The 56,350-nt window shown below is 67.2% G+C and carries 54 protein-coding genes and 1 tRNA gene (2 of these 55 only partly in view); 27 read left to right on the top strand and 28 right to left on the bottom strand.

The annotated features are described in order from the left end of the window. The 6 genes from PV766_RS12095 to PV766_RS12070 all read left to right on the top strand — a co-directional run. Positions 1–1,028 carry the 3' portion of an acyl-CoA dehydrogenase family protein gene (locus tag PV766_RS12095; protein ID WP_064062464.1) on the top strand. The gene continues 160 nt to the left of window position 1, outside the view, so the window shows 1,028 of its 1,188 coding nt (coding positions 161–1,188); the start codon falls outside the window, past its left edge; its stop codon occupies positions 1,026–1,028. After that, entirely contained in the window at positions 1,025–1,981 is a 957-nt protein-coding gene (locus PV766_RS12090; protein WP_129975346.1) for an amino acid--[acyl-carrier-protein] ligase, read from the top strand. Before PV766_RS12095 ends, PV766_RS12090 begins: the two co-directional genes overlap by 4 nt. Further along, positions 1,978–2,937 carry a DUF1839 family protein gene (locus PV766_RS12085; RefSeq protein ID WP_421097083.1) on the top strand — a complete coding sequence of 320 codons (960 nt, stop codon included), beginning with the start codon at positions 1,978–1,980 and terminating at the stop codon, positions 2,935–2,937. The genes PV766_RS12090 and PV766_RS12085 overlap by 4 nt, the downstream gene beginning before the upstream one ends. A gap of 14 nt (positions 2,938–2,951) precedes the next feature. Then, positions 2,952–5,438, top strand: a complete 2,487-nt coding sequence (locus PV766_RS12080) for a glycosyl hydrolase 2 galactose-binding domain-containing protein (RefSeq protein WP_421097082.1) — start codon at positions 2,952–2,954, stop codon at positions 5,436–5,438. A gap of 164 nt (positions 5,439–5,602) precedes the next feature. Further along, the gene (locus PV766_RS12075) at positions 5,603–5,767 is read left to right on the top strand and encodes a hypothetical protein (RefSeq protein WP_421097081.1); all 165 of its coding nucleotides are present in this window, start codon (positions 5,603–5,605) and stop codon (positions 5,765–5,767) included. 85 nt (positions 5,768–5,852) lie between these two features. Then, entirely contained in the window at positions 5,853–6,884 is a 1,032-nt protein-coding gene (locus tag PV766_RS12070; RefSeq protein WP_064062467.1) for an NADP-dependent oxidoreductase, read from the top strand. 91 nt (positions 6,885–6,975) lie between these two features. Here PV766_RS12070 and PV766_RS12065 read toward each other — a convergent pair whose 3' ends face one another. Genes PV766_RS12065 through pcaB form a run of 4 tightly spaced genes read right to left on the bottom strand, consistent with a single transcriptional unit; the run spans position 6,976 to position 11,543 of the window. Next, positions 6,976–8,187, bottom strand: a complete 1,212-nt coding sequence (locus tag PV766_RS12065) for an acetyl-CoA C-acetyltransferase (RefSeq protein ID WP_421097080.1) — start codon at positions 8,185–8,187, stop codon at positions 6,976–6,978. Between the two features lie 22 nt (positions 8,188–8,209). Then, positions 8,210–9,031, bottom strand: coding sequence for an IclR family transcriptional regulator domain-containing protein (locus tag PV766_RS12060; RefSeq protein ID WP_421097079.1), 822 nt, complete (start codon positions 9,029–9,031; stop codon positions 8,210–8,212). Next, positions 9,028–10,197 carry a 3-oxoadipate enol-lactonase gene (gene pcaD, locus PV766_RS12055; RefSeq protein ID WP_064062470.1) on the bottom strand — a complete coding sequence of 390 codons (1,170 nt, stop codon included), beginning with the start codon at positions 10,195–10,197 and terminating at the stop codon, positions 9,028–9,030. The genes PV766_RS12060 and pcaD overlap by 4 nt, the downstream gene beginning before the upstream one ends. After that, on the bottom strand, positions 10,194–11,543 hold the full coding sequence (pcaB, locus tag PV766_RS12050) for a 3-carboxy-cis,cis-muconate cycloisomerase (RefSeq protein WP_421097078.1): 1,350 nt from the start codon (positions 11,541–11,543) through the stop codon (positions 10,194–10,196). Before pcaB ends, pcaD begins: the two co-directional genes overlap by 4 nt. Positions 11,544–11,697: 154 nt before the next feature. Here pcaB and PV766_RS12045 point away from each other — a divergent pair, with 154 nt between their 5' ends. Then, entirely contained in the window at positions 11,698–12,444 is a 747-nt protein-coding gene (locus PV766_RS12045) for a CoA transferase subunit A (RefSeq protein ID WP_016931567.1), read from the top strand. Further along, a complete protein-coding gene (locus tag PV766_RS12040; RefSeq protein WP_016931568.1) occupies positions 12,441–13,088 on the top strand; it encodes a CoA transferase subunit B in 648 nt (215 codons plus the stop codon). The genes PV766_RS12045 and PV766_RS12040 overlap by 4 nt, the downstream gene beginning before the upstream one ends. Before the next feature lie 75 nt (positions 13,089–13,163). On the opposite strand, the gene PV766_RS12035 is transcribed toward PV766_RS12040, so the two are convergent. Then, positions 13,164–14,294 carry an AI-2E family transporter gene (locus PV766_RS12035; RefSeq protein ID WP_064062472.1) on the bottom strand — a complete coding sequence of 377 codons (1,131 nt, stop codon included), beginning with the start codon at positions 14,292–14,294 and terminating at the stop codon, positions 13,164–13,166. Positions 14,295–14,425: 131 nt separating this feature from the next. After that, positions 14,426–14,502 (bottom strand) — tRNA-Met (locus PV766_RS12030). Between the two features lie 201 nt (positions 14,503–14,703). On the opposite strand from PV766_RS12030, the gene PV766_RS12025 reads away from it, so the two are divergent. From PV766_RS12025 to PV766_RS12000, 6 genes are all read left to right on the top strand, one after another. After that, positions 14,704–16,248: an ABC transporter substrate-binding protein gene (locus PV766_RS12025; RefSeq protein ID WP_421097077.1), complete on the top strand. Its 1,545-nt coding sequence runs from the start codon at positions 14,704–14,706 to the stop codon at positions 16,246–16,248. Between the two features lie 31 nt (positions 16,249–16,279). Then, entirely contained in the window at positions 16,280–17,818 is a 1,539-nt protein-coding gene (locus PV766_RS12020) for an ABC transporter substrate-binding protein (RefSeq protein WP_064062474.1), read from the top strand. A gap of 64 nt (positions 17,819–17,882) precedes the next feature. Continuing rightward, positions 17,883–18,830 carry an ABC transporter permease gene (locus PV766_RS12015; RefSeq protein WP_016931573.1) on the top strand — a complete coding sequence of 316 codons (948 nt, stop codon included), beginning with the start codon at positions 17,883–17,885 and terminating at the stop codon, positions 18,828–18,830. Continuing rightward, entirely contained in the window at positions 18,827–19,729 is a 903-nt protein-coding gene (locus tag PV766_RS12010; RefSeq protein ID WP_421097076.1) for an ABC transporter permease, read from the top strand. Before PV766_RS12015 ends, PV766_RS12010 begins: the two co-directional genes overlap by 4 nt. Then, positions 19,726–20,712 carry an ABC transporter ATP-binding protein gene (locus PV766_RS12005; protein ID WP_064062475.1) on the top strand — a complete coding sequence of 329 codons (987 nt, stop codon included), beginning with the start codon at positions 19,726–19,728 and terminating at the stop codon, positions 20,710–20,712. The genes PV766_RS12010 and PV766_RS12005 overlap by 4 nt, the downstream gene beginning before the upstream one ends. After that, the gene (locus tag PV766_RS12000) at positions 20,709–21,743 is read left to right on the top strand and encodes an ABC transporter ATP-binding protein (RefSeq protein WP_129975360.1); all 1,035 of its coding nucleotides are present in this window, start codon (positions 20,709–20,711) and stop codon (positions 21,741–21,743) included. The genes PV766_RS12005 and PV766_RS12000 overlap by 4 nt, the downstream gene beginning before the upstream one ends. Here PV766_RS12000 and PV766_RS11995 read toward each other — a convergent pair. The 6 genes from PV766_RS11995 to PV766_RS11970 all read right to left on the bottom strand — a co-directional run bounded on the left by PV766_RS11995 (position 21,705) and on the right by PV766_RS11970 (position 26,277). Beyond that, positions 21,705–22,535, bottom strand: coding sequence for an SDR family NAD(P)-dependent oxidoreductase (locus PV766_RS11995; protein ID WP_421097075.1), 831 nt, complete (start codon positions 22,533–22,535; stop codon positions 21,705–21,707). The genes PV766_RS12000 and PV766_RS11995 overlap by 39 nt on opposite strands. Continuing rightward, positions 22,535–23,017 (bottom strand): nuclear transport factor 2 family protein, encoded by a 483-nt coding sequence (locus PV766_RS11990; protein WP_064062478.1) that lies wholly within the window; start codon positions 23,015–23,017, stop codon positions 22,535–22,537. The genes PV766_RS11995 and PV766_RS11990 overlap by 1 nt, the downstream gene beginning before the upstream one ends. A gap of 100 nt (positions 23,018–23,117) precedes the next feature. Beyond that, positions 23,118–23,738, bottom strand: a complete 621-nt coding sequence (locus PV766_RS11985; RefSeq protein ID WP_064062479.1) for an LON peptidase substrate-binding domain-containing protein — start codon at positions 23,736–23,738, stop codon at positions 23,118–23,120. After that, positions 23,738–24,211, bottom strand: a complete 474-nt coding sequence (locus PV766_RS11980; RefSeq protein ID WP_064062480.1) for a DUF309 domain-containing protein — start codon at positions 24,209–24,211, stop codon at positions 23,738–23,740. The genes PV766_RS11985 and PV766_RS11980 overlap by 1 nt, the downstream gene beginning before the upstream one ends. A 49-nt stretch (positions 24,212–24,260) precedes the next feature. Beyond that, positions 24,261–24,995 (bottom strand): ESX secretion-associated protein EspG, encoded by a 735-nt coding sequence (locus PV766_RS11975; RefSeq protein WP_129975364.1) that lies wholly within the window; start codon positions 24,993–24,995, stop codon positions 24,261–24,263. A gap of 4 nt (positions 24,996–24,999) precedes the next feature. Continuing rightward, positions 25,000–26,277, bottom strand: a complete 1,278-nt coding sequence (locus tag PV766_RS11970; RefSeq protein ID WP_129975366.1) for a PPE domain-containing protein — start codon at positions 26,275–26,277, stop codon at positions 25,000–25,002. 519 nt (positions 26,278–26,796) lie between these two features. Between PV766_RS11970 and PV766_RS11965 the strand changes: the two genes are divergently transcribed. From PV766_RS11965 to PV766_RS11955, 3 genes are all read left to right on the top strand, one after another. After that, positions 26,797–27,558, top strand: coding sequence for an SDR family NAD(P)-dependent oxidoreductase (locus tag PV766_RS11965; protein ID WP_129975367.1), 762 nt, complete (start codon positions 26,797–26,799; stop codon positions 27,556–27,558). Positions 27,559–27,588: 30 nt separating this feature from the next. Continuing rightward, the gene (gene fabG, locus PV766_RS11960) at positions 27,589–28,347 is read left to right on the top strand and encodes a 3-oxoacyl-ACP reductase FabG (RefSeq protein ID WP_421097074.1); all 759 of its coding nucleotides are present in this window, start codon (positions 27,589–27,591) and stop codon (positions 28,345–28,347) included. A gap of 108 nt (positions 28,348–28,455) precedes the next feature. Then, positions 28,456–28,668 (top strand): DUF4287 domain-containing protein, encoded by a 213-nt coding sequence (locus tag PV766_RS11955; protein WP_016931585.1) that lies wholly within the window; start codon positions 28,456–28,458, stop codon positions 28,666–28,668. Positions 28,669–28,681: 13 nt separating this feature from the next. Here PV766_RS11955 and PV766_RS11950 read toward each other — a convergent pair whose 3' ends face one another. Together PV766_RS11950 and PV766_RS11945 are read right to left on the bottom strand one after the other, a co-directional pair. Next, complete coding sequence (locus PV766_RS11950; protein WP_421097073.1) at positions 28,682–29,794, bottom strand: CaiB/BaiF CoA transferase family protein; 1,113 nt, start codon at positions 29,792–29,794, stop codon at positions 28,682–28,684. Next, positions 29,791–30,978: an acyl-CoA dehydrogenase family protein gene (locus PV766_RS11945; protein ID WP_129975373.1), complete on the bottom strand. Its 1,188-nt coding sequence runs from the start codon at positions 30,976–30,978 to the stop codon at positions 29,791–29,793. The genes PV766_RS11950 and PV766_RS11945 overlap by 4 nt, the downstream gene beginning before the upstream one ends. Positions 30,979–31,122: 144 nt before the next feature. Here PV766_RS11945 and PV766_RS11940 point away from each other — a divergent pair, with 144 nt between their 5' ends. Beyond that, the gene (locus PV766_RS11940; RefSeq protein WP_129975375.1) at positions 31,123–32,130 is read left to right on the top strand and encodes a LacI family DNA-binding transcriptional regulator; all 1,008 of its coding nucleotides are present in this window, start codon (positions 31,123–31,125) and stop codon (positions 32,128–32,130) included. A 6-nt stretch (positions 32,131–32,136) separates the two neighbouring features. Here the strand turns inward: PV766_RS11940 and PV766_RS11935 are convergent, their stop codons facing one another. After that, the gene (locus PV766_RS11935; RefSeq protein WP_129975377.1) at positions 32,137–33,474 is read right to left on the bottom strand and encodes a serine/threonine protein kinase; all 1,338 of its coding nucleotides are present in this window, start codon (positions 33,472–33,474) and stop codon (positions 32,137–32,139) included. A gap of 156 nt (positions 33,475–33,630) precedes the next feature. Here PV766_RS11935 and PV766_RS11930 point away from each other — a divergent pair, with 156 nt between their 5' ends. The 3 genes from PV766_RS11930 to eutC all read left to right on the top strand — a co-directional run bounded on the left by PV766_RS11930 (position 33,631) and on the right by eutC (position 36,791). Further along, positions 33,631–34,497: an SGNH/GDSL hydrolase family protein gene (locus tag PV766_RS11930; RefSeq protein WP_129975379.1), complete on the top strand. Its 867-nt coding sequence runs from the start codon at positions 33,631–33,633 to the stop codon at positions 34,495–34,497. 120 nt (positions 34,498–34,617) lie between these two features. After that, positions 34,618–36,030, top strand: a complete 1,413-nt coding sequence (locus PV766_RS11925) for an ethanolamine ammonia-lyase subunit EutB (RefSeq protein ID WP_129975381.1) — start codon at positions 34,618–34,620, stop codon at positions 36,028–36,030. Further along, positions 36,027–36,791 carry an ethanolamine ammonia-lyase subunit EutC gene (gene eutC / locus PV766_RS11920; RefSeq protein ID WP_129975383.1) on the top strand — a complete coding sequence of 255 codons (765 nt, stop codon included), beginning with the start codon at positions 36,027–36,029 and terminating at the stop codon, positions 36,789–36,791. Before PV766_RS11925 ends, eutC begins: the two co-directional genes overlap by 4 nt. 51 nt (positions 36,792–36,842) lie before the next feature. Here eutC and PV766_RS11915 read toward each other — a convergent pair whose 3' ends face one another. From PV766_RS11915 to PV766_RS11860, 12 genes are all read right to left on the bottom strand, one after another. After that, positions 36,843–37,583 carry an SDR family NAD(P)-dependent oxidoreductase gene (locus PV766_RS11915; RefSeq protein ID WP_129975943.1) on the bottom strand — a complete coding sequence of 247 codons (741 nt, stop codon included), beginning with the start codon at positions 37,581–37,583 and terminating at the stop codon, positions 36,843–36,845. A gap of 37 nt (positions 37,584–37,620) precedes the next feature. Further along, positions 37,621–38,370: an SDR family NAD(P)-dependent oxidoreductase gene (locus PV766_RS11910; protein ID WP_242496609.1), complete on the bottom strand. Its 750-nt coding sequence runs from the start codon at positions 38,368–38,370 to the stop codon at positions 37,621–37,623. Between the two features lie 38 nt (positions 38,371–38,408). Continuing rightward, positions 38,409–38,918 (bottom strand): SRPBCC domain-containing protein, encoded by a 510-nt coding sequence (locus PV766_RS11905; protein ID WP_129975385.1) that lies wholly within the window; start codon positions 38,916–38,918, stop codon positions 38,409–38,411. 14 nt (positions 38,919–38,932) lie between these two features. Then, entirely contained in the window at positions 38,933–39,748 is an 816-nt protein-coding gene (locus PV766_RS11900; RefSeq protein WP_129975387.1) for a mycofactocin-coupled SDR family oxidoreductase, read from the bottom strand. 38 nt (positions 39,749–39,786) lie between these two features. Continuing rightward, complete coding sequence (locus PV766_RS11895; RefSeq protein ID WP_421097072.1) at positions 39,787–40,596, bottom strand: MaoC/PaaZ C-terminal domain-containing protein; 810 nt, start codon at positions 40,594–40,596, stop codon at positions 39,787–39,789. Positions 40,597–40,639: 43 nt separating this feature from the next. Then, positions 40,640–41,743, bottom strand: a complete 1,104-nt coding sequence (locus PV766_RS11890; RefSeq protein WP_421097071.1) for an alkene reductase — start codon at positions 41,741–41,743, stop codon at positions 40,640–40,642. Positions 41,744–41,945: 202 nt separating this feature from the next. Then, positions 41,946–42,989: a 2Fe-2S iron-sulfur cluster-binding protein gene (locus tag PV766_RS11885; protein WP_421097070.1), complete on the bottom strand. Its 1,044-nt coding sequence runs from the start codon at positions 42,987–42,989 to the stop codon at positions 41,946–41,948. Positions 42,990–43,060: 71 nt separating this feature from the next. After that, positions 43,061–44,710, bottom strand: coding sequence for a flavin-containing monooxygenase (locus PV766_RS11880; RefSeq protein WP_421097069.1), 1,650 nt, complete (start codon positions 44,708–44,710; stop codon positions 43,061–43,063). A 70-nt stretch (positions 44,711–44,780) separates the two neighbouring features. After that, positions 44,781–45,506, bottom strand: coding sequence for an SDR family NAD(P)-dependent oxidoreductase (locus tag PV766_RS11875; protein WP_421097068.1), 726 nt, complete (start codon positions 45,504–45,506; stop codon positions 44,781–44,783). A 28-nt stretch (positions 45,507–45,534) separates the two neighbouring features. Next, a complete protein-coding gene (locus tag PV766_RS11870; protein WP_421097067.1) occupies positions 45,535–46,476 on the bottom strand; it encodes an alpha/beta hydrolase in 942 nt (313 codons plus the stop codon). Between the two features lie 159 nt (positions 46,477–46,635). After that, entirely contained in the window at positions 46,636–47,454 is an 819-nt protein-coding gene (locus PV766_RS11865) for an SDR family NAD(P)-dependent oxidoreductase (RefSeq protein WP_421097066.1), read from the bottom strand. 96 nt (positions 47,455–47,550) lie between these two features. Then, on the bottom strand, positions 47,551–48,927 hold the full coding sequence (locus tag PV766_RS11860; protein ID WP_421097065.1) for an MFS transporter: 1,377 nt from the start codon (positions 48,925–48,927) through the stop codon (positions 47,551–47,553). Positions 48,928–49,396: 469 nt separating this feature from the next. Here PV766_RS11860 and PV766_RS11855 point away from each other — a divergent pair, with 469 nt between their 5' ends. After that, positions 49,397–50,422, top strand: coding sequence for a TetR/AcrR family transcriptional regulator (locus PV766_RS11855; RefSeq protein ID WP_421097064.1), 1,026 nt, complete (start codon positions 49,397–49,399; stop codon positions 50,420–50,422). 74 nt (positions 50,423–50,496) lie between these two features. On the opposite strand, the gene PV766_RS11850 is transcribed toward PV766_RS11855, so the two are convergent. Next, the gene (locus tag PV766_RS11850) at positions 50,497–51,567 is read right to left on the bottom strand and encodes a Zn-dependent alcohol dehydrogenase (RefSeq protein WP_421097063.1); all 1,071 of its coding nucleotides are present in this window, start codon (positions 51,565–51,567) and stop codon (positions 50,497–50,499) included. 432 nt (positions 51,568–51,999) lie between these two features. On the opposite strand from PV766_RS11850, the gene PV766_RS11845 reads away from it, so the two are divergent. The 5 genes in view from PV766_RS11845 to PV766_RS11825 are tightly spaced (at most 9 nt apart) and all read left to right on the top strand, a layout consistent with a single transcriptional unit that may run on beyond the window. Further along, positions 52,000–53,037, top strand: coding sequence for a Rieske 2Fe-2S domain-containing protein (locus PV766_RS11845; RefSeq protein ID WP_421097062.1), 1,038 nt, complete (start codon positions 52,000–52,002; stop codon positions 53,035–53,037). Continuing rightward, positions 53,034–54,191 (top strand): acyl-CoA dehydrogenase family protein, encoded by a 1,158-nt coding sequence (locus tag PV766_RS11840; RefSeq protein WP_421097061.1) that lies wholly within the window; start codon positions 53,034–53,036, stop codon positions 54,189–54,191. The genes PV766_RS11845 and PV766_RS11840 overlap by 4 nt, the downstream gene beginning before the upstream one ends. A gap of 9 nt (positions 54,192–54,200) precedes the next feature. After that, positions 54,201–55,283, top strand: a complete 1,083-nt coding sequence (locus tag PV766_RS11835; RefSeq protein ID WP_421097060.1) for an acyl-CoA dehydrogenase family protein — start codon at positions 54,201–54,203, stop codon at positions 55,281–55,283. Next, positions 55,280–56,083: an enoyl-CoA hydratase gene (locus tag PV766_RS11830; protein WP_421097059.1), complete on the top strand. Its 804-nt coding sequence runs from the start codon at positions 55,280–55,282 to the stop codon at positions 56,081–56,083. Before PV766_RS11835 ends, PV766_RS11830 begins: the two co-directional genes overlap by 4 nt. Next, positions 56,080–56,350, top strand: the beginning of a protein-coding gene (locus PV766_RS11825; RefSeq protein WP_421097058.1) for a class I adenylate-forming enzyme family protein. It continues 1,304 nt past the right edge of the window; 271 of the gene's 1,575 nt are visible here — the first part of the coding sequence; its start codon is at positions 56,080–56,082; its stop codon lies off the right edge, out of view. Before PV766_RS11830 ends, PV766_RS11825 begins: the two co-directional genes overlap by 4 nt.

Below are 56,350 nucleotides of genomic sequence, written 5' to 3'. Positions count from 1 at the left end.
ACAAGCTCCTGAACTGCGCTGTCCCCGTCGAACAGGGCGGGGAGGGAGCGTCGCTGGGTGAGCTGTGCGCCGTCGCACGCATCCTCGGCCGGTACTGCGCCTCGACCGCGATGATCTTCGCGATGCACCAGACGCAGATCCTGTCGCTCGTGCGTCACTCCACCCCGGGCGTGGCGGCCTTCGTCGCCGAGGCGGTGGCGAAGGACTACCTGATCGCTTCGGCGACCACCGAACTCGGCACCGGTGGCGACGTGCGCAGCAGCGTCTGCGCCCTCACTCGGGACGGAGAGACGGTCTCGCTCACCAAGAACGCGCCGGTCATCTCGTACGGCGAGTACGCCGATGCGATCCTGGTGACCGCGCGCCGCACCGCCGACAGCCCGCCGAGCGACCAGGCGCTCGTCGTGTGCCGACGCGACGGCGTGACCCTCGAGCCCACCGGAAGCTGGGACACCCTGGGGTTGCGGGGCACATGCAGTCCCGGATTCGTCCTCACCGGCACGACGTCCGCCGATCTCGTGGTAGGTGCGTCCTATGCCGAGATCTCGTCGCGCACCATGCTTCCCGTTTCGCACAGTGTGTGGTCGGCGGTGTGGCTCGGCATCGCCGACGCGACGATGGAGAAGGCCCGTTCGTTCGTGCGGTCGGCGGCCCGCCGCAGCCCGGGTGTCACCCCGCCCGGTGCGCTGCGACTCGCCGAAGCGGCCGCCGTGCACCAGCAGTTCGCCGATCTCGTCGCCGCGTCCGCCGCCCGGTTCGACGCCGCGGCGTCGGCACAGGACGAATCGATGTCGGGCATGGGTTTCTCGCTCGCCATGAACAACCTCAAGGTCACCGCGTCCACCCTCGTCGTGGATCTGGTGAACCGCGCGATGCTCGTCTGCGGTATCGCCGGATACCGCGAGGATTCGCAGTACTCGCTCGGCCGTCACCTGCGCGACGCGCACGGTGCCGCCGTGATGGTCAACAACGACCGCATCATGAACAACTCGGCCCAGATGTCGATCGCCTACCGGGGGACTCTGTGACCAGTCCGGCCACGACCAGCACTGCCACCGACGAACTGTCCGAACTCGAGCGCGCCCGCCTCGACTTCCAGCAACAGTTGCTCGGGGCCGAACTGCTCGTGGAGACCGGTGTTCCCGGCCTCTACGGACGTTCGGGTGTCTTCGAGGACATCGTGGACGGCATCGACCGAGTGGTGGTCGCGGCAGGTCCGGGCCGGGCGGCGACGCGATTGCGCTTCCCGCCGGTCTTCCCGAGGACGAGCTTCGAGCGGACCGACTACATCGCCTCGTTCCCGCACCTGACGGGAGCGGTGAACACCTTCGCGGGCAGCAACGCCGAGCACGCCGCACTGCTGGCCGCCCGCTCGCGCGGCGAGGCGTGGGACCCGTGGCTCGAACCCGCCGACACCGTGCTGGTCTCCGCCGCATGCCATCCCGCCTACTCGCGGTACACCGGCACGCTGCGTGAGGGCGGCGAACTGCTCGATGTTCTGGGTTACTGCTTCCGGCACGAACCCGCCGTCGATCCCGCCCGCATGCAGGCATTCCGCATGCACGAGTTCGTGCGCATCGGCACCGAGAACGATGCTGCGCAGCATCGTGATTCCTGGATCCAGCGAGGACTCGAGGTGCTCGACTCGCTCGGTCTCGACGCGAGCGCCGTGCCCGCCAACGATCCGTTCTTCGGACGGGCCGGACGCATGCTGGCCGTCAACCAGCGCACCGAGAACCTCAAGACCGAACTGACCGTCCGTCTCTACGGCGACCTCGACGAGGGCACCGCCGTGGTCTCCTGCAACTGCCATCGTGAGCACTTCGGCGAGACGTTCGAGATCCGCACGGCCGACGGCGAAGTCGCACACAGCGCGTGCGTCGGATTCGGTATGGAGCGCATCGCCCTGGCGTTGTTGCGGACCCACGGACTCGACGTCGACCGTTGGCCCGTTCCGGTGCGCGACAGGCTGTTCCCGTGAGCGATCGGCTCATCGACGTCCGCGTCGGCGGATACTCACCGCATTTCGTGCACGCCGCCGACCGGATCTGGACCGAGACCAACTGTTACGTCGACCTGTGGGTCGAGGTGCTGCATGCGCTCGGCCACGATCCGGTCCCCGCGGCGGCGTGCGCGTTCTCGGCCCGGTTCGACGGCGCCCAGTGGACCTTCCTCAAGTTCCGCCCCGAAGACCTGATGTCGCTCTACGGGGTCGACGTCGCGGAGATGAACGTGTGGCGCCGTCCGGTGGACCACCTCGAGGACAATGCCGCCGCCGGTCTGCTGTCCACGGTCGAGGTGGACGCCTACTGGTTGCCCGACACCGAGGGCACCGGATACCGGGAGAGTCGTTCCAAGACCACGATCGTGCCCAACCTCATCGACCGGGATGCCGAGACGCTCGAGTACTTCCACAACAGCGGCTATCACATCCTCACCGGTGAGGACTTCCGCGGAGTGTTCGGTCTCGACGAGCCGGTACCCACCTGGCCGCCCTATCTCGAGCAGGTGCGGGTCGAGGCGTCGCAGCCGCAGTGCGATGCGTTCGACACGGTGCTCCTGCGGCACCTGCGTATGCGTGCCGGTTCGAACCCGGTGCGCGAACTCGGAACCCGGGTTCTTGCGGACGTCGACCGGATCCGCACCGGCGGGATGGACGTCTTCCATCCGTGGACGTTCGGGGTGCTCCGTCAATGCGGCGCGACCGCCGAACTCGCCGCCGACGTGAGCCTCTACATGGACGGTCGCGGCTACCCCGGTGCGGCGGCCGCGGCCGACGGATTCCGCGCGGTCGCCGAGGGTGCGAAGAGCGTGCAGTTCCGCATGGCCCGCGCGGCGCGCGGCCGCGATGTCGAGCCCGGTGATCAGCTGGTCGCGATGGCCGAAGCCTGGGGGGACGCCATAGCGACCGTCGTCCGCGCCGCCGGCGTGCGATGACGGGTCCGGCGCACATGGATCTGCTGCACGACGCCCGGTGGCGTTGCCTCGGAGTCGATTCCGGGACGGTGGTCCATCCCGACGAACTCCCACAGGACGGTCGTTGGTTACCGGTCCGCATACCCGGCACGGCCGCGGGCGCGATCCGGGATGCCGACGGCGCCGCGGCGGTCCGGGCGTCGTCACCCGACAGCAGCGACTGGTGGTTCGTCACCGACGTCGAGGTGTCCGGCCACGGACCGTGGTACCTGACCTTCGACGGGCTCGCGACCCTCGCGGACGTCTGGGTCGACGGTACGCTCGTCGCCACATCGGAATCGATGTTCGTGCCGTTCACCGTCGTTCTCGACCACCTGTCGTCGACGACGCGGATCGCCATCCGGTGCGCCTCGCTCGACGCCGCACTCCGTGAGCGCAGGCCGCGCGGACGCTGGCGTTCGTCGCTCGTATCGGCCCAGGGACTGCGGTGGTTCCGCACCACGATGCTCGGGCGTGCCCCGGTCTACGGCGGAGCCCCGGCACCGGTCGGTCCGTGGCGTCCCGTGCGTCTCGTCGGCTCCGGCGAACCGGTCGTGCTGGAATGTGCGATACGGACGGCTCTGCACGGATCCGAGGGGATCGCCGATATCGATCTCGTCCTGGCCGGCGCCGCCGTCTCCGAGGCGGTCGTCGACATCGAAGGCGCGACGGCGCACGCACGGCCCGACTACGGATCCGACGGTACGGCACACGTGCGGATGCAGGTGACGCTCCCCGAGGTGAGACGGTGGTGGCCGCACACCTACGGCGACCCGAACCTGTATGCGGCACACGTTCTTCTGAACGGGCATCGGATCGAACTGGGCCGCATCGGTTTCCGCTCGGTGGAGCAGGACCCCGGCGACGGCTTCGGCCTGCGGGTCAACGACGTCGACGTCTTCTGCCGCGGGCTGGTGTGGACACCGACCGACCCCATCGCGCTGAACGACCCGGCCGGCACCCGACGCATCCTCGAACGCTGTGTGTCCGCAGGCGTGGACACGATCCGTATCCCGGGCACCCTGGTCTACGAGGACGACGAGTTCTACTCGGCGTGTGCGGAACTGGGCATCATGGTGTGGCAGGACGTCATGCTCGCCACGACAGACCCGCCCGACGACCCGCACGTCCGCTCGCTGCTCGAGGGCGAGGTGCGCGCACTGTCGCGCCGGTGTGCGGGGAATCCGGCTCTCGTCGTGCTGTGCGGGGGGAGCGAGACCGAACAGCAACCGGCCATGCTGGGTCTGACCGGCGTGCCGATTGCGGCACTCGACGACTGGTTGCCCGAGATCGTCGACCGTGAGTGGCCGGGTGCGGTGTGGGTGTCCTCGTCGCCGTCCGCGCCCCCGGGCAGCGACACGCTTCCGATCGCGGTCGGTTCGGGTGTGGCGCACTACTTCGGTGTCGGGGGATACCGCCGTCCGATCGGTGACGTACGTGTCGCCGGCGTCCGCTTCGCCGCCGAATGCCTCGCGTTCTCGATTCCGCCGTCCGACACCGCGATCGAAGCCGAGTTCGGCAGCGTGAATGTTGCCGGTCACCATCCGCGGTGGAAGGCGGCTGTGCCACGCGACAACGGCGCCCCCTGGGACTTCGAGGACGTGCGAGACCATTATGTGCGCACGATCTTCGGGGTCGACCCCTCCGAGGTGCGGTGGGCCGATCCCGCCCGGTATCTCGCGCTCGGGCGGGCGGCGATGTGCGAGGCGTACACCGAGGTGCTGCAGTACTGGCGACGAGCCGGATCGGGATGTCGCGGCGCCCTGATCCTGTCCGCCCGCGACCTGCAACCGGGTGCCGGATGGGGTGTGCTCGACGCCGACGGGAACCCGAAGGCACCGTGGTGGGTGCTGGCCCGGGTGTTCGCGCCCGTCACCGTGCTTCTCACCGACGACGGCCTCGACGGTCTGCGTGTGGACGCGATCAACGACACCGCCGACGTCCTCGACGTCACGCTGCAGGTGCAGGCCCACACCCCGTCGGGTGCCGTGCCGGTGGACGTGTCGCTGCCGTTGTGTCTCGATCCGCACGAAACCCGGGTGTTCTCGTGGGCTGCGCTGACAGGCGGCTTCACCGATGTCAATTTTGCGTATCGATTCGGGCCGCGCACATTCGAGACTGCCACCGCACGGCTGGTGGATCACGCCGGTGCGGTGTTGTCGGAGTCCGTGCATCTCGTGGGTGGTCCGGAACGGGCCGTCGAGCGTGGAACCGGGCTGGACGCGACCGCTCGACCGGTCCCGGACGGCTGGAGCGTGCAGGTGCGAACCGAGGCCGCCGCGCACTACGTTCATCTCGATGTCACCGGTGGTGACCTGCAGGATTCGTGGTTCCACCTGCCTCCCGGAGGTTCTCGTACGATCGCCGTGCGGGCCTGGGATCCGGACTCGGCCCTGAGTGGCCGGGTGGGGGCGTTGAACTCGGCCACGAGCGCACCGATCCGTGTACTTCCCGCCTCGGACGGTCACGAGGTCCGCAGGTAGCTCCCGAGGGCCTCCGACGGACCGGTGCGAGGTACGCCGAAAGCGACAGGTGCATATCGGGCATGGACGGGGTATATGTATCTCCCAAGGGGTCGCTCACCCGATTTGCACCTTCTGTACGGTGCCGGTGGCCACCTCTCCCCGCCTTCCGAGAGGAGATCGACATGGCGATCCGCTCCACATCGCAGATGGGTGCCTCGCACACCGCTTCGTCCACTCGCCGTCCTGCCCGGATCGAGCAGGACGGACCGTCCTTCACCGAGGTCATCCACTCGCAGCTGTTCTCGAACTATCAGGTGCCTCGCGGTGAGGTGCAGCGCAGCGCCTGACCCCACACCCCTCCGGCGCGAGATCGTGCCTGCCGGGGTGCCCGCGCGGCGTTCAGGACGCCTCCGCGTGCGGCACACTGTCGGCATGAGTGAAACCACGAGTCAGAGCACCCGCATCGTTCTCGCCTCGCGTCCGGAGGGGGCACCCACCGCCGACAACTTTCGCTTCGAGACGGTGGATCTGCCCGAGGTCGACGACGGTCAGATCCTCCTGCGCGTCGTCTACCTGTCCCTCGACCCGTACATGCGCGGCCGCATGAGCACCGCGAAGTCGTATGCCGCGCACGTCGAACTCGGGGACGTGATGGTCGCCGGAACGGTGGGCCAGGTCGTCGAATCGCGGTACGACGGACTCGAGCCGGGCGACTACGTCCTCGCAGGTGCCGGCTGGCAGTCGCACGCCGTCCTCGACGGTTCCGCGGTACGCAAACTCGATCCGCGGGCCGCACCGATATCCACTGCCGTGGGTGTGCTCGGAATGCCCGGTTTCACAGCCTATTCCGGACTTCTGAAGATCGGGCAGCCGAAGGAGGGCGAGACCGTCGTCGTCGCTGCCGCCACCGGGCCGGTGGGATCTGCCGTGGGGCAGATCGCGAAGCTGAAAGGGGCGCGCGCGGTCGGTATCGCAGGTGGGCAGGAGAAGTGCCGCGCGCTGATCGAGGAATTCGGTTTCGACGCGGCGATCGACCACCGAGACCCGAACTTCGCCGACACGCTGGCCGAGGCAGTTCCCGACGGCATCGACGTCTACTTCGAGAATGTGGGCGGACCGGTGCAGGAGGCGGTGTGGCCGTTGCTCAACACCTACGCGCGAATTCCGGTGTGCGGTCTGGTCGCGCAGTACAACGGTGCAGATCTGAACCGCAAGGACCGTCTTCCGGGACTGTTCAACTCGATTCTCACCAAGAGCCTCACGATCCGCGGGTTCATCCAGAGCGAATTCGTCAAGGAGATGTACGGCGATTTCCTGCGTGAGGTCTCGGCGTGGGTCCGAGACGGGAAGCTCGAGTACCGCGAGGACATCGTCGACGGACTCGAGAACGCCCCGGAGGCGTTCATCGGCATGCTCGAAGGGAAGAACTTCGGGAAGATGCTCGTGCGGGTCGCGCCGGAGTGACGGACACCGGACGGTGCTCGCGATCGAGGATCGCGTCGCGAGCACCGTGCGGGGAACGTCGGGCGCTACGGTCGAATACCGTCACTCGCCGTCAGGCGATGCGCTCGAATACAGCGGCGAGCCCCTGGCCACCGCCGATGCACATCGTCTCGAGTCCGTAGCGACCCTCACGGCGGTCGAGTTCGCGCAGCAGTGTGGCGAGGATGCGTCCGCCGGTCGCGCCCACCGGGTGTCCGAGCGAGATCCCGGAGCCGTTGGGATTCAGGCGCGGGTCGTCGGCCTCGATGCCCCACGAGCGGGTGACCGCCAAGGCCTGTGCGGCGAACGCCTCGTTGAGTTCGATGACGTCCATGTCGGCGAGCGTGAGTCCGAGTCGGCCGAGGGCTTTCTCGGTGGCGGGCACCGGGCCGATACCCATGGTGCGCGGCGGCACACCGGCCACTGCCCAGCTCGCGAGGCGGGCCAGTGGACGCAGACCCAGCGCGGCGGCCTTATCGGCGGTGGTGACGATCGCGAGAGCGGCACCGTCGTTCTGGCCGCTGGCGTTGCCCGCGGTGACGGTCGACTCGGGATCGACCTTGCCGCGGATCGGGCGCAGTTTGGCGAGGGACTCCATCGAGGTATCGGCGCGGGGGTGTTCGTCGGTGTCGACGACCAGCGGATCGCCCTTGCGCTGCGGCACCGTGACGGGCACGATCTCCTGCGCGAACACGCCGTTCTTCTGCGCGGCGACGGCGCGCTGGTGCGACTGTACGGCAAGCGCGTCCTGGTCCTCACGGCTGATGGAGAACTCGGCGCGCAGGTTCTCGGCGGTCTCGATCATGCCGCCGGGCACCGGGAAGTCGCGGCCACCGGCGGTGACGCGAGCGCGGGCGAGGCGATCGGACAGTGCGACGGCTTCGCCCTTGACGCCCCAGCGCATGCCGGTCGCGTAGAACTCGGCCTGGCTCATGGACTCGGCGCCGCCGGCGAGGATCAGGTCGCTGCCGCCGGTGTGGACCTGCATGACGGCCTGCAGGACCGCCTGCAGACCCGAGCCGCAGCGGCGGTCGACCTGCAGGCCCGGAACGTCCACGCCGAGACCGGCGTTGAGGGCGGCGACGCGGCCGAGGGCCGGGGCTTCACCGTTCGGGGAGGCCTGGCCGAGGAGGACGTCGTCGATGTCGGAGCCGGTGATGCCGGTGCGGGTGACGAGTTCGCGGATAAGGGTGGCTGCAAGATCCTCGGGGGCGATGTCCTTCAGAACACCACCGAACCGGCCCACCGGGGTGCGCAGGGGTTCGCAGATCACTACGTCGGTCATGATGTACCTCGATCGGGGTTGTTCACTGGTGGGTCTGGGTGCGGGCGAGATCCGTGGAGATCGCCTCGGCGGTGGCGAGCAGCGCCGGGACGAGTTCGCCGTGCACGATCTCCATCCGGTAGCGGGCGGCGTGGGTCGACAGGTTCACCGACGCCACAACGGTTCCCGACGCGTCGCGGATCGGTGCGGCAAGTGATCGCAGGCCTTCTTCGAGTTCCTGGTCGACCACGCAGTATCCGTTGCGACGTACCGTGGCGATCTCGGCGCGCAGCTCCTCGGCGGTGGTGACGGTGTTGCCGGTGATGGGTGCGAGATCGGCGCGGGTGAGATAGGCCTCGAACTCGTCGTCGGTCAGGCCGGCGAGCAGCACTCGTCCCATGGAGGTCGCGTAGGCGGGGAAGCGCGTGCCGAGCGTGATGGTGACGGTCATGATGCGGCTGACAGGGACTCGCGCGACGTAGACGACGTCGTCTCCGTCGAGCACCGACACCGAGGTCGATTCCTTGACCTTCTCGGCGAGCGATTCGAGATGCGGCCGCGCAACCTCCGGAAGCGTCAGCGCGGACAGATAGCTGTAACCGAGTTCGAGCACCCGTGGGGTGAGCCAGAACTGGGAACCGTCGGTGTGGACGTAGCCGAGTTCGATGAGCGTCAACAGGAATCGGCGGGCGGTGGCGCGGGTGAGGCCGGTCGCGCGGGCGACGTCCGAGAGCGACTGCCGCTGGGTATGCGCACCGAAGGCTTTGATGACCGACAGGCCACGGGCCAGCGACTGCACGTAATCGGTTGACGCTCCCGGGTTCTCGCGAGCGACCTCGGGAGTGGTGACGTCGGGAGTGCTCACGACCCCGTGCCTCCCTCGGTGTCGGCGAGTGCCTGCTTGCCGAGCGCGAACGCGCGGTTGCTGTTGGGGACTCCCGCGTAGACCGCGGTGTGCAGGAACACCTCGACGAGGTCGTCGGGATCGATCCCCGCGCGGAGGGCGGCGCGGATGTGCATGTCGAGTTCGTGCTCGTTGCCGACCGCGGTGAGGATCGCGAGGGTGAGCAGGCGGCGGGTGCGGTGGTCGAGGCCCGGACGTGCCCAGATGTCGCCCCATGCCGTGCGGGTGATGAAATCCTGGAAGGGCCGGGTGAATTCGGTGGTCGACTCGATGGACCGGTCGACGTGGGCGTCACCGAGGACGGAACGGCGCACCCGCAGTCCCTCCTCGAACACCGCGGTGCGGTGCGCGGCGGATGGAGTGGCGCACGAGATGTGTTCGCGGATGAGCTTTGTGATCCGTCCCGCCTGCTCCACGTTGGCGAGGTGCGCGCCGGGGGAGACGACGTGGAAGGCGGAGTCGGCGATTCCGTCGGCCAGCTGTTGCATCGTCGACGGCGGGGTGGCGGGATCCTGCTCGCCGGCGATCACCAGGGTGGGCGCGACGATCCGCGCGAGGTCGGGACGGCCGTCCCAGGTCGCCAGCGCCTCGCAGCATGCGGCGTAGCCCTCGTCGGTGGTGCCCTTCACCATCTCGACGTGGCGGGTGACCAGATCCGGATCGTGCTCGGCCAGTTCGGGAGTGAACCATCGCGAGACGATGGAGTCGGCGATCGAGGCGAGGCCGTCGTTGCGGACGGACGCGGCCCGGTCGTACCAGGGCTGGGCGGGCTGGAAGGCCGGTGAGGTGCACAGCAGCGTCAGTGTGCGCACGCGTTCGGGGTGATGCGCGGCGAGCCACTGTCCGACGGCACCGCCGAGCGACAGGCCGACGTAGTGCACGGCGTCGAGTCCGAGCGAGTCGAGCAGGGCGACGACGTCGCCGGCGAGCTCCTCGATCGTGTAGGGTCCGGACGGCGCGGGGGAGGGGCCGTGTCCGCGATGGTCGGCCGCGACGACGTTCCAGTCGGGCGACAGGGAGTGGATCTGCGGTGCCCACATCGACAGGTCCGAACCCAGCGAACCGAGGAACAGGACGGTCGGCTTCGTGGGGTCGCCGTACTGTTCGTAGTTGAGCATGACGGTCATCGGGTACCTCCTGTGGTTCGGTTCATGGTGTCGTGGCGGGTGAGAACGCGATCGACGATGTCGGCGGCATGACCGAGATAGCGTGTGGGGTCGAGAAGTTCGCGCACGTTCTGCGGATCGAGATGTGCTGTGACGACGGGGTCCTCGTCGAGCCGCCTGCCGGCGACCGCCGCATCGGTGACGATCGAGCGTGCGTCGTCGGTGTGTTCGGCGAGTGCGGCAGTGACCTTCTCGGCGAGGATCGCTCCGCCGGTGAGCGCGAGATTGCGGTCGAGCGCGTCGGTGTGGACGTGCAGCCCGTTCAGGCTCACCGAGAGTTGGTGCGCGGCACCGCCGGTGAGGCGCAGGATGTCGCCGAGCGTCTCCCATTCGGCATGCCAGGCGCCGGCGGCGCGCTGGAACTCGTGGTCGGTCGACGACAGGATCGTCGAGACGAGACCGGGTACGCGCCGGGCGGCGGCACGCGCGGTGACGGCCGCGACGGGATTGCGCTTGTGCGGCATGGCCGACGACCCGCCGGGCGCATCCTCGCTCACCTCGCCGAACTCGGTGCTCGCCATGAGCACGACATCGGTGGCGGGCTTCGCGACCGTACCCGCGGCGACGCCGAGTGCGCCCGCAAGGGTGGTGATCGGAGTGCGTGCGGTGTGCCACGGGGCGACGGGACGTGCGAGTCCGAGCAGGTCGGCGACGGTGTCGGCGAACGCGAAGCCGTCGGGATGGACGGCGGCGAGCGTGCCTGCGGCCCCGCCGTACTGCGCGGGCAGGACGGACAGGGCGCGGCCGAGTTCGGTGACGGCGTCGTCCAGGGACAGGAGCCAGCCGGCCGCGAGAGCACCGAAGGTGGTGGGCAGCGCCTGCTGGCCGAGGGTGCGCGCGACCATCGGCGTCTCACGGTGCGTGGCGGCCAGACGGGCTGCGCCGTCGGCCGCGGAGCGCAGGTTCGCCACGACGATGGCGCCCGCGCGGTGGGCGAGCAGCATCAGCGCGGTGTCGAGGACGTCCTGGCTGGTCGCGCCGACGTGCACGGCCCGCGCGGGAGCATCGGCTCGCTCCCGCAGCAACGAAACCAGGGGGATGACGGCATTGCCGCCCGCCGCGGATCGTCGTCCGAGGTCGGCGGGATCGAGATCACCGGCGAGCGACGCGGCCGCTGTCGCGACGGCGTCGGCGTCGGCGTCCTCGATGCGGCCGAGTGCAGCTGCCGCGCGGGTCAGCGCGACCTCCACGTCGAGTAGGGCGCCGATCCACGCGCGGTCCGACAGGGCGGCACCGAGTTCGTCCGCGCCGAAGACGGGGTCGAACAGCGGGCCCCGGTAGTCGGCGCCGGGGGATGAGGAAGACACGGACCTCCGATCCGAAATGTTCGCGATGTGGACGGATGGACGCTATGCGAACAGGTTAGTGCCGCCGTTGTGCACCCGCAACGATCCTACGCGTATGTGTTCGCATTGCGGACGGTAGTTCACATGACGTACACATGAGGGTATCGTGGCACACATGGACAAAGTCGTTGCCTCCGCCGCCGAGGCCGTAGCCGACATCCCCGACGGCGTCACGATCGCTGTCGGAGGGTTCGGCCTGGTCGGCATCCCCGAGATACTCATCGATGCAGTGCTCGAACAGGGCGCCACCGACCTCGAGACCGTCAGCAACAACTGCGGTACCGACGGCTTCGGGCTCGGTCTGCTGCTCGAGAAGGGGCGCATCCGCCGCACCATCTCGTCGTACGTCGGCTCCAACAAGGAGTTCGCGCGCCAGTACCTCGCCGGCGAACTCGAAGTCGAGCTCACCCCGCAGGGCACGCTCGCCGAACGCCTGCGCGCCGGTGGCGCGGGCATCCCCGCCTTCTTCACGCCCGCCGGGGTCGGCACGGCCGTCGAGGAAGGCGGACTGCCGCTGCGCTACGACGGGCACGGCGGTATCGCCCTCGCGTCGAAGCCGAAGGAGACCCGCGAGTTCGACGGCGAGACCTACGTGCTCGAACGCGGCATCGTCGCCGACTATGCGCTCGTGCACGCCTGGAAAGGCGACCGCCACGGCAACCTCGTCTACCGCGCGAGCGCCCGCAACTTCAACCCGCCGGCCGCCGCCTCGGGCCGCATCACGATCGCGCAGGTCGAGCACCTCGTCGAACCCGGCGAACTCGACCCCAACGAAATCCACACGCCCGGCATCCACGTGCAGCGTGTCGTACACGTCGGCCCCGTCGAGGTCGGCATCGAGAACCGGACGGTGCGCTCATGACACAGGCAACGAAGAAGGGGCTGACCCGCGAGGAGATGGCGGCACGCGTCGCCGAGGAACTCGAGGACGGCCAGTACGTCAACCTCGGAATCGGCATGCCCACCCTGGTGCCGAACTACCTCGAGCCCGGCGTCGAGGTCATCCTGCACTCGGAGAACGGTGTACTCGGCGTCGGCCCGTACCCGACCGAGGACGAACTCGATCCCGAGCTCATCAACGCCGGTAAGGAGACGATCACCGCGATCCCCGGTGCGTCGTACTTCGACTCGGCACAGTCGTTCGGCATGATCCGTGGCGGCCGGATCGACGTCGCGGTCCTGGGCGCGATGCAGGTCTCCGCCAAGGGCGACATCGCCAACTGGATGGTGCCCGGCGCGATGGTCAAGGGCATGGGCGGCGCGATGGACCTCGTCCACGGCGCCGAGCGCGTCATCGTGATGATGGATCACGTCACCAAGAAGGGCGACCCGAAGATCCTCGAGGAGTGCGTTCTGCCGCTCACCGGTCGTGGGTGCGTGCAGCGCATCATCACCGACCTCGCGGTCATCGACGTCACCGAGGAGGGACTGAAGCTCGTCGAGACGGCGCCCGGTGTGAGCACCGACGACGTCGTCGCTGCGACCGCGGCGAAGCTCATCGTCTGATCGGACATCGTCCGACCGGACAACGACGGCGGGGCCGGGCGCGAGGAGATCGTGCGACCGGCCCCGTCTCGCTTCTCAGTCGTAGTCGTCACTGTCGGCCGTGAGGTCGGGGCTGTCCGGGTCCGGCTCCTCCCCGCCCACCTCCGGGATCAATTCGTAGCGGTGCCCGAAGGACTCGACGAGCGCCTGCAGGATCGCGACCACCGGCACGGACACCAGAGCGCCGACCGGGCCGAACAGGGTGGCACCGACGATCACCGAACCGAATGCCACCGCGGGGTGGATCGATACGGTGCGGGCCGTGATGCGTGGGTGCAGCACGTAGTTCTCGACCTGCTGGTAGATCGTGCCGAAGGCGATCACCCACACGCCGTCGAGCGGTTGCTGCACCGCGGCGATGAGCGCGGGGAGACCGATTGCGAGATAGGTACCGATGGTCGGGATGAACTGCGAGACCACCCCGGTCCAGATCGCGAGCGGAAGCCAGTACGGAACGCCGATGATCAGGAAGAAGATTCCCGTGAAGATCGACGAGGCGGCGGCGAGGATCAGCCGGGAGACGACGTAACCGCCGGCCTTCTCCACCGAGGTCTCCCACACGTTCGCGATCAACTGCTGTTGCCGGGCGGGGAACCAGCTCGCGATCGTCCGCCGCATCTGCGGCCCCTCCGCAGACATGTAGAAGACGAACAACAGCAGCGTCAGGATCTGGAACAGGGCACCGACCAGGGTGCTGAGGACGCCGAGCACACCGGGCGTGAACCGTTGCGCCAGATCACGGAGCGTGTCGGGCGTGATCTTGAGCAGCTCGTCCCCGGTCTTGAAATTCGTGTCGAAAGTGCGGTTCGCCCAATCGGTGAGGCGTGTGAGCGCATCCGGAAGTGTGGTGAGCAACTGGGCGATCTGGTCGAACAGGAGCGTGCCGAACACCGCGAAGAACCCGATGGTGAGTGCGATCAGGGAGAACAACACCAGGCCGGTGCCGGCACCGCGACGCATCCCGAACCGTTCGAGCCGATCGACGATCGGTTCGATGGTGATGCTGAACAACCATGCCAGGAACAGCAGGCCGAGGAAGCCTTTCAGATTGTGGAACAGCCAGCCCGACATCTGATAGAAGGCGACGGCCAGCAGCACACCGACGATCGTGGGCCGGAGCCAACGGGGAGTCCGTGGTCGATCGGCGACGGTCGCGCGCTTGGCCATCCCACCCTCCCGCTCTGCAGAGACTCTGCCGCGAAATCTACTCGGTGAGCGCGGCCGGGGGGAGCCGTACCGAGACCGAGGAGCATCCACAAAAGAACCGGCCCGGACTCGTGTGAGTCCGGGCCGGTCGGTGGTAGCGGGGACAGGATTCGAACCTGCGACCTCTGGGTTATGAGCCCAGCGAGCTACCGAGCTGCTCCACCCCGCGTTGCATGTCCAACCATACACGACTTCCGAGGGCGCGTTGACCACCCCTCGTCCGTAGAACGTCCCCGTGCTTGCCGATCTCGATCAGCGGGACCTGCAGAGTGTGACGCGTCACAGACTCATAGGTTCGGTCGGTAATCGGGCAGCCGTGGTACGGCTGCCCGAAACCGGTCTGTACGAACATTTTCGAGAGAGGGGCGGCATGGCTGTTGTGTCGAGGAGGTCGCCGATCCGCTTGTGGGGAGCGGCGATCGGAGCCTGTGCAGTCCTGCTCACCGCGTGCGGTTCGACTCCCACCGAGAACTCCGGGGTCGCCGATCCTGCCGTGCCGCTGCACTATGCCACCGTCTTCGGAGTCTCGTCGTTCGATCCGCACAAGACGCGGATCACCAGCGACGCCACCATGCTCAACATGGTCTACGACCGCCTCGTCCACCGTGACGCAGCCGGGCAGCCGGTGCCCGGACTCGCCGAATCGTGGGAGATCGACGAGAGGTCGTTGACCCTCCACCTGCGGGAGGGGTTGACCTTCTCCGGTGGCGCCGTCCTCGACGCCGACGCCGTCGTCGCCAATCTCCGACGTGCGCTCGAGCCGGACTCGATCACGGCGCCGATGCTGGCGGGTGTGAGTGGGGTCGCCGCATCGGACGACCGCACGGTCGTGGTGAGCTTCGACGGTCCGGGTGCTCAGTACGTGCTGGCGCTGTCGGATCTTGCCGGGATGGTCGTCGATCCCGGAGCCTTCGGAAACCCGGACAAGGATGCACGACTCGCCCTCACGCCCGCAGGGGCGGGACGGTACGTCCTTGCGGCGTCCCGACCGGGCGCCGAGTACGAGTTCACCGCCAGGGCGGACTACTGGGACCCGGAGGCGATCGGCACCGACACCTTCGTCTGGACGGTGATGACCGATCCGCAAGCGCGTCTCAGCGCGGTGTCGGCCGGAGACATCGACGTCGCCATCACCACACCCCTGATGATCGACGCCGCCGAACAGCAGGGCCTTCGAGTGGAGACCGCACTTCGGCTCGACCACATGGCGCTGAATTTCAACCGGACCCGCAGCGAGTTCGGCAAGCTCGAGGTACGCAAGGCCATCGCACACGCAATCGACCGTCAGGCCATCGCGGACACGGCGATGGAGGGCCACGCCGAAGCGGCGACGCAGAACTTCCCGAAGGACTACTTCGCGTACGACCCGGATCTCGCCGACGACTACCGATACGATCCCGAGAAGGCGCGGCAGCTGCTGGCCGATGCGGGGCTGCCGAACGGATTCTCGTTCACTGCCATCCTGCTGAATCTTCCCGAGAACGTGCAGGTGGCGCAGATCGTGCAGCAGCAACTCGCACAGGTCGGCATCGACATGAAGCTCGAGCCGCTGCCCCCGTCGGATGCGTCGCCGACCTTCTACCGGGGGGACGCCGATGCCTTTCTCACGACCTTCACCGGCCGTTCCGATCCGGCGCTGCTGCTGTCCGCGCTCTTCGGGGAGAATTCACCGCAGAACCCTTCCCGCACCACTGCACCGGGCTTCCGGGAGGCGCTGGACGCCGCCAACCGTGAGACCGACCTGCAGGTTCGGGGGGACAGGCTCGGAGAGGTCTCGAAGACCGTCTCGGACAACGTCCTTGCTGTGCCCTTGGTCTTCTTCGAACTCGGATCGACGCTCACTGATCGGGTCGTCGGATACGAAACGAACCTGTTGATCGACGAATGGCGTGGCGTCGGCATCGCCGCGTCCTGACCGTCGACCGCTCCAGAAACGAAGGAATCTCATGTCTCGTAAATCGTTGACCTCGGTCGTCGCCGCGTTCGCCGCCGCGCTTCTGCTCGCCGGCTGTGGGACGTCGGCTGCAACCGACAGCACCGCGGAGATCGACCCGCAGGTACCCCTGCGTTATGCCACGACATACGGTGCGTCGTCCTTCGATCCGCACAAGACTCGGATCACCAGCGATTCGACCATGCTGAATCTCGTCTACGACCGTTTGGTGCATCGCGACCGGAACGCCGATCCGGTGCCCGGACTCGCCGAATCCTGGGAGTTCTCCGAGGACGGATCCACGTTGACCCTGAAGCTGCGTCAGGGCGTGACCTTCTCGGACGGCACACCGCTCGATGCGCCTGCCGTGGTGGCGAATCTCCGTCGCGCGCTGGAACCCGACTCGATCACGGCCGCGATGCTCGCCGGCGTCGAATCGGTCGAGGCGTCCGACGCACACACCGTGGTGCTCCGACTGAACGGACCGGGCGGACAGCTCGTGCTCACGCTGTCGGATCTGCCGGGAATGATCGTCAACCCCAACGCTTTCGGAAGCCCGGACAAGAATGCGGCGCTCGTACTGCAACCGGCGGGAGCCGGCCGGTACACGGTGACCGAATCCCAGCCGGGCGCTCAGTACAGTTTCGTCGCCCGCGACGACTACTGGGATCAGGAAGCGTTGCAGGCAGAGCACTTCGAGTGGGTCGTCATGACCGATCCGCAGACCCGTGTGAATGCCGTCGCCTCCGACCAGCTCGACGCGGCGATGGCGACGCCGATGTCGCTCGACCCTGCCGAGCAGCAGGGACTGCAGACGAATGTGCAGACCAGCCTCAACAACTACGTTCTCAACCTGAATCGGACCCGGAGCGAGTTCGGCAAGCTCGAAGTGCGTCAGGCCCTGGCCCATGCCGTGGACCGGGAGTCGGTGGTGGAGACCGCACTCGAAGGGCACGGTGAACCCGCGAGCCAGAACTTCCCCGCGGGATATTTCGCCCACAACGACGACCTCGACGATCAGTACGCATTCGACCCCGACAAGGCGAAGCACCTGCTCGACACCGCGGGTGTCCCGAACGGATTCTCCTTCGTGGCGGGTGTGTCCAACCTTCCCGAGAACCAGATGATCGGGCAGATCCTGCAGGAGCAACTCGCACGGGTCGGCATCACCATGGAGATCCGCTCCATGACGCCGACGGACCTCAACCCCGCCTTCAACCGGGGAGAGCTCGATGCCATCCTCACCACGCTCGTCGGCCGCGCCGATCCCTCCCTGCTGCTGACCTCGTTCTACGGTCAGGATTCCCCGCAGAACCCGTCCCACGATGCGATCCCCGGTTTCCGGGAGGCCATGGAAGCGGCCAACCGCGCCACCGACCCCGCAGAACGCGCGGTGCGCCTCGGTGAAGTGAACGCCGTGGTGATGAACTATGCGGCAATGCTGCCGATCGCGTTCGCCGAGCTGGGTGCCGTCGCCTCGGACAGGCTGGTGGGTTACGAACCCAACCGGGTGGTCGACGAGTGGCGTGGTGTCGGCGTGGCCGCCCCCTGACAGGCAGTCGCACGGTCCCATGACCGTGATCGTCACGGATCCGTGAAACCACAGGGAGTGCAGAATGTTTCGGATTATCGGTCAGCGCCTGCTGGCGATCGTCCCGCTGTTGATGATCGCCACCGCCATCACATTCGGTCTGATCTTCCTGATCCCCGGCGATCCGGCACACCGGATCGCCGGGGAGTCGGCGACGCCTCAGCAGATCGAGGCGGTCCGCGAGGAACTCGGCCTCGACCAGCCGGTCCTCGTGCAGTACTTCGATTTCCTGTTCGGAGTCGTTCGCGGCGACCTCGGTACGAGCTTCACCTATCAGGCGCCCGTGCTGGACATGATCGTCGACCGCCTGCCGGTGACGTTCTCGCTGGCGATGGTGGCCGTGGTCGTGGCGCTGCTCGTCGGGATCCCGGCCGGCATCGTCGGGGGCAGCCGGCCCGGTAGCTGGCAGGATCGTGCCACCGGCGTGGGATCGACGCTCGGAGTCGCCACGCCGAACTTCGTCCTGGGTCTGCTCCTCGTGCTCGTCTTCTCGCTGACCCTGCGCGTCCTGCCGGCCACCGGCTACACCCCCCTCGCCAAGGGAGTGTGGCCGTGGCTCAGTCACCTGTTGCTGCCTGCCGTCGCACTGGGACTGGCCGCGGCGGCCGAGATCGCCCGCCAGTTGCGCGGCTCCATGATCGAGGTGATGCAGCAGGACTACGTCCGCACCGCCACCGCCAAGGGCCTGAGCCGGCGCAGCGTCCTGTGGAAGCATGCCCTGAAGAACGCCTTCATCCCGACGGCAACGGTCCTGGGCATGCAGATCGCCTTCCTGCTCGGTGGCACGGCCGTCATCGAATCCGTCTTCGGACTGAAAGGCCTCGGAGATTTCGCGGTGCAGGCGGTGCTCTCCGGCGACCTGCCCGCGATCCAGGGAGTCGTGATCTTCGGCGTCTTCGCCACCGTGATCATGAGCCTGCTCGTCGACATCTCCTACGGCTACCTCAATCCGAGAACAAGGAGCGCCGCATGAGCGACCTCACCGTCTCCACGCCGGTGGAGAACACGACCGTGGCCACCGGCGAATCTCCACGCCGCAGATTCCTGCGGCGGTTCCGGAATCGTCCCGGAGCCGTCGTGGCGGCCGTCTTCCTCCTGCTGATCGCCGTCCTCGGATTGCTCGCCCCGCTGATCGCACCGTACGACCCGATCGTCCAGGACCTGACCGCGCGTCGCCTGCCTCCGCTGTCGGACGGATATCTGCTCGGTACGGACAATCTGGGTCGAGACACACTGTCCCGGTTGCTGTACGGTGCGCGCGTCGCGGTCTCCGCCGCGATCATCTCGGTGTCCGTCGGACTGCTCATCGGGGTCGTGCCCGCCCTGATCGCGGGCTTTCTCGGCGGCTGGTGGGACACGATCCTCTCCCGTGTCGCCGATGCCTTCCTGAGCTTCCCGCCGCTGCTGCTGGCGATGGCCATCGTCGGCGTGATGGGTACCAATCTCACCAATGCGATGATCGCGATCGGAATCGTGTTCGGCCCCAGATTCTTCCGTGTGGTACGTGGAGCCGTCATCGGAGTACGCGAGAGCACCTTCATCGAGGCCTCGCGCAGTATCGGAACCCCGACCACACGGATCGTGCGTATGCATGTCCTTCCGCACACGTTGTCTCCGTTGATCGTTCAGATCAGCTTGGCGTGCGGTTTCGCTCTGCTCGCAGAGTCGTCACTCAGCTTCCTGGGATTGGGTGTCCAGCCACCGGAGGCGAGCTGGGGCCGCATGCTCGCGGAGGGGCGTGAAGCATGGAACTACACGGCCTGGCCGGTGGTCATTCCCGCCCTGACAATCATCCTGGCCGTACTGGCCTGCAACACCCTCGGCGACGGAATCCGTGATTCGGTGGGCCGCGAGAACCGGAGCGAACGATGACCGAACCACTGCTGCGCGTCGACGGCCTCGGCGTCGAATTCGCGACCGGTTCCGGCTGGACATCGGTCCTGCAGGACGTCTCCTTCGATGTGGCGGCCGGTGAACTCGTCGGTCTCGTCGGCGAATCCGGCTCGGGGAAATCCGTCACCTGCTCGTCGGTCCTCCGATTGTTGCCGGCGAACCAGTCCCGCACCGTCTCCGGAAACATCCGGTTCCGTGGGCGCGACCTGCTGGCGATGCCGGACCGCGAACTCGCCGACGTGCGCGGCAACGACATCGCGATGATCTTCCAGGAACCGATGACGAGCCTGAACCCGGTCTTCACGGTCGGTGACCAGATCTCCGAGGTGGTGCGGCGGCACCGACGCGTGAACCGGAAGGCCGCGCTGGCGCGCGCCGTCGAGGTACTCGACCTCGTCGGGATTCCGAATGCGGCCCGCCGGGTACGTCAGTACCCGCACGAGTTCTCCGGGGGCATGCGACAGCGGGTCATGATCGCGATGGCGCTCGCGTGCGAACCGTCCCTCCTCATCGCCGACGAGCCCACCACCGCGCTCGACGTCACGATCCAGGCTCAGGTGCTGGACCTGATCCGGGACATGGCCGAGCGGTTCGACATGGGTGTGTTGTTCGTGACCCACGATCTCGGGGTGGTGGCCGACCTGTGCACGGAGGTGGTCGTCATGTACGCCGGGCAGGTGGTCGAGAAGGCCCGCACCGAGGAACTCTTCGCAGCTCCGAAACATCCGTACACCCAAGGCCTGTTGCGGTCGGTTCCGACCATCGACGGTCGCAGCGACCTGCACACCATTCCCGGCTCCCCGCCCGCACCCGGCACGATGCCGGCGGGTTGCCGCTTCGGGCCGCGCTGCGCGCACCATCTCGACGAATGCGACACGGTGATACCGCTTCATGCGCTGGGGAACGAGCGCGTCTCGCGTTGCGCACGGGTGAACGATCTGATGCTGGAGGGAAACCGATGACCGCCGAACTCGTCGACATCGAGACCAGGCAGCCACTGCTGACGGTTCGTGGGCTGCGCGTGGAGTTCCCCGTCGGGGGGCGGATGTCGCGTCGCAAGCAGGTGGTGCGTGCCGTGGACGAGGTCGACTTCGACATCTTCCCCGGCGAGACGTTCGCTCTGGTCGGTGAATCGGGTTCGGGCAAGTCGACGACGGCTCGGGGAATCCTGCGACTCGTCGATGTCGCCGAGGGTTCGGTGGTGCTCGACGGTGTCGACGTGACCGCGCTGGACAGAAGCGAACTGCGCAGCGCGAGACGTCATATGCAGATGGTGTTCCAGGACCCGTATTCGTCGTTGGATCCGTCGCACACCGTCGGGGATGCGATCGCCGAACCCCTGCAGGTGCATACCGATCTCACCGAGGACGAACGCCGGCGCAAGGTCGGCCGGCTGCTCGAACAGGTCGGATTGCGCGCCGAGCACGCCGACCGGTATCCGTACGAGTTCTCCGGTGGGCAACGTCAGCGCATCGCGATCGCGCGGGCCATCGCGGTGGAACCGAAACTGGTGGTCGCAGACGAGGCCGTCAGCGCACTCGATGTCTCGACGCAGAACCAGGTTATCGCTCTGCTCGAGCAGCTTTCCGCGGAGCTGGGCATCGCCTACCTGTTCATTGCACACGATCTGGCGGTGGTGCGTCACATCGCCCACACCACGGCCGTGATGTATCTGGGACGGATCGTCGAGTGGGGACCGACGGAGCGCCTGTTCACCGAACCGGCCCATCCCTACACGCAGGCTCTGCTGTCCGCGGTCCCCGTTCCGGATCCGGCGCGCCAGCGCCGCCGCGAACGCATCCGTCTGGACGGGGAGCTGCCCGATCCGGCGAACCCGCCGACCGGTTGCGCGTTCAGCACTCGCTGCCCGCTGGTCATGCCGGTGTGCCGGGAGGTGCGACCTGCGGTCACCGAAGTGGTAGGTGGCGGCCGGGTGGCCTGCCACCTGCACACATCAGAACAGCGGCCCGCCCCCGAAGATCTCCCGGTGTGAAGCGGGTTGGTTGCCTCCGACATCGACGATGCCGTAATCGAGGGCGGCCTCGGCGGTGACGAGGGTGCGGCCGCTGCGTGCGTTCACCTCGGGATCGGTTGCGAGAGCGACGATCACCCGCCCGATGAACTCGGGGGTTTCGGCATCGGCCAACGAGAAGCCTTCGAAGTTGTCGATGCCACGGGCGAGCATGGCTTCGTTCTTCACCAGGCCCGGCCACAGCGACAGGGTGGTGACCCCCGTTCCGCGGAGTTCGACGGCCATGTCGGCGGCCATCTTGTCCAGGCCGGCCTTCGACATGCCGTAGAGCACCGAGTGCAGATAACCGCGCGTACCGAACGACGAGATGTTGACGATCATCCCGTCGCCGCGCGGCACCATCAGCTGTGCGGCTTCGACGGAGGCCACATAGTGTGCGCGGAGCCCGACGTCGATCAGGCTGTCCCAGTCGCTGATCGGACGCTTCCAGAACGGTTCGGAGAACCCCGCGAAGCCCGGCGGTGACGCCCACACGTTGTTGACGAGCAGATCGAGCCGGGAGTCCTGTTCGTCGGCGATCCGGCGGAACAGGTCGTGGATCTGCGCGTCGTCGCGGTGATCGCACTGCACCGCGATGCCTCGGCCGCCGCGGGCGGTGATCTCCGCCGCGGTGTGGTCGAGCGGACCGTCGACGTCGACCGGGCCACGGGCGGTGACGTAGACGGTCCAACCGTCGGAACCGAGAGCGCACGCGATGCCCTTGCCGACACTGCGACTCGCGCCGGTGATCAGCGCCACCTTTGCTTCTGCCATCACTGCACCACTTCCACGTCGTCGGTGAGGGCCCGCTGGATCGACCACAGGACCTTCACGTGGCAGCGGGAGATCTTCCATGTGCCGTTCTCGACCACGTAGTCGTCGTCGTAGTCGAGCGCGGTGACCCGTTCGGTGCGGGCGCGCAGATCCACTTGCCGGAACCGCAGCGTCCAGGCGCCGGTGGCGGTACCGGGTCCGGTGAGGTGGATGCTCGGATGCATGCCGTGATGCATGTCGAGCACGACGTAACGGTCGTCGAGCCGTTCGAGGGCGATGCGTGAGTAGATGTCGATCAGGGCGTCGGCGTCGTCGAAGCTGCCCAGCGCGGGTCCGTAGTAGATGTCGGCGCGCCCTGCGACGAAGCATCCGCGCATCGCTTCCGGGTCCTTGGCGTCGCACGCCCGGAAGTAGCGATGCTTGAGCATCCTGATCTCTTCGAGGGCTTCGAGCCGGGCCAGCCTTTGCTCGACGGTATCCATCGGTGTGCCTTCCGGTCGGGAACGAGCAGTGCCACGGACCCTAGCCCGCAACCGGGTGGTCACAGGAGGCGTGTTCCCGTTGACCGGACGGCCTGATATCTCAGCCCTTCAGCTTCCATTCCGCGAGATCGACTGCGGTGGATATCGCTTCGAGCAGCACCGCCATGCGTTCGGCCGGACCGGGTGCGGCGAGCACTGCATAACGGTCCGCTTCCCCCATCGGCACGTACCGGGCGAGGGCGAACAGTCGCGCGCCGGGATCGTCCGGCAGCTCGGTGGTGGCGGGAGGTAGCGGGGCCCGGCCGTCGGTGAGGCGATCGAGTACCCCGTACAGCCGGCCCATCGGTCCGGTGATCGCGGCGAAATCCACCGGCCCCGAATCGGTGTCGGGCCAGGGCTCCACCTCCGCGCGCGGGTAGGGATCGTCGGGAAGCCATCGGGTGACGCGAATGCGTTCCTCTGCAATGCATTCGAGTTCACGACGACCTGCACCGACCTCGTCGTCGACCACGATCCGTGCGACGGTACCGACATCGTGTCGCTGCTCGCCTCCGCCCACCTCGTGTCCCCGGGCGATGAGAACGACACCGAAGCGAGGGCCGTCCGGCGAGGCCGCGCAGTCCTGGACGAGTTGCAGATATCTCGGTTCGAAGATGCGTAGCGGCAGGTCGGATCCGGGAAGCAGCGCGGTGCCGAGCGGGAACATGGGAAGTATCGGCATCAGGGCATCCTCAGGCGCGGGGTCGGGGGAGCGGGAACGGTTTCGTCGCGAGCGATCTCGGTGAGCAGATGATCGGCCCAGCTCGAGAGACCGTCGATGTCGAGCCGGTACGGCGGTTCGTCCTCGTAGTGCCGCACCCGGGCCTGCCCCTGCTTCAACAGTGACGCGGCCCCCGTCGGGTTGCCCCGGAGCAGATGGGTCAAACCGACGGCGAGCTGGGCGAGACCCTGCCAGAGGGGACGTTCTTCGGGCGGCGCCTTCTTCCACATCGCCTCGAAGACCTCGTGCGCGTGGAAAGGGAAACCGTGATCGAGGAGACGCTGACCTTCGGCGATGGTCTCCTCGACATCGAGGTCGATATCGTCGGGAATGCGTTCGACGCCTTCTTCGCCCGGCGGCAGCGGGCGCCCCAGGGCGTCGCGCGGACGCGCGTTCTGCGGCCTGCCGTCGGGTGTGCGGTCCCGGTCCGTCATGTCGCCAGCCTAGACGACAGGCCTGTTCGGTGAGGGGTCCGAACGACGCTCAGTACGGCCGGAGGACGCCGTTCCGACCTTCGGGGGACAGCCTGGACAGTTGCGTCGACAGTTCCCGGACGAATGCGTCGACGGTGCCCGGGGCGACACGGAGATCGGTACCGGGATGGAAGAGATACCGGCCGTCGTCCACGACGTCGAACCAGCCGATGTCGGCGACGGGTGTGTACCCCGGATGTGCGTACCGCAGGATGCGGATGCTGCCGGTGGCCGAGCGTTCGCGACGCAGCAACCGGCGCAACGACTCTGCGTGCGTGCCACCCGCCGGACGGCGGACTGCTCCGGCTTCGGATGGTTCGAGCACCTCGCGGCTCGGCGCGGTGCATGCCGGTTCGCGGCCCGCGGCCACGACCGGCAGTTCCCCGACGATCGCGCCCGCGAGGTCGGTGGTCGTGGTGATGCGGATATCGCCTGCGACGGGAGTCTGACGGGCGAGGACGGCCTGCTCGCCGGTCGCGGCGGCGCGGACGAAGACCTCGCACGCCGGATCCGTCGAACGGCCGTAGACCTCCACCGCAATCCGGCCGGTCAGCAGGATGCGCATCGCGTCGTCGAGGGCAGGGTCGGGTGTCTCGTTCCGCCACGCCCGGGCGGCCCGCAGGTTCGCGGCGTGCTCGTCCTCCCACATGACCGAGGTTCGGTAGCGCAGCGGGAAGGGGAAATCGTCGCCGCCCGCGGCGGTCCAGGAGGCCAGGAATCGGTCGGGTGTGAGGTGCCGGTTCACAGCCTCAGGCCCCCAGAACCGGCGGGGCGGTGTCGGGCAACGACCCGATCAGTTCGTTCCCGTTGTCGCTGGTGACGAGATAACTCGCCACGCGTTTGTCCTGCTCGTCGCCGCGGGACGAGGCGGGCGGGACCATTCCCGGCATCATCCCGAACGGGCGAGCGCCTGCGCCGCGAGTCGCGGCAGCAGCGGGTCGACCGGCCACACCGCCGGTGGGCGCGGCTCCCGCGACGAGCGGGGAGGGACCGGCCGCAGGTGACGCCCCGCCGGCCGAGCCGCCACCCGGTAGACCACCCCCGACACCTCCACCCGTCCCGGCGGACGGAGAACCGTACGAGTGACCTGTCGGGTTTCCCGGGGCGCCGGTCGCAGTGGGGGAGGCGGCCGCAGGAGTGGTCGCCGCAGGATCGTTCGAACCTGCTCCACCGGCGGAATCGGAGTTGTTCGCGCGTGCGCCCGGGTCTTCTCCGAGAGTCTCCGCGGGCGTACGGTTCTCCGCCTCCGCGGGTGTCGGCCCGTCCGGACCTCCTCCGTTCCTACTCGGGATCCCCGCCGTGCCACCCTCCGCCTGGGTGCCGCCGATCGCCGACGTGCCGTAGCTCTGAGGAACGAAGCCCTCGGTTGCTCGACTCGTGGTGGCGGCATACGGCGAGGGCAGTACCGGGACCGCCGAGCCGGAATCGCGGTAGTACGGCTTGTAGAGCGCCTCCATCACCCGCACGGCCTGGGCGCGAGCGGCCTCCTCCTGCCGGGCCGCGGCGGCACCCGCGACGGGATCGAGCGCGTACAGGAGCGACGACGTGTTCGCCGAGGGCGGGGGGACGGACGATCGCACCCGCTCACCGACGTCGGCGGCGATGCGGAGCTTCTCGGACGTCGCGCGTGCGGCATCGGACAGTTGCTGTGCGGATTCGCCGAATCGCACGGTCGCGTCCATGGCAGCGTCGGCCGCCGCACCCTCCCAGTGCTGGGAGACGAGCTTTCGGATCATCAGCGTGCCCCACGCGACCGTGAGACTGAAACCCTTTCCGAGCTCGGCCCATTCGGTGGCCAGGGTGGTCATCGCGACGGGGTTGATGCTCTGGGACAACCGGTGGATGTCGGCGTGCTCCATGCCGTGGAAGTTCTCGAACGCCGCGATGTACTCGGGATCGACGCCCACGTCGATGCGTGCGGCCAGTGTGTCGTAATTGGACTGCCGGCGGGCGACGGAATCGGGGGCCGGGGCGTCGACCCCGAGCGACACCGACAGTCGGTCGACGACGTTGTCATTGATGGACATGGACGACAGCTCCCCTCAGATGCTCTCGCGTCTCGAGGAGCCGACGGCGGCGCGATATCCCCCTGCCCACGTAGATCCCCCCGATCCGATGGTGGCGACGATGCTAACGCACGGCACCCACCAGGCGCAGGGCAAGATCGGCATACGGGGCGCTGATGATCGCAGCGTCGTCGTAACGGCCCGAGGGCCTCGGATCCGCCGACGACATCGTCCCATGCATCGCTCACGAAGGTCTTCCGCTCCTGTCCGGCTGCTGTTGACAAGCCCGCTACGGCATCGCACGATAAGCAAGCGCTTAGAAGTAAGCCAGTGCTTATCGACTTGGTAACGGTGGGTGCGACGCGGAGTCCTCTCCGCGCTGCAGCGTTCGCGGCAGCATAGGATCCGCCGAGGAGAAGAATAGGATCTGGCTCTGAAACGCAGTGTTGTTCAACAAAATTGGATACAGGCTGTTTGGTGGATGAGATGACCGTCGGCTGTACAGTTCCTGTAGGCCCCGTCACAGCGAGGAGATGACGTATGTCCGTGCTCGACCGCTTCCGTCTCGACGGCCGCGTTGCCATCGTCACCGGTGCCTCTTCGGGCCTCGGTGTCGCGTTCGCCCGAGGGCTGGCCGAGGCGGGAGCCGATGTCGTGCTCGCCGCACGCCGGGTCGACCGACTCGAGAAGACCGCCGAGCTGGTCCGCGAAGCCGGACGGCAGGCCGTCACGGTCGAGACCGACATCGCCGATCCCGAACAGGCCCAGCGCATGGTCGATCAGGCCGTCGAACAGCTCGGTCGGGTCGACATCCTCATCAACAATGCGGGGATCGGCACGGCCGTCCCCGCCACCAAGGAGACCCCCGAGCAGTTCCGGCAGGTCATCGACATCAATCTCAACGGATCGTATTGGGCGGCACAGGCCGTCGCCCGGGTGATGCAACCCGGTGGCGCGATCGTCAACATCTCGTCGGTTCTCGGTCTCACCACGGCAGGTCTGCCGCAGGCCGCGTACTCGGCCAGCAAGGCGGGCGTCATCGGCCTCACGCGCGACCTGGCGCAGCAGTGGGGAGCGAGGAAGGGGATCCGCGTCAACGCCATCGCGCCGGGCTTCTTCCGCACCGAGATGACCGACGAGTACCAGCCCGGATACCTCGATTCCATGAAGCAGCGGATCATTCTCGGCCGGACGGGGGATGCCGAGGAGATCGCAGCTACCGCCGTGTGGTTGGCGTCCGACGCCGCCGCTTACGTCACCGGTCAGACCATCGCCGTGGACGGCGGACTCACCATCACCTGACGGCACCACCCATCCCTACGGAGGAACGCTATGAGCACACAACCCCGCACTGCCATCGTCACCGGAGCCGCACGCGGTATCGGCGCAGCCGTCGCGAAGCGTCTCGCCGGCGACGGGTACCGGGTCGCCGTCCTCGACCTCGACGAATCCGCCTGTGAAGACACCGTTTCGGCCATCGAGTCCGCCGGGGGCAAGGCGCTCGCCGTAGGAGCCGACGTCTCCGACGAGAAGTCCGTCGCCGCTGCCGTCGAGAAGGTCGCCACCGAACTCGGCGAACCCACCGTCCTGATCAACAATGCCGGCATCACCCGCGACAACCTGCTGTTCAAGATGACCGTCGACGACTGGGACGCCGTCATGAACGTGCACCTGCGTGGCGCCTTCCTCATGACGCGTGCCGTCCAGGGCTACATGGTCGACGCCGAGTTCGGCCGCATCGTCAACCTCTCGAGCACGTCGGCCCTCGGTAACCGCGGCCAGGTCAACTACTCCGCAGCCAAGGCCGGCATGCAGGGTTTCACCAAGACCCTCGCGATCGAGCTGGGCAAGTTCGGTGTCACCGCCAACGCCATCGCGCCGGGCTTCATCGCCACCGAGATGACCGCCGCGACCGCCGAGCGTCTCGGCGTGTCGTTCGACGACTTCAAGTCGAACGTCGCGGCCGACATCCCGGTCGGCCGCATCGGCGAGGTCGACGACATCGCCCACACCGCATCGTTCCTCGCGTCCGAGGGCGCGGGCTTCGTGTCCGGTCAGGTCATCTACGTGGCCGGTGGCCCGAAGGCCTGATCCACTTCCGTACCTCCGCGGCGCCGCGTCCCATCCGGGACTGCGGCGCCGCGGTCGTTTTCAGCGGATCGGACGGAACTTGTCGGTCGCCCTGGTTAACCTTCCGGCATGAGCGAGAAGGTCAAGGGACCCGAGTCGTATTTCCCGTCGATCGAGCAGAAGTACGGGCGCCCGATCGAGGAGTGGAAGACCATGATCCGCGCGTCGGATCTCGGCAAGCACATGGAGCTGGTGAACTGGCTCAAAGAAGAACACGGCATGGGCCACGGGCACGCCAACGCTCTCGTCGCGCACACTCTGAAGGAACAGAGCCCCGACTGACGAGAGCGTCCGTCTACGGCAACCGCGGGGGCGGCGTGCGGTAGGTCGCGGGGGTGGCGCTGAGCCGGATCGGGTTGGCGATCTGGCGCAGCGGAGCGTCCCGCTCGGGATCGTCGATCGACACCACCGGCGACAGGCCGAGTCGTTCGGCAAGCGCGACCGCGTCGGCGATGTCGTTGAGCGGACCACACGGCACTCGGGCGGCGGTCAGTGCGTCGAACCACACATCGGCCGTCTCGGCCGAGAGCAACTCGTCGATGATCTTCGTCAATTCCTCTCGGTTCGCTACGCGGGCGGTGTTCGTGGTGAACCGGTCGTCGGAGGCGAGTTCCGGAGCTCCGAGGACCTCGGCCAGCGAAGCGAACTGACGATCGTTGCCGACGGCGAGGACGAACGGCCGGTCGGCGGTGTGGAACACCTCGTAGGGCGCGATGCTCGGATGACGATTGCCCATGGCCTTCGGCACCACACCCGCCGCGACGTAGCCGGACGACTGGTTCGCCAGCGCCGACAGCAGGGACGACAGCAGGTTCACCTCGACCCGCTGTCCTTCCCCGGTGCGGTCGCGATGCCGCAGTGCGGCGAGAATGCCCACCGCAGCGTGCATTCCGGTGATGACGTCGACGACGGCGACACCGACCTTCGTGGGTGTCGCCGGGTCGGGTCCGGTGATGCTCATCAAGCCGCCGACGGCCTGGATGAGCAGGTCGTAACCGGGCAGATCGTTGTGTCCGCCGAAGCCGGTGATCGACGCGTAGACGATGCCGGGGTTGAGTTCCCGGACCTGCTCGTAGCCGAGTCCGAGCCGAGTCATCGTGCCGGGCAGGAAGTTCTCGACGACGACGTCGGCACGGAGCACGAGATCCCGGGCCCGGTGGAGTCCGCCTTCGGTGGTCAGATCGATGGCCACCGACTTCTTGTTGCGGTTGACGCCGAGGAAGTAGGTGGACTCCTCGCCCACCCAGGGCGGACCCCAGTGCCGGGTGTCGTCCCCGAAGCCGGGGCGTTCGATCTTGACGACCTCTGCCCCGAGGTCGGCGAGCAGCATGGTGGCGTACGGGCCGGCGAGCACGCGACCGAAGTCGGCGATCACCAGCCCCTCGAGCGCGCCGGGAACGGCGGTCACCGGAAGGCCGCCTCACCGGTCAGCGCCTTGCCGATGGTCAGCTGGTGGACCTCGGAGGTGCCCTCGTAGGTCAGCACCGATTCGAGATTGTTGGCGTGACGGATGACGGGGTACTCGAGCGTGATGCCGTTGGCGCCGAGGATGGTCCGGCACTCGCGGGCGATGGCGATGGCCTCGCGCACGTTGTTGAGCTTGCCGAGGCTGACCTGCTCCGGGGCGATTTCGCCGCGGTCCTTGATGCGGCCGAGGTGATAGGCGAGCAGGTGGCCCTTGCCGACCTCGAGCGCCATGTCGGCGATCTTGGCCTGGGTGAGCTGGTAGCCGGCGAGCGGCTTGTCGAACACCTCGCGCGACCGGGCGTAGTCGATCGCGGTCTCCAGGCAATCGCGGGCCGCGCCGATCGCACCGAAGACGATGCCGAAGCGGGCCTCGCCGAGCGAGGTGAGTGGTCCGCGCAGCCCCTCGGCCTTCGGCATCATCGCCGAGACGGGCAGACGCACGTCGTCGAGGACGAGCTCCGAGGTGACCGAGGCGCGCAGCGACAGCTTGGCGTGGATCTCCGGTGCGGAGAAGCCGGGGGTATCGGTGGGGACGACGAAGCCGCGGATACCCTTGGCGCCTTCTTCGAGGTCGGTCTGTGCCCAGACGACGGCGACGTCGGCGATCGAGCCGTTGGTGATCCACATCTTGGTGCCGTTGAGGATCCAGTCGTCACCGTCGCGCTTGGCGTTGGTGCGCATCCCGGCAGGGTTGGAGCCGAAGTCGGGTTCGGTCAGACCGAAGCAGCCGATGGCCTCGCCGGCGGCCATGCGAGGGAGCCATTCCTGCTTCTGCTCCTCGCTGCCCCAGTGGTGGATGGAGAACATCGCCAGCGAGCCCTGCACGGAGACGAGGCTGCGGATGCCGGAGTCGACGGCCTCGAGCTCGAGGCAGGCCAGGCCGTAAGCGGTGGCGCTCATGCCGGCGCAACCGTAACCGTCGAGGTGCATGCCCAGCACGCCCAGCTGCCCGAGCTCCTTGGCGAGTTCGCGGGCCGGGAGCTTCGCTTCCTCGAACCACTGGGCCACGTGAGGGCGGATGCGCTCGTTGCCGAACTTGCGGACGGTGTCGCGGATGTCGATCTCCTCCTGCTCGAGGAGGGAGTCGAGGGCGAAGAGCTGGGGCAGCGACTGAACGTGGGACATGGCTTTCTCCGGTGGTCGAGGAAACGTTTGTCAGAACGATTGCGAGAACGTTTGCACGAACGATTGCATGGCATACGCTAAGGGCATGTTCCGGGCTCGTCAACCCGGAAAGCGAACTCGATGTGAAACAAGCAGGAGAGCCGAATGCCCCGTCCGGACCGCGCCCCGACACTCAAGGAGATCGCCGAGCGCGCCGGCGTTCACGTCTCGACGGCCTCGCGGGTGTTGCGCCAGCCCGAACCGGTCGACGGCTGGTCGGACTCCGCCCAGCGGGTGCGGGAGGTAGCGGCCGAACTGGGATATCGGCCCAACCTGTGGGCAGCGAGCCTGCGCACCCGCAAGACCACGACTCTCGGCGTCGTCATGCCGCGGCTCACCGACGGCGTGGTCGCCACCACCTACCAGGGCATCGAGGAAGCCGCCACGAAAGCGGGCTATTCGGTGTTGCTGTCGAGTCCACCCGACGATCTCGAGGCACAACGTCGCGCCATCGCGCTGCTGGTGGGCCGCCAGGTCGACGGTCTGCTGTTGAGCAGCCTGCACCTTCCCGGTCGTCCGTTCGTCGAGTCGCTGGCACTCGGATCGCTGCCCATCCTGGCGGTCACCCGCCATGCCGACGCGGGGTTGCCGTTCGTGGTGGGCGACGACTACCGAGGGGGAGCGCTGGCCGCCCGGCACCTGCTCGACCGTGGTTACGACGACCTGGCGATCATCGCCGGTCCCGACCACGCCAGCACCGCCCACGACCGCCGCGACGGCTTCGTCGACACCCTGAAGGAAGCGTCGGTGTCACTGCCGCCCGAGCGGATCGTGCGGTCGAGCTTCGACGTCGCCGGGGGTGTGGAGGCCGCCGGTGCACTGCTGGATCGTCCGGATCGTCCCCGCGCGATCTTCGCGGTCAGCGACACCATCGCCATCGGCATCCTCGGCGTCGCCCGCGACCTGGGTCTGTCCATCCCCGGCGATCTCGCCGTGGTCGGTTACAACGACATCCCCGTCGTCGCGCAGCTGCCGGTGCCACTCACCACCGTGCGTTCACCCGCGCACGATATCGGGGAGACCGCCATCGAGCGGCTGCTCGAACTCGTGCGCGACGGGGAAACGGAGTCGACGCGACTTCCCGTCGAACTCGTGGTGCGCGGATCGAGCTGAGCGGCCTCAGCCGTTGCCGTTGCCGTTGCCGCGGCCGCTGTTCCCGTTCCCGTTCCCGTTCCCATTACCGTTGTTGCCGTTGCCGTTCCCGTTGTTGCCCCGGGAATTGCCGCTGCCGTTCCCGTTGTTGTTGCCGGGCCCGTTGTTCCCGCGGGACTCCGGTCCGGACCTCGTGGGCACGGAATCGGTCGGTGGTGCGACGGGGACGGTCTCCGGGACGGGCGCGATCGGAGTCTCGACTGCGGTGCTCGCCGGAACGACCCCGGAGTCGGTGGGCTGGGGGATCTCGGTCGTCGCCGGTATCCGTCGAGGAAGCGACGCGGAGGTGCCCGAAGTGGCGGTTTCCGGAGTTGCGGCAGGCGGAGAGGCGGAATCCCGTCCGAATCCCAGCGCGAGGCCGCCCACGGTGATCGCTCCGACCAGCGTCAGTCCCGTCGCGAGGAGAACTCCACGAGGACGATCCGTGGATCTGTGTGCGGTGGTTGTCGGGCCGGCTACGGATCCTGCCGGCAGGCGGGACGTCGCGGCAGAGTATTCGCTGGAATTCCTCAGCGCCGAGAGCATCTCGCGTGCAGTGCGGAATCGGTCGGAAGGCTCACGTGCCATGGCCCGCTCGATCACCGCGACGAGTCCCGGATGGACATCCGGACGGAGCTCGGGCAGTGGCTGCGGTAGGTCGTGTGTGATGGCCCGTGCCAGCGCGAGGATGTTGTCCTCGGCGAACGGCCTCCGCCCGCACAGGGATTCGTAACCGACGATCCCCACCGCGTACAGATCGTCCGTCACGGACGCGGCATGTCCGGTGATGCGGTCCGGGCTCAGGTAGGCGACGGTCCCCACGAGTTCACCGGTGCGGGTGAGGTCGTCGCCGACGCTCTTGGCGATGCCGAAGTCGGCGACCTTGATCTCGCCGTTCTCTGTGATGAGCACGTTCGCCGGCTTGATGTCCCGATGGAGGATCCCTGCGTCGTGTGCGGCGACGAGAGCCTCGAGAATGCTGACGAGCACGGTGCGTACCCGATCGCCGGGCAGGGGTCCGCGAGAGATGTCGTCTGCGAGGGTGCGGCCGGGGAGCCGTTCCATAACGATGTAGGGACGTCCGTCGTGTTCGCCTGTGTCGTACACGGCGACGATGCGAGGGTGGTTCAGGGCCGCGGCCGCCCGGGCCTCGACCTCGAAACGTCGTCGTACGTCCGGTCTGCTGCCGAACTCCCGTCCGAGCAGTTTGACCGCGACGGGCCGGTGGAGGCGAGTGTCCCAACCGTCGTGGATCTCGCCGCTCCCGCCCACGCCGAGTAGACCGCTCAGCTCGTAGCGGCCGTCGAGAACTTTGTGGGCGGTCACAGATGGACGGTAGCCGTTCGAACAGGAAGGTAAACAAAATGTGCTGGTGGGGCGAGGTGCATCCGCGCTTCATCCGGGATCTTTACCCGCTGCTCGTAACGTGTTTGTAATTCGTGCCGATCTCAAGCCGGGAGAACATGCTGTCGGAGGGTCTGGATGAAGACGATTGTGCGAGCCGGGATCGTCGCCGGCATGGCAGCTGCATCGATGGTGTGGCCGGTATCCGCGATGAGCGACCCGGGCAGCGAGCAGGGCATTCGCTACGTCGCGCTCGGCGACTCGCGTGCCGCCGGACCCTACCTCGACGCAGCGGCGATGATCAGCGGATGCGCCCGCGCCGACGCGGGATATCCGAATCTCGTCGCGGGTTCGCTGCACCCGGTCGGCTTCGTCAACGTCGCCTGTACGGGTGCGCGCACCGAACACATCACATCCGTCCCGCAGCAGACGTCGACCGGATCGGTCGCCCCGCAGATCGATTCGCTCGCCCCGGACACGAACCTCGTCACATTGAGCATCGGTGGCAATGATGTCGGCTGGTCGGGGATCGTCTCGGCGTGCTACACCGAGCTTCCGGGCGGCGACGCCCACTGCCGCACCGACCCGGGCACCGTCTCGCGCATGGACGCCGCCCTGAGTGCGCTCGGACCGAAGGTCACCGCGACACTCACCGCCGTTCAGCAACGTGCACCGCGCGCACGGGTCCTGCTGGTCGGGCACGGCGGCGTCTTCGGCAACCGGGGTTGCTGGCCGAACATCCCCACCAGCGACGCCGATGCGTCGTTCGTGACGAACTTCTTCTCCCGGATGAACCGTGTGCTCGCCCGGTCCGCCGCCGAGGCCGGTGCCGAGTTCGTCGACGTCATGGCCGGGGCTGAAGGGCACGACGCGTGTGCGCCCTCCGAGCAGCGCTGGTACGAGGGGAGACAGTCGCTGTCGCTGGCGAAGACCCTCCACCCCACCGCGGCGGGGATGCGGCACATGGCGCAACGGGTTACGGACGTCTGGTATCAGCGGGGTTAGGAACCGACGACCAGCGGCGTTTCGTTCGCGACACTCACCGGACACGACGGCGAAAAGATGGAATGCTGCACTCCACTGCGTGCGCACATTCGTCGAACCGGTCCTGCGCGGGAGGCCTCGATGACGATCTACCGGCAACAGCTCGGCGGAACCGGCTACGAGTTCGACGGCCTCGTCGACCTGCTCGGGAAGGCCTCACCGCGCCGCTCGGGCGATGAACTCGCCGGGTGCGCCGCCACCTCGGACGCCGAACGTGCCGCGGCACAGCTGGCTCTGGCGGATCTCCCGCTGACCGCCTTCCTCACCGAGGAGGTCGTCCCGTACGAGACCGACGAGGTGACCAGGCTGATCGTCGACACCCATGACGCGACGGCCTTCGCGCCGGTCTCGCACATGACCGTCGGGGAACTGCGCGACCACCTCCTGGAGGTCGCGGCCCGACCGGACTCGGCCGACGTGTTCGCGGCACTCGCGCCGGGACTCACCCCGGAGATGGTCGCGGCGACCAGCAAGATCATGCGGAACCAGGATCTCATCGCGGTCTCCCGTGCCGCGACCGTGACCAGTGCGTTCCGCACGACCATCGGATTGCCCGGCCGGCTCGCGACACGCCTGCAACCGAACCATCCCGTCGACGATCCGCGTGGGGTCGCCGCGTCCGTCCTCGACGGTCTGCTGATGGGGTGCGGCGACGCGGTCGTCGGCATCAATCCGGCGAGCGACTCGCCGCACGCCGTGTCCGACCTGCTGCACCTGCTCGACGAGATCCGGCAACGATTCGAGATCCCCACCCAGTCGTGCGTGCTCACCCACGTCACCACCACCATCGACCTGATCGAGAAGGACGCACCCGTCGACCTGGTGTTCCAGTCCGTCGCCGGCACCGAAGGCGCCAACCGCAGCTTCGGGGTGGACCTGGCAGTGCTGCGGGAGGGCAACGAAGCCGGCAGGTCGCTGCGACGGGGGACCGTCGGCAGCAACGTCATGTACTTCGAGACCGGGCAGGGCTCGGCGTTGTCGTCGGGCACCCATTTCGGGACCGGGGGCAGACCGGTGGATCAACAGACCCTCGAAGCGCGCGCGTATGCCGTTGCGCGCGAGTTCGATCCGCTGCTCGTCAACACGGTCGTCGGATTCATCGGACCGGAATACCTCTACGACGGCAAGCAGATCATCCGCGCGGGTCTCGAAGACCAGTTCTGCGGCAAACTCCTCGGCCTGCCGATGGGCGTGGACGTCTGCTACACCAACCACGCCGAAGCCGACCAGGACGACATGGACACCCTGCTCACCCTGTTGGCCGTTGCCGGAACAGCATTCGTCATCACCGTCCCGGGCGCCGACGATGTGATGCTCGGCTACCAGTCGCTGTCGTTCCACGACGCGCTGTACGTGCGGGAGGCCGCCGACCTGCGACCGGCACCGGAATTCGAGGACTGGCTACGCAGGCAGGGCATGGCGGACGACGTCGGTCGCATTCTGCCGGTGGACGTCGGCGCCTCCCCGCTGCGCGCACTCGGAGGTGCCCTGTGAGCGACTTGTGGGACGAACTGCGCCGGCACACCCAAGCCCGGATCGGACTGGGACGCACCGGGAACAGCATCCCGACACGTCGTCATCTGGAATTCGTGACGGCCCATGCCGAGGCGCGCGACGCTGTGCACGTCCCGCTCGATGTGCCCGGGATGGTGCGGCGGACGAAGGAACTCGGATTCGGCGATCCGTTGGTCGTGGAAAGCGCAGCGGAAGATCGCAGTACGTATCTGCGACGTCCCGACCTCGGCCGGCAGCTCGCCGAGGGAATCACGCTGCCGCGAGCGGAGGCCGATGTCGGCATCGCGCTGTGCGACGGATTGTCGTCCACTGCCCTCGACGCCCACGGACCCGATCTTCTCGCAGCGATCGTCGCTGCCCTGCCGGGGCTGAGGGTGGCGCCGCCGGTGATCGCGACGCAGGCGCGGGTCGCGCTGGGGGACCATATCGGTGAGCAGCTCGGCGTCACGACGATGCTCGTGATCATCGGCGAACGCCCCGGTCTGTCGGTGGCCGACAGCGTCGGTGTGTACCTGACGTACTGCCCCAGGCCGGGACGCAGTGACGCCGAATGCAACTGCGTGTCGAACATCCACCCGCCCGGCGGGATGACCTACGAGCACGCGGCGCGCGTCGTTGCGGCCCTCGTGAACGGCGCGCGGCAGTTGGGGGCGTCGGGGGTCGCGTTGAAGGACACCTCGCGGGACCCCGCACTCACCGACCCCGCCAGCGGAGCGGGAATCGGTCATCGGAGCGCTTAATAGCTTGCACTGATGACTATTTCGCGCTCCGCTGCGACGAGGACCTGCTGATTACTGCGCGGTGTAGCCGCCGTCCACGAGGAATTCCCCACCGGTGATGAACGACGCTTCGTCACTCGCCAGGAACGCGACGAGGCCCGCCACTTCGTCCGAGGTGCCGAGCCTGCCCAGTGGTGTCAGTGCAGCCATCCGCTCTCGGCCCTGGTCTCCGAGCGTCGGGGTGTCGATGAAACCCGGATGCACCGAGTTCACACGGACGCCCTGCCGTGCCCAGGCGACGGCCGTGTTCTTCGAAAGCGCCCGCACGGCGCCCTTCGCCGCCGCATATGCCGGGGCGGATCCGAACCCTCCGATGACGCCGAACATCGAACTGACGTTGACGACCGAACCGTAGCCGGACGCCTTCAGCGCGGAGCTCGCCGCACGCTGGCCGAGGAAGACGCTGGTCTGCGTCACCGCGATGACCCGGGCGTAGAGCTCCGTCTCGGTGTCCTCGATCAGGTCCGGATGAGCGATTCCGGCGTTGTTCACCAGGATCCCGAGGCTCCCGAAGGTGTCGACCGTCTCGGCGATCGTCTCCTGCCACTCCGCTTCGGAGGAGACGTCCAGGTGCTGGTAGACGGCTCGACCGCCACCGTCCACGATCGACTGCGCCACAGCGGTGCCGAGGTCGTCCTGGATATCGGCGACGACCACGGCGCCACCTTCGGCGGCGATACGTTCCGCGACCGCACGACCGATCCCGCTCGCGGCGCCGGTCACCAGCGCCACCTTGTTCTCGAACCGACTTATCGACCCGCTCCCTTCTCGGAGTTCCGCATACGGGATGTCAGACTCCGAGAGCGACCCGACCGGCAGTGGCCCCACCGTCGACGATCAGATCGTGCCCGGTGACGTAGTTCGCGTCGTCCGAGGCGAGGTACAGAATGCCCGTGGCCATCTGGGAGGGGTTCGCGGCGTATCCGACGGGCTGGAGCTTGTCGAGGACGTCGACGATGCCCTCCACGTCCGGCACCATTCCGCTCAACATGGTTCCCGGCGAGATCGTGTTCACACGAACACCTTTGGGTGCGAGTTCGAGTGCGCACGCCTTGGACATCGCGACCACGGCCGCCTTCGTGCCGCAGTAGACGGCCATGCCCTCGGTGGGCAGGTAGCCGCCGTTCGAGGCTGTGTTGACGATGACGCCGGATCCTTGCTCCGCCATCACCCGACCTGCCGCGCGCGTGCCGTAGAAGATGCCGGCGAAGTTCACGGCCACCACACGTTCGAAGTCGTCGTTCGTCGTGTCGAGCAGTGGGCCGGCGGCGTGGACACCGGCGTTGTTGCACATCACGTCGAGCCGTCCGTGCCGCGCGACGGTTCCGCTGACGAGAGCCTCGACATCATCCGGATTGCCGACGTCGGTACGGACGAACTCGGCGCCGATCTCCTGTGCTGCGGCCTCACCTGCCTCTTGGCTGATGTCCGCCATCACCACGCGAGCACCTTCGGCGACCATCAGTTCGGCGGTCGCCCGGCCGAGACCGGAAGAGGCGCCGGTGATGATGACGATCTTGTCCTGCATACGATGTGCCATGTCGGCCTTTCTGATGGTGGTGCCGGGAAGTGGAAGTGTCAGGCGGTGGGCGAACCGAGGCTGCGCTCGGCGTGGAGCGCCTCGCTGCGCTTCTTCAGTGCGACGGCGGTGTCGTCGAAGGCGCGCTTCACCCACATACCGCTGTCGGCCATGATCTGGTGCGCTTCCTCGCCGAGGAAGGCGTCGGTGGAGTAGTAGCGGCACCGGTTCTCGTCGATCGGTTCGATGACCTGATCGCGTCGGGCAGCCTGCGCGGAGACCTCGGTGGGGCGGAGCTCCCATGACAGCAGGCGTTCCGGCACCACGGCACAGACGTATTCGGTGTACGGGAAGGTCTCCGTGGCTCCCGAGTAGTCGGCCAGCGTCATATTCACGGGCGCACCGATTTCCAGCGTCGATTGCGCCGCGATGCAGAAGGGGTTCCAGTTCGGGTAGTTGTCGAGGTCGGTGAGGACCTCCCACACGACACTCGCGGGTGCGCCGATCTCGACCTCGTCGGAGCGAACGGTGGTGGCGGAATCGTATTCGGGGATGGACAGTTCGGCCATCGGACCTCCAATAGTCAGCGGATGAGGGTTCCCAGGTCGACCGGAATCTGAGCTCCGGTGATGTGACGAGCTTCGTCGGACAGCAGCCAGGCGACGGTGCCGGCGATGTCCTCCGGGTCGGTCGCCGCGTCCGGCAGGGCGTTCATGAAGATCGGCCCCAGAGTGTCGGCATGATCGGCGATCAGCTGCTGCATCTCGACCGGCTGCATGTCGGTGGTCACCCCGGCTGGGTGAACAGTGTTGACGCGGATGCGGTGCTGGCCGAGTTCGTTGGCCAGGGTCTTGCACAGACCGACGACCCCGTGCTTGCTGGCCGAATAGGCTGCCACGAAAGGCAGCCCACGCAGACCCGCCACCGAGCTCGTCATGACGATGGCGCCGCCGCGGCCCTGCTCGAGCAGGATCGGCACGGCCGCCTTGACGGTGTGGAAGACCCCGGTCAGGTTGATGTCGATGGTCTCCTTCCACTGCTCGAGGGCGTGCTCCCAGGTGGTGGCGGCGGTGCAGACACCGGCATTGGCGACGACGACGTCGAGGCCGCCGAGTTCGGCGACGCCCTCCGAGAGCGCCTGCTGGAGCGCGTCGAAGTCGCGGACGTCGACCTCGCGGGCGACGATGCGCCGGCCGAGCGCTTCGACCTCCTTGACGGTGACGGCCAAGTCGTCGGGGGTGGCGCCGGGGTAGGCGGGGTATTCGAGGGGCTTGCAGATGTCGATGGCGATGATGTCGGCGCCTTCGCTCGCGAGCCGGACGGCTTCGGCGCGGCCCTGCCCGCGGGCGGCTCCGGTGATGAAGGCGATCTTGCCTTCGAATCGGGGTGTGCTCGTCATGATGCTCCGATCGGAACGGGAAGGGGGTGTGGTCGGGTTCAGCCGAAGGACACGCGGCCACCGGTCAGGGCGGCACCGCCGTCGGTGGTCACGTCGAAGCGCGCGTCGGTGGCGTCGCCCCAGGCGCGGACCTGCGCGGTGTCGCCGGGGAAGACGGGTGCCGCGAACCGGCCGGACAAGGTCTTCAGGTCTGCTGGGTGGGCTCCGAGCATGTCTGCGAGGGGCAGGGTGGTCGCAGCGAGGGTGCACAGGCCGTGCAGGATCGGACGTGGTTGCTCGATGCGTGCTGCGGCGTCGGGATCGATGTGGATGTGGTGCCGGTCGCCGGTGAGGCGGTAGAGCGCGGCCTGATCGGGATCGGTCGTCAGAGTGCCAACGACGGTCGGGTCCCCCTCGGGTGCGGACGGCGCCGACGGGCCGCGATCACCGCCGAATCCGCCTGCGCCGGGGGCGAACAGCGACCAGGTGGCCACGAAGTAGTCGCTCTCGACGACCACCTCGAAGACGGCGGCACGGCCCTTGTCCCAGACCTCGCCGACTCGCGCCGACATCGAGATCTCGCCGGACCGGGGCAGGGGAGCGAGCACGTCGAGACTCTGGGAACCGTGGAGAGCGGTCTTCGTGTCGAACGCCCCGAGAGCGCCCAGCGCATCGGGTGCCCACTGTGCCAGGGTCAGGGCGAAGGTGGGCAGGACGCGGAGCCGGTCCTCGAAGACCAGGTCGAGGTCGGTGGCGTGGGCCCCGACCGCCAGCGCGTACAGGATGGCGTCGCGCTCGTCGTAGCCGACCACTCGGGTGCCCAGGTCGAGGCCACGCCACCGGGTGGGGGTCGACGTCGTTTCGGTCATCGATGGAGGTCCCTTCTGGTGTTGTCGGCGCACGTGTGGTGGGTCACACGGCCGCCGGGGTGAATCGCGGATAGTCGAGGTAGCCCTCGGCGCCCCCGCCGTAGTAGGTACTCGGGTCCGGTGCCGTCAGCGGCCACCCGTTCTGCAGGCGTGCGACGAGGTCGGGATTCGCGATGAACGGTTGCCCGAAGGCCGCGAGGTCGATCAGGTCCCGCTCGAACAGTTCGTCGGCGTACTCCTGGGTCATTCCGCCGGCAAGGAGGATCGTTCCCCGGAACCGGGCGCGGAAGGCCGTGAGGAAGTCGGTGTCGAGAAGCCGACCGCCGGCAGGGCGCTGGTCGATGAGGTGGATGTAGGCGAGGTTGCGGCGCGACAGTTCCGAGGCCAGGTACAGATAGGTCTCTGTGGCCTCGGGATAGGCGGGCATGTCGAACAGTTCGCTGAACGGGGAGAGCCGGATGCCGACCCGGGCGGAGCCGAGTACGTCGATCACGGCGTCGACCGTCTCGAGCAGGAACCGGGCGCGATCGGTGTAGGAGCCGCCGTACCGGTCGGATCGGGTGTTGGTCGCGGGGTTGAGGAACTGTTCGAACAGGTAGCCGTTGGCTCCGTGCAACTCGACACCGTCGAAGCCGGCCACCTCGGCATTGGTTGCTGCACCGGCGAAGTCGTCGACCACGCGGCCGACTTCCTCGGTGTTCAGCGGGCGGGGATCGCCGACGTCGACGAAGCCGACGTTCCCGTCGTCGTCGAGCGCGAAGATCTTGCTCTCCGGAGCAGGGACGGCGCCTGCGCTGACGGGTTGTCCGCCTTCCGGCTGGAGGGAGGCGTGCGACAACCGGCCGACGTGCCAGAGCTGAGCGAAGATCCGCCCGCCCTCGCTGTGGACGGCGTCGGTGACCGTGCGCCATCCGGCGACCTGCGCCGGCGACCAGATTCCCGGGACGTACACGTAGCCTTGCGCTTCCGGGGAGATCGGTGTGCCTTCGGTGACGATCAGTCCGGCGGTCGCCCGCTGGCGGTAGTACTCTGCAGTCTCCGCCGTCGGGATCGTGTCGATGCACCGTGCCCGTGTCATGGGCGCCATCACGAGACGATTGTCGAGGACGAGTTCGCCGAGCCGATGAATGTCGAACAACCGAGTCAACGCTGTCTCTTTTCTGGAGGAGGTCTACGACTCTTGTTCACGGCCGCGGCGCGGAACTCGATCGGGTCGTGGTGCCCGGAGATCGAAACGCGACAGAAAGTATTGGAGTTGAATAGATTTCACTCGCACAGGCCGTGATGGAGATCACTGTAGCCTTTGGCTGCGGCAGCGTCAACACATCCGGCTCGTCGAGCGGGCGGGGTCAGAACTCGATCTCGATCGGACCCGAGTCGGGACGCGCCTGGCATCCGAGGATGTACCCCTCGGCGATATCGGACGGATCGAGGATGTCCGACTTCTCCATCACGACCTTCCCCGAAACTACTGTGCACGCGCATGATCCGCACTCGCCCGATCGGCAGGAGAACGGCACGTCGACCCCGCGGTCGAGCAGTACATCGACGAGGGTGTTGCCGCTCGGCCACTCGAACCGATGCGACTCGCCGTCCAGGTGCACGACCGTCTCCACCGCAGAAGCGGGATCGTCGTCTACGAGCGGCGCGGGTGCTTCGAAAGGGTCGCCCGAAAGCGAGACGAACACTTCCTGATGGAAGCGCTCCGCGGGAACATCTGCCGCTCGTACCCCTTCCGCCACACCGTCCATGAACGGGGCGGGGCCGCAGACGAACACCTCGCGTGAGGGGTGCTCCGCCGCGAGTGCCGCGAACCTCTTACGAGAAGGGATGCCGTGCACGTCGTCGAACCAGTAGTGAATCGTCAGACGGTCGTCGAACTTCGCGGCGTAGTCCTCGAGTTCGCGGTGGAAGATCACCGAATCGCGGTCGCGATTGGCGTAGAAGAGAACGACCGACCGGTCGGACCGGAGCAGAACCGTCTTCAGGATCGAGATGATCGGCGTGATGCCGCTCCCTGCCGCGAACAACAGGAAATCGCTCGTGAAACCCGCCGGTGTGAAGCGGCCCGAGGGCGGCAGGACGGTGAGGGAATTACCCGGTTCGACGTTGTCGCACAACCAGTTCGAGCCGTATCCGCCGGCGGTGCGTTTGACGGTGACCTTCAACTCGTCGTCGATGCCGGGAGCGCTCGACAGCGAATACGACCGGGCGACATGTCCGGTGCGGTCGCTCGGTATCCGGACGGTCAGGAACTGACCGGGCCGGTACGCGAACAGTTCACGAGAGTTCTCCGGCGTGCGCAGGACGATCGACTTCGAATCCGGGGTCTCTTCGATAACGTCGATGACGGTCAGTTCGTATCCGACACTGACGGTCTGCAAGGTGCTCACTCTCGGTCGCCTGCGCTCTCCGTTGACTACGTTGTTCTCGTGAATTCGACTGTGTGATCCGGAAACCGGACTCAGGGCAGGGGTACGCGCCGCTTCCTCTCGAATCCCGTGTACCCCTCGTCCGCGGCGCGGGTGCACCAGTCGGAATAGCGTTGGAAACCACCGACGTACATCAGCAGGGCCCGCGGCTTGCCGGGGATGTTCGCACCCGTGTACCAGGAGTCGGTGCGGGAGTGCATGGTGCGCGAGGCAGCGGTGTCGACTTCGGCCGCCCACTCGCTCTCCTGCGCGGGGGTGGCGCCGAAGCGGGAGATCCCGTTCTCCTCGAGATGATCGATGGTCCGCAGGATCCAATCGACCTGCCACTCACCCGTGGTGATCATCTGCGCCAGGACGGACGGGCTGCCGGGTCCGTGCACCATGAACAGGTTCGGGAAACCGGCCGTCATCAGGCCGAAGACGGTCCTCGGTCCGTCGGCCCAGTGATCGGCGAGTCGTGCTCCGTCGACGCCGGTCACGTTCATCCTCAGCATCGAACCGGTCATCGCGTCGAAGCCGGTGGCAAAGATGATCACGTCGAGGTCGTATTCGGACTCGCTGGTGCGAAGGCCCGACTCGGTGACCTCCTCGATGGGGTGGGTCCGTACGTCGACCAGGCTCACGTTGTCGCGGTTGAAGGTCTCGTAGTAGCCGGAGTCGATGCAGATCCGCTTGCCACCGATCGGATAGGTCTTCGGGCACAGGAGTTCTGCGGTCTCCGGGTCGTGGACCATGGACCGGATCTTGTTGCGTACGAACTCGGCGAGGATCTCGTTCGCCTTCGGATCGCTGGAGGTATCGGTGAACGTCCGGATGAACTCGAGCCCGTTCCGGGCGTTCCATGCCCGCTCCATGACCTCTTCGCGCTCTTCGTCGGTGTAGTCGAAGATCGAACGCTGTTCGGCGACATTGCTCATCAGCACCGCACCGTGGGTGTCGAGGATCTGCTTGCGTCGCTCCGGATAGTTCTCCTTCCACTCCCGCACGTAATCGGGATCCAGCTTCCGGTTGCGCGAGGGAAGGGTGAAGTTCGGGGTCCGTTGGAAGACGGTGAGATGCTCGGCGACTGCGGCCACCTCGGGTGTGATCTGGATGCCTGTGGAACCGGTACCGATCAGCCCGACGCGCTTACCGGCGAGATCGACGCCCTCCTTGTGCCACCGCGAGGTGTGGTACGCCTCGCCGCGGAAGCGATCCAGTCCCGGCCAGTTCGGGACGTTCGAGACGTCGAGACTGCCGGTCGCTGCGATCACGTAGTCGGCGACGAAGCGGTCGCCGGAAGCGGTACCGACATGCCATTCGTCCGCGGACTCGTCGAAGGTCAGTTCGTCGACGCGGGTATCGAAGAGGATGTCCTCACGCAGGCCGAAGCGATCGGCGACATGGTTCGCGTATGCCTCGAGGTCCGGTTGCGGCGAGAAGTGCTCCGACCACGACCATTCCTGTTGGAGATCGTCGTCGAAGGAGTACGAGTACTGCATGGACTCGATGTCTACGCGGGCGCCGGGGTAGCGGTTCCAGTACCAGGTGCCGCCCACGCCGTCGCCTGCCTCCAGGCACACGGCTCGACGACCCTGCTGACGGAGACGGTGAAGCGCATACATTCCGCTGAAGCCCGCGCCGATGACGACGACGTCGAAGCGTTCGGCGGTACGGCCGGCTTCCGGGGTCGAGGTGGACATGTTCCTCCAAGGATCGGATCTGCTTCAGCGGCGCGAGGCGGCCTGCTGAGGAATTCGGGGGTGGGGACTGCTACCCGAGCAGGGAGCCGCCGTCCGCGACGATGTCGGTGCCGTTGACGAAGGACGCGTCGTCCGAGGCGAGGAAGACCACGACGTTGGCGGTCTCCTGCGGGTCGGCCTGGCGCTTGAGGCCGGTCGGGACCTCGCCGGAGCCGGTGGTCGGCGACATGTCGGTACGAAGGTTGCCGGGCAGCACCGCATTCACCCGGATCTTCGACGGTTCGAGCTCGATCGCTGCGGTCCGCGTCAGTCCGCGCAGTGCCCACTTCGACATGCTGTACGAGCCGTGCCCGGCATAGGACGTCGTGCCGGCGAGCGACGAGACGTTGACGATCGAACCGCCACCGCGGGCGCGCATCGCGGGGGCGACGGCCTGGATGCCGAGGAACGGTCCGCGCAGGTTGACGGCGAGGACCTTGTCGAGGTCGGCGACGGTCTCCTCCTCGAGGAGTTGCTTGCGGTAGATCGCCGCGTTGTTGACGAGGACGTCGAGGCCGCCGAAGGTCGAGGTCGCCAGGGCGACAGTGGCGGCCCAGTCCTCCGGGGAGGTCACGTCGAGGTGGGTGTGGACGACGGAGTCGCCGAGGTCGTCGGCGACGGTCTTCGCCAGGTCGTCGAGGACGTCACCGATCACGACCGAGCAACCTTCGCGCGCGAGTGTCCGGACGATCCGTTCGCCCTGTCCGCGTGCGCCACCGGTGACGATCGCGACCTTTCCTTCGAAGCGGTGCGGCATGATTCTCCGATCCCGGGATGCTCGTGGTTCAGCTGGTCAGTGCTCGCCGGATGGCGGCGGTGTAGTCGGCGTCGATCCGCTGGGAGATCGCAGCCTGCGGGAACACTCCGGACGATCCGTGGAAGGTTCCGGGGTAGAGGTGCAGTTCGGTGGCCACGCCTGCCTGTGTCAACCGCTGGGCGTAGTCGATCCCCTCGTCGCGGAGCGGGTCGAAGGAGGTGACCGCGATGTACGCCGGGGGCAACCCGCTGAGGTCGGTGGCCCGTGCGGGGGCGGCGTATGCCGAGGTGGCGGTCCGGTCGGCGTCGGCTCCCAGGTAGTGGTGCCAACTGTCGATTCCGTTCTGCCGGTTCCACAACGGGGAATCGATGTACGCGGTGGCAGAGGTCGTGAGCAGGCGGTCATCGAGGACGGGGGAGTCCAGCGCCTGGAAGATCACTGCGGGACCACCGGTGTCGCGGGTCTTGAGCGCGACTGCCGCGGCGAGCCCGGCGCCGGCGCTGATTCCGGCGAGGACGATCCGTGTCGGATCTATCCCGAGGTCGTCGTTGCCGGCAACCCAGGTCAGGGCATCGAACGCGTCGTCGAACGGTATGGGGAAGGGGTGTTCTGGAGCGAGTCGATAGTTGACGGAGACCACGACCGCGTCCAGGCTCGCGGCCAGTGCCGACGGAACCCGGACATCGGTCGCGGCGTCGCCGAAGACGAACCCGCCGCCGTGGAAGTAGACGACGCACGGGAGTGGTTGCGCGGTGCGGCCTTCCGGTTCGAACACGACGAGTCCGATGTCGGCTCCGTCGGTCGCGGGCGCGGTCCGGCGGTGCACCGCGACGCCTGTGGGTACGGCCGTCATCGGATCTTCGATCCTCATGGACCGGATGACTGCGCGCGCCTTCTCGGCGTCGGCGACGTCGAGTTCGGGGAGGAATCCCATCATCGGCCGGTATTCGGGATCGACGGCGTAGGACATCGATTCCTCTCCTTGTGCGCTAGGAACGAGTGCTCCGGTCGACCGCGACCGGAACTGTGCGACGTGACCGCGATCACTGCGACTGAGAGAACTGTAGCCATTGGCCACTTTCTCGTCAACCGTCAATCGTGATGTTTCCCGGAGCAGGCTCGCATCGACTCAGAAACCCGACATGTCGTACGGGTATTTGTTGGTGGCCCCGCCGTCCACGATCATCACCTGGCCGGTGATCGTCCGAGCGAGGTCGCTCACGAGGAAGGCCAGGGCGCTCGCGACGTCGGCCGGAAGTGTCAACCGCTGGAGCGGAATCTGGGTGCGGGTGTTCTCGAGTGCGTCGGAGTCGAGCACTGCCGAGATCCGCGGTGTGACGACGAATCCGGGGGCCACGGCATTGACACGAACACCGGACGGCCCCAGTTCGATCGACGCGGACCTGACCAGTGAACCGAGCGCAGCCTTGTAGACGCCGTAGGCGGCGTGCACCGGCGAACTGCCGATACCGGAGACCGACGAGACGAAGGTGATGGACCCTTCCCGGCGGTCGCGCAGCCGAGGACCGAAATGCCGGAGGGCGAGCACAGCGTGACGCAGGACGATGGACTCCTCCCAGCTCCAGTCCTCGTCGCTGATGTCGAGCAGGGGGCCGTAGCGCGCCATGCCGATGACGTCGACGACGCCGTCGAGCTCACCGGCCCGCTCGGCCAAGGCAGCCATGTCGGAGTTGTCGGTGGCATCGACCTGCTCCGATGTGGCCCGGGAGCCGATCTCGGCGCACACCGCATCGGCGCGGTCCCGGTCCACGTCGACGACGATCACCTCGGCACCGAGCTGGGCGAGGGCGTGGGAGACCTGCCGTCCCATTCCCTGCCCGCCGCCGAGCACGAGGTAACGACGTTGTGAGAGGTCGAATCGACTGCGATAGTCGATGATCCGGTCGCTGCCGGCGGGGCCGTACGACGGTGCGGAATCCTGGGGCATGGGTACTCCGATCGAGTTGACAGGCGGCCTCGGGCCGTGGAGCCATGGACGTGACCCCGATGCGTACGGGTGCATCGGGGCCACGATCGGTACGTGTCAGACCATCTTCGGAGCCGGTGAAGGCTCCTCGACCGGATCCGCGTCGACGGATTCGGTGTCACCCGTGATGAGCGAGGCTTCGGGTGCCGCGTTGCTGTTGCTGTTCGGCATGGTGGCGATCACCACGATACCCAGGAGGGCTGCAGCGCCGACGACACCGGAGGCGGCGTAGGGATTGCCTGTGAGCGCGGTGAACTTCCCTGCGAGATAGGGGCCTAGGCCTCCACCGATCGCCGAGCCGAGACCGAATCCGATGGCAGCGCCCGTGTAGCGGACCGCGGCGGGGAATGCCGACGTGAGCGTCGCGTAGACGGGGACGGAGGATGCTCCGGCCAGGCCGACGAGAAGCATGTGACCGCCGGCGGTGACGATCAGGTTTCCGCCGGTGGCCTTCATGAAGTACATGATCGGGAACATCGTGACCAGGATGATGCCCAGTCCGATGACCATGGTGTTCCTGCGGCCGGCCCTGTCGATCAGGAAGCCGGCCCCGAAACCGATGGCGACGGCGAAGGTCGATCCGGCGGTGGCGATCCAGGCGGTGACGCCCGGGGCCATATCGACCTGCTGCTGCAGGAACAACGGCATGTATGCCGGAACCACATACCCGATCGCAAGGACCGAGGTGCTGAGTGCGATCACCCGGAGCAGGGTCGCGGGGTACCGCGTGACGACCGAACGCACGGGGGAGGACTGGACCTTGTGTGCACCGGCGAGTTTCTGGAAATCGGGAGATTCCTCCAGTCGCTTGCGCAGATACAGCACGTACAGCATCAACGGCAGCGACATGAGGAGCGGAATCCGCCAGCCCCAGTTCGCCATCGTTTCTTCGGAGGTCAGGGAGGTGGTGAGGGCGACCGCAAGGGGAGCGAGGGCTGCACCGAAAGCGAATCCCACCGGAGTCATCGCGCTCAGGATGCCGTAGTTCTTGGCGGACGCGTGCTCGGCGACGAAGGTGGCCGAACCCATCTGCTCGCCGCCGGCGAAGAACCCCTGCAGCATGCGAGTGAGTACGAGCAGGACCGGGGCCATGATTCCGACGGTGGCGTGCGTCGGCAACAGGCCCATGAGGATGGTTGCCCCGCCCATTCCGGAGATCGTGACGATCAGCGCGAAGCGGCGACCGTATCGGTCACCGATGCGGCCGAAGACCAGGCCGCCGATCGGGCGTGCGAGGAATCCGGTGCCGAGGACCGCGAGCGAGCTCAGGATTCCCGCCGCGGGGTTGTCGCTGGGAAAGAACAGAGGCGACAGGTAGGCGATGAGGAAGGTGAAGACCATGAAGTCGTAGGCCTCGACGGCAGTTCCGAAGAAGCCTGCGAGCGACGCCCTGCGGGCCACGCTCGGTGACGGCGCGATCTCGGGTGAGTTCATATCGATCCTGTTCGGTTGTGTCTTCCGGTGTGCCCCGGGAAAAGTTCGGCTCCGAAAAAGTTCGGCTCCGACTCGGTGCAGGCGGTCTCGTGAGCGGACCATGCAGATGACGAGGCCTCCGCGACGGGCGGAGGCGTGTGTAGCTCTGGTTCGCATTCGACGTGGGCCGGTCTCGTCCAGGCCGCTACCGGGTACGTAGCCGAGCAGCGTCCGGGATTCCGACATGGATGTGGTGGTGACGCGGGTGCGCCGAATCTCCACCGACCCAGTGACTGTGGTCACAGTAGCCATTGGCTACGCCGGCGTCAATATGCTTCGGTGTGTTGTTCCGTCGAGCGGGATGACAGGGCGTAGAAGATTCGCAAAGATGGGGTACGACGTCGGAACACCGATCGATCGCCATCTGCGCCGGCAAGTGGATTCGTCGCGCGAATCCCGCTGTCGCCGATCATGATAGGGTCTGCGCCATATGGACCACCTCAGTGAGACCGCCGCCTTCGCCGACGACGTCTGGACCACACCACAGGTGGCGAGCTTCCTGGGTATCAGTCGTCAGGCGATCAACAAGCGTGTCCGGAGCCGGAAGATGCTCGGATATGCAGGCGATGGAGTGACGCTCTTTCCGGTGTGGCAGTTCGACACCGAGAACCACACGATCCATCCCGAGGTCCCCGAATTCCTCGCGGCCTTCGACGAGGACATCGAACCTGCTGCCATCGCCCTGTGGGCGATCACGAAGGTCGACGGGATCGATCGGCCACCTGCCGAGTTGCTGCTGGACCCTGATACCAAAGACGACGCAGTGCGGTTGGCAGGCACCTGCACGACCGGCGCGATCGAGGAACATCCTGCGCTGCAGGAAAAGGCCGACCCGGAATCCGCGAAGAAGGTCGCCGAGTGGCGGCCGACCCGCCCGGGGGCATCGGGAGCGCAGGAGGCCATCCTTCTGGCCGCTGTAGACCTCTTCGCGCGCAAGGGTCCTGCGAAGGTGACGCTCCGGGAGGTCGCCGCCGCAGCGGATGTGTCGTACGGATTGATCCACCGCTTCTACCGCACCAAGGAGAACCTGCTGGTGGCGGTGATGGAGTTACTGGTGGGCTACGGCGGCGACCGCCTGTCCGCGGAGAAGGACGCCTACGACGCGATCGACAACTCCATCGGCGCCGACCTCGACTCAGGTCAGTTCGGCCGGATGCTGATGTGGTCGATCTTCGAGGGAATCGAGCCGGAGCGGTTGCTCGGCGAAGCGCGTTCGCGTGGATACCGCCAACACATCGAGGCGCTGTGGAAGAACCCCACCCCGCCGCAGATCCAGTCCGAGTTCGATCCGAGCGTGCTGGCGGCGCTGATCGGTGTCATCGGCTCGGTGTGGGATCTGTACGAGCCGTACATGCTCGAACTCTCCGACAACCGGTGGCGCAGCCGCGACGACCTGCGCCGAGAGGTCAGCGACCTGCTCAAGTTGCTCGTCTACGCCGCCCGGCCGGACCGCTGACCGAAGGGAAAACGCAAGAACAGGCGGACGACCCCGAAAGGATCGTCCGCCTGTTCCGTCGAGAGGGCGCGCCGTCAGGACGGCATCAGCAGCACACCGCGGTCGAGCTTCCCGGCCCGAGCATCGTCCACGAGGGACTCGAAGTTCTCCAGCTCGTAGGTCTTGGTGACGAGCTCGTCGAGGAGGAGTCGTCCGGACCGATACATCTCCACGTACTTCGGGATGTCCGCGCCCGGGCGTGAGGAGCCGTAGCGGCATCCCAGCACCGAGCGGTCCATGTAGAAGGTGGTGGCCGGGACCGACAGCTTGGCCTCGGGTCCGGCGACGCCGAGCATGATCAGCTGTCCGCCCCAGTCGAGCATCTCCATCGCCTGGCTGGTGATGGCCTCCCCGCCGACGCAGTCGAAGACGTGGGTGGCGCCGCCGTCGGTGAGATCGCGGATCGCGGCGACGGTGTCGCCGGCGGTCGCGTCGACGAAGTGGGTGGCGCCGAACAGGCTGGTCTTCGGCTCCTTGTCGGGATTCGTGTCGATGGCGACGATCGTCGTGGCACCGGCGATGCGGGCGGCCTGGATGACGTTGAGGCCGATGCCGCCTGCGCCGATGACGACGACAGAGTCGCCGGGGACGACACGCGCACGGTTGAACACCGCTCCGGCGCCGGTCAGCACCGCGCAGCCGATCAGGCACGCCGTCGACAGTGGGACATCCTTCGAGATCGGCACTGCCTGACCGGCCTTGACGACGATGCGCTCGGTGAAGGTGGACAGGGCTGCGTAGTTGTAGATCGGGGTGCCGTCGAGTTCGAAGGGGGTGTCCCTGTTCCCGAACGAGGCACGGCACATCGTGGGGCGTCCGGAGGTGCATGCGGCGCACTGACCGCAGGTCGCCAGGGTCGACAGCACGACGTGGTCGCCGACGGCGGGCGTGCTCACACCCGGTCCGACGGCCTCGACGATGCCGGCGCCCTCGTGCCCGAGGACGACGGGTGTGGGGAAGGGGATCTTGCCGTTGACGACGCTCAGGTCGCTCTGGCACAGGCCGCTCGCGACGATGCGGACCTGGACTTCACCGGGGCCGGGGTCGCGGACGGTGACACCGTCGACCAGCTTGTTGACGGTGCCGTCGAAGACGATCGCTTTCAATTTTCGACCTCGCTGTCAATGGAACCCATCCGGACGATACGCGGAAGCGCAGCGGGATGCGGTGGGAAACGAAGGGGTGGTGGGAAATCCGGGGCCACCGCGGTGGCACCTGTATCGATGTCGGTGATGCTATGGCCGACGGGTCCGGCCGTCAAGCATGGCGTCAACGCCGCCTCCAACTGGTGAAACGACGCAAATTCCTCGACTTGTTGACGCATGCGTAGCCAATGGCTACAGTGATGCCAGTCACGACACGGGGTTGCAGTGACCTCGGCGATCGAGCAAAGGAAATGTGCCCGGACGCCGGATGAACAGGTGTGCCCACACATGCCCGTCCATTGCGATCCGTGAACACCCTCGTCGTGGAAAGTCTTCTGCTCAGGTGCCGAAAGCGCTTCTGTTGCAACATTTCAGGAGGATGAAATGTCACCCATGGCCTTATCGATGAAGCCGACGGGGTGGTTCCAGATCGGTTGGTCCACCGACCTCGAGGCCGGCGACGTCAAGCCGCTGCGGTACTTCGGTCACGATCTCGTCGCCTACCGAACCCAGAACGGCCGCCTGGTGGTTCTGAATGCATATTGTGAGCACCTCGGCGCCCACATGGGCCACGGCGGCACGGTGGCGGGCGACGACATCCGATGCCCCTTCCACGGTTGGCAATGGAGCCCGGAAGGTCGCAACACCTGCATTCCGTACCAGAAAGCCACGAACCGGGTTCGCAAGATCGGCACCTGGTCCACCGCCGAACGCGATGGAATCATGTACATCTGGCACGACGTCGAGGGCCGCGATCCGCAGTACGACGTTCCCAGCATCTTCGACCTGTTCCCGACCTGCGGTACGGCGGACGACTACCACGAGCTCAGGGAAGCCGGCCGCTTCCAGAGCGACGAACTGCCGATCCACCCGCAGTACGCCGCCGAGAACGGCGTCGACTTCGCGCACTTCAAGTACGTCCACCGCGCCGACGAACTCCCCACCGTCGTCCACCGCGAGTTCGGCGACAACGACTTCAAGACCGAACTGGCTCTGAATTTCAAACGTCGCGGCGCCGACGGCGCGTACGAACTCGTCGAAGGCCGGACCCGGGCCTCGCTCTTGGGTCTGGGGTTGGGCTTCTCGTATGCCGACGGTGTCGGTGCCATCTGCGCGCTGACGGCGGTCACTCCCGTCGACGACGAACGCTCGATCGTGCGGTTCTCCGCATGGGCGAGCAAGGAGGACGGTGAGGACGACGCCCGCGTGGCCAAGCGTCAGCGGAACGCCGTCGGACAGCTGAAGGCCGACATCGCCATCTGGGAGCACCAGCGCTACACCGAGCCTCCGGGCCTCGCGACCGCCGAGGCCGCGGGCTTCCGCGACATCCGTCAGTGGGCTCGCCGTTTCTACCCCGAGGGCCACCTCGGCAGCGGTGCTGCCGAGCAGACCGCGGGCACCGACGAATTCCAGGCAGGAACCGCCTCATGAGACCGACTCTGACAGACGAACACGAGGCCTGGCGTGCCGAGATCCGGGAATTCCTCGACGCCGAGCTGCCGAAGGAACATGCTTTCAACCCCGAGTTCGACGACGCACCCGAACAGTGGACGATCGCCGTCGAATTCAGCAAGAAGATCGCCGCCAAGGGGTGGATCGGCCTGACCTGGCCGAAGGAGTACGGCGGCAAGGGATTGTCCCCGATCTCCAATCAGATCCTCCTCGAGGAGCTGTACGCGGCCGACGCGCCGCTGATCAACTCCGTCGGCATCTTCCTCGCCGCCGGCACCATCCTGGTGGGCGGCACCGAGGAACAGAAGAAGCGACTGCTGCCCGACATCGCGAACATGCGCACCCTCTGGGCAGAAGGACTCACCGAGCCGGGTGCAGGCTCCGACCTCGGTTCCCTGCGAACGAAGGCCGTCAAGGACGGCGACGAGTGGGTCATCACCGGAGAGAAGGCATTCACCTCCTGGGGACCGATGTCGGACGTGCTGTACGTCGCCGCCCGCACCGACCCCGAGGCGGGCCTGAGCGCCGGCGTCAGCATCTTCGTCGTCGACCTGAACAGCCCCGGCGTCACCCTGCACCCGATGCGCAACTACGGCGGCGGCGTCCAGTCCAGCACCTTCCTCGACCACGTCCGTGTGCCGGCGAGTGCCCTCATCGGTGAGGAGGGTAAGGGCTGGCAGTACATCATGCGCGCCTTCTACGCGTCGGGGACCGTCGAGCCGATCTACGCGATGCAGGAAGCCAGGCTGCGCGACCTGCTCGAGCACTGCAAGGCGATCCCGGGCAAGCTCGACGACCCGCATGTGAAGGCCGACCTGGCCGAACTCGCCGGCATCGTCCAGACCCAGCGCCTGCTCGCCTACGAGATCATCGGCGACAACGCCCACGGTCGACAGACCCCCTGGGGCGGTGGCGTCCAGCAGGTCGCGGCGAAGGAGTACGAACCGCTGTTCGCGCAGATCTACGACCGGGTGCTCGGCCCGACCAGCCAGCTGCGGTCGGGATCGTCGTACGCCCCCCTCAACGGAAAGCCCGAGGCGTGGTACCGGCAGTCCTTCGCCAACCACGCCGGAGGAACGTCCCAACTCAAGCGGATGGTGCTCGCGACGCGGGGCCTCGGCCTGCCCCGATAGGAGCTGAAGATGGAATTGGCATGGGGCGAGGACTTCGCTGCCCTCGCAGATGTGAGCAAGTCGGTGTTCGCGCGGTACTCGCCGCTGGAGGACCGATCCAACACGGTTCCGTTCGCGGACCAGGTCGCGCAGTTCGCCGAACTCGGCTGGCTGCAGCTCGGTGACCCGACCGGCGCCGACGCCGACAGCCCGTCGCTCGCGACGATCGCCGGCATCTTCGTCGAGGCGGGACGGGCGCTGGCCGCCACTCCGCTGCTCGAACTGACGATGTCCCGCGACGCCGCGCTGGTGATCGGCACCGACGAGGCGATCGGCCTCGCCAAGCGCATCGGCAACGGTGAGTCCGTGGTGGTCCCGGTGTTGCCGTCCCCCGAATGGGGTTCGGCGGTGACCTACGAGAACGGCACGCTCGACGGGGTCGCGTTGGCAGTGGACCACGCGGGCGACGCCGACAGCTTCCTCGTGTACGCACCCGGTGCGGAAAGCGTTGTGGCAGTGGTGGAGGCGAGCTCCGCGACTGCTGTCGAAGCGATGCCGAACATGGGCGGGTACCCGATGTTCGTGGTGACCTTCGACAAGGTGCCGGTGGCCGACGGTGCCGTGCTGGCCCGCGGCGCCGACGCCGACCGTGCCGTCGAGATCGCAGAGCAGCGCGCAGCGGTGCTGCGCGCGGCACAGCTCTACGGTGCCGGGCTGAAGCTGCTCGACATCACCGTGCTGTACGCGCAGCAGCGGCACCAGTTCGGTGGACCGATCGGACGCTTCCAGGCGGTGCAGTATCTGTGCACCGACCTCGCGATCGCTGCGCACTTCACCTCGGTGCACGCCCGGTCGGCAGCCACCGCGCTCGACGCCGGTCTCGATCCGCAGCCGCACATCGGTCTGATGCGCAAGCAGGCGGCGAAGGCCGCGCAGGAGATCGTGCACTCGGCGCACGAGGTCCACGCCGGCATCGGGTACATGATCGAGTCGAATGTGCACCTGTTCACCGACGCCGCCAAGCGCTGGCAATTCGATTTCGGTTCTGCCGCACGCAACGACGCCGACATCGTCGACGCCCTCGACCGCATCTACACCGGGACGGGCCGATGAGCTACATCGACTACCGCGTCGACGACGCCGTCGCCGTCATCAGCCTGAACCGTCCGGACCAGCACAACGCGCAGGACGCATCGCTGTTGCAGGACCTCGACGCCCGCTGGCAGGAGGCTGCCCGCGACGACGACGTCAAGGTGATCGTCGTGCGTGCCAACGGCGACAACTTCTCCGCCGGTCACGACCTGAAGACCGTGGCCCCGGGGTACTTCAAGGAGGGTAAGACGACCCTCGAGAGCGCCTACGGGTGGGAGACCGAGCATTATCTCGGTTTCTCCCGCAAGTGGCGCGACGTACCGAAGCCGTCGATCGCAGCAGTCCAGGGTGCCTGTGTCGCCGGGGCTCTCAACGTCATCTGGCCGTGCGACCTGATCGTCGCGGCCGACAACACCTATTTCAGCGATCCCGTCGTGAAGTTCGGTGTCGGTGGCGTCGAATACCACGCGCACACCTGGGAACTCGGTGCCCGCCGCGCCAAGGAGATGCTGTTCACCGCCCGGAAGCTCACCGCGGCCGAGGCGTTCGACGCCGGCATGGTGAACCGCGTGGTCCCGCTCGACGAACTCGACACGCAGACCATGGACCTCGCGCGGGAGATCGCGCAGATGGACCCGTGGGGACTGGCCACCGCCAAGCGTGCCGTCAATCAGACCCTCGACATCATGGGCCAGCAGGCGGCCCTGCAGTCGGCCTTCGACATCCACTGGCACGGGCACGCGAATGCCCTGTTGCGCACCGGATATCCGCTCCTGACGCCAGGCCCGCTTTCCTCGAAGACGAAGGAGGAGAACTCGTGAACTCGGACATCGCGCCGAACGACGCAGTCTCCCTGTGGGACCTGCTGGCCCTGCGGGCCGAGACCACCGGCGACGCCGTCGCCCTCATCGACGAGCACGATCGCCGCATGACCTTCGCCGAGGTCGTCTCCGTGGCCGAACGCGTCGCGGCCGGTCTGCTGGCCCGCGGCATCGAACCAGGCTCCACGGTGAGCTGGCAGCTGCCCACCCGCATCGAGACCGTCGTGCTCAGCCTGGCGCTGTCGCGTCTCGGCGTAACCCAGAACC

The sequence above is a fragment of the Rhodococcus sp. As11 genome (genome assembly GCF_048957735.1).
Lineage (GTDB): Bacteria > Actinomycetota > Actinomycetes > Mycobacteriales > Mycobacteriaceae > Rhodococcus > Rhodococcus gordoniae.
Note: the sequence above shows the minus strand (reverse complement) of the source record. Positions and strands in the feature narration are given on the sequence as shown.

Excerpts from the sequence above, each read along its gene's own strand:
- PV766_RS11940 (WP_129975375.1), top strand. The coding sequence starts at position 31,123 with ATGCCCCGTCCGGACCGCGCCCCGACACTCAAGGAGATCGCCGAGCGC.
- PV766_RS12005 (WP_064062475.1), top strand. The coding sequence starts at position 19,726 with ATGACCGAACCACTGCTGCGCGTCGACGGCCTCGGCGTCGAATTCGCG.
- PV766_RS11930 (WP_129975379.1), top strand. The coding sequence starts at position 33,631 with ATGAAGACGATTGTGCGAGCCGGGATCGTCGCCGGCATGGCAGCTGCA.
- PV766_RS11990 (WP_064062478.1), bottom strand. The coding sequence starts at position 23,017 with ATGGATACCGTCGAGCAAAGGCTGGCCCGGCTCGAAGCCCTCGAAGAG.
- PV766_RS11910 (WP_242496609.1), bottom strand. The coding sequence starts at position 38,370 with ATGGCACATCGTATGCAGGACAAGATCGTCATCATCACCGGCGCCTCT.
- PV766_RS12045 (WP_016931567.1), top strand. The coding sequence starts at position 11,698 with ATGGACAAAGTCGTTGCCTCCGCCGCCGAGGCCGTAGCCGACATCCCC.
- PV766_RS12065 (WP_421097080.1), bottom strand. The coding sequence starts at position 8,187 with ATGACCGACGTAGTGATCTGCGAACCCCTGCGCACCCCGGTGGGCCGG.
- PV766_RS12040 (WP_016931568.1), top strand. The coding sequence starts at position 12,441 with ATGACACAGGCAACGAAGAAGGGGCTGACCCGCGAGGAGATGGCGGCA.
- PV766_RS11965 (WP_129975367.1), top strand. The coding sequence starts at position 26,797 with ATGTCCGTGCTCGACCGCTTCCGTCTCGACGGCCGCGTTGCCATCGTC.
- fabG (WP_421097074.1), top strand. The coding sequence starts at position 27,589 with ATGAGCACACAACCCCGCACTGCCATCGTCACCGGAGCCGCACGCGGT.
- PV766_RS12020 (WP_064062474.1), top strand. The coding sequence starts at position 16,280 with ATGTCTCGTAAATCGTTGACCTCGGTCGTCGCCGCGTTCGCCGCCGCG.
- PV766_RS11945 (WP_129975373.1), bottom strand. The coding sequence starts at position 30,978 with ATGTCCCACGTTCAGTCGCTGCCCCAGCTCTTCGCCCTCGACTCCCTC.
- PV766_RS12025 (WP_421097077.1), top strand. The coding sequence starts at position 14,704 with ATGGCTGTTGTGTCGAGGAGGTCGCCGATCCGCTTGTGGGGAGCGGCG.
- PV766_RS12035 (WP_064062472.1), bottom strand. The coding sequence starts at position 14,294 with ATGGCCAAGCGCGCGACCGTCGCCGATCGACCACGGACTCCCCGTTGG.
- PV766_RS12080 (WP_421097082.1), top strand. The coding sequence starts at position 2,952 with ATGGATCTGCTGCACGACGCCCGGTGGCGTTGCCTCGGAGTCGATTCC.
- PV766_RS11865 (WP_421097066.1), bottom strand. The coding sequence starts at position 47,454 with ATGCCCCAGGATTCCGCACCGTCGTACGGCCCCGCCGGCAGCGACCGG.
- PV766_RS11895 (WP_421097072.1), bottom strand. The coding sequence starts at position 40,596 with ATGACCGAAACGACGTCGACCCCCACCCGGTGGCGTGGCCTCGACCTG.
- PV766_RS11995 (WP_421097075.1), bottom strand. The coding sequence starts at position 22,535 with ATGGCAGAAGCAAAGGTGGCGCTGATCACCGGCGCGAGTCGCAGTGTC.
- PV766_RS11845 (WP_421097062.1), top strand. The coding sequence starts at position 52,000 with ATGGCCTTATCGATGAAGCCGACGGGGTGGTTCCAGATCGGTTGGTCC.
- PV766_RS11855 (WP_421097064.1), top strand. The coding sequence starts at position 49,397 with ATGGACCACCTCAGTGAGACCGCCGCCTTCGCCGACGACGTCTGGACC.
- PV766_RS11830 (WP_421097059.1), top strand. The coding sequence starts at position 55,280 with ATGAGCTACATCGACTACCGCGTCGACGACGCCGTCGCCGTCATCAGC.
- PV766_RS11980 (WP_064062480.1), bottom strand. The coding sequence starts at position 24,211 with ATGACGGACCGGGACCGCACACCCGACGGCAGGCCGCAGAACGCGCGT.
- PV766_RS12010 (WP_421097076.1), top strand. The coding sequence starts at position 18,827 with ATGAGCGACCTCACCGTCTCCACGCCGGTGGAGAACACGACCGTGGCC.
- PV766_RS11905 (WP_129975385.1), bottom strand. The coding sequence starts at position 38,918 with ATGGCCGAACTGTCCATCCCCGAATACGATTCCGCCACCACCGTTCGC.
- PV766_RS11970 (WP_129975366.1), bottom strand. The coding sequence starts at position 26,277 with ATGTCCATCAATGACAACGTCGTCGACCGACTGTCGGTGTCGCTCGGG.
- PV766_RS12000 (WP_129975360.1), top strand. The coding sequence starts at position 20,709 with ATGACCGCCGAACTCGTCGACATCGAGACCAGGCAGCCACTGCTGACG.
- PV766_RS11875 (WP_421097068.1), bottom strand. The coding sequence starts at position 45,506 with ATGCCGCACCGCTTCGAAGGAAAGGTCGCGATCGTCACCGGTGGCGCA.
- PV766_RS11955 (WP_016931585.1), top strand. The coding sequence starts at position 28,456 with ATGAGCGAGAAGGTCAAGGGACCCGAGTCGTATTTCCCGTCGATCGAG.
- PV766_RS11880 (WP_421097069.1), bottom strand. The coding sequence starts at position 44,710 with ATGTCCACCTCGACCCCGGAAGCCGGCCGTACCGCCGAACGCTTCGAC.
- PV766_RS11925 (WP_129975381.1), top strand. The coding sequence starts at position 34,618 with ATGACGATCTACCGGCAACAGCTCGGCGGAACCGGCTACGAGTTCGAC.
- PV766_RS11860 (WP_421097065.1), bottom strand. The coding sequence starts at position 48,927 with ATGAACTCACCCGAGATCGCGCCGTCACCGAGCGTGGCCCGCAGGGCG.
- PV766_RS12015 (WP_016931573.1), top strand. The coding sequence starts at position 17,883 with ATGTTTCGGATTATCGGTCAGCGCCTGCTGGCGATCGTCCCGCTGTTG.
- PV766_RS12070 (WP_064062467.1), top strand. The coding sequence starts at position 5,853 with ATGAGTGAAACCACGAGTCAGAGCACCCGCATCGTTCTCGCCTCGCGT.
- PV766_RS11835 (WP_421097060.1), top strand. The coding sequence starts at position 54,201 with ATGGAATTGGCATGGGGCGAGGACTTCGCTGCCCTCGCAGATGTGAGC.
- PV766_RS11900 (WP_129975387.1), bottom strand. The coding sequence starts at position 39,748 with ATGACGAGCACACCCCGATTCGAAGGCAAGATCGCCTTCATCACCGGA.
- PV766_RS11840 (WP_421097061.1), top strand. The coding sequence starts at position 53,034 with ATGAGACCGACTCTGACAGACGAACACGAGGCCTGGCGTGCCGAGATC.
- pcaD (WP_064062470.1), bottom strand. The coding sequence starts at position 10,197 with ATGACCGTCATGCTCAACTACGAACAGTACGGCGACCCCACGAAGCCG.
- PV766_RS12075 (WP_421097081.1), top strand. The coding sequence starts at position 5,603 with ATGGCGATCCGCTCCACATCGCAGATGGGTGCCTCGCACACCGCTTCG.
- PV766_RS11870 (WP_421097067.1), bottom strand. The coding sequence starts at position 46,476 with ATGTCCTACGCCGTCGATCCCGAATACCGGCCGATGATGGGATTCCTC.
- PV766_RS11985 (WP_064062479.1), bottom strand. The coding sequence starts at position 23,738 with ATGCCGATACTTCCCATGTTCCCGCTCGGCACCGCGCTGCTTCCCGGA.